The 56012-nt window shown below is 70.0% G+C and carries 52 protein-coding genes (1 of these 52 running past the window's edge); 32 read left to right on the top strand and 20 right to left on the bottom strand.

The genetic code is table 11. The features are described 5' to 3' along the window. Both IV112_RS09090 and IV112_RS09085 read left to right on the top strand, forming a co-directional pair. Positions 1 to 31, top strand: partial view of a hypothetical protein gene (locus IV112_RS09090; protein WP_304003071.1) — the final stretch only. It extends 761 nt beyond the left edge of the window; the window shows 31 of its 792 coding nt (coding positions 762-792); the start codon falls outside the window, past its left edge; it ends in the stop codon at positions 29 to 31. 2 nt (positions 32 to 33) lie between these two features. Then, positions 34 to 558: a PRC-barrel domain-containing protein gene (locus tag IV112_RS09085; protein ID WP_304003069.1), complete on the top strand. Its 525-nt coding sequence runs from the start codon at positions 34 to 36 to the stop codon at positions 556 to 558. 33 nt (positions 559 to 591) lie between these two features. Here the strand turns inward: IV112_RS09085 and IV112_RS09080 are convergent, their stop codons facing one another. Then, the gene (locus tag IV112_RS09080; protein WP_304003067.1) at positions 592 to 1545 is read right to left on the bottom strand and encodes an SDR family oxidoreductase; all 954 of its coding nucleotides are present in this window, start codon (positions 1543 to 1545) and stop codon (positions 592 to 594) included. Further along, positions 1542 to 1820, bottom strand: coding sequence for a hypothetical protein (locus IV112_RS09075; protein WP_304003065.1), 279 nt, complete (start codon positions 1818 to 1820; stop codon positions 1542 to 1544). The genes IV112_RS09080 and IV112_RS09075 overlap by 4 nt, the downstream gene beginning before the upstream one ends. A gap of 130 nt (positions 1821 to 1950) precedes the next feature. Between IV112_RS09075 and IV112_RS09070 the strand changes: the two genes are divergently transcribed. From IV112_RS09070 to IV112_RS09050, 5 genes are all read left to right on the top strand, one after another. Beyond that, positions 1951 to 2397 (top strand): CBS domain-containing protein, encoded by a 447-nt coding sequence (locus IV112_RS09070; RefSeq protein WP_304003064.1) that lies wholly within the window; start codon positions 1951 to 1953, stop codon positions 2395 to 2397. 154 nt (positions 2398 to 2551) lie between these two features. Beyond that, on the top strand, positions 2552 to 2710 hold the full coding sequence (locus IV112_RS09065; protein WP_304003062.1) for a DUF1328 domain-containing protein: 159 nt from the start codon (positions 2552 to 2554) through the stop codon (positions 2708 to 2710). Positions 2711 to 2722: 12 nt separating this feature from the next. Beyond that, complete coding sequence (locus IV112_RS09060; RefSeq protein ID WP_304003060.1) at positions 2723 to 3082, top strand: BON domain-containing protein; 360 nt, start codon at positions 2723 to 2725, stop codon at positions 3080 to 3082. 32 nt (positions 3083 to 3114) lie between these two features. Then, positions 3115 to 3432, top strand: a complete 318-nt coding sequence (locus IV112_RS09055) for a BON domain-containing protein (protein ID WP_304003059.1) — start codon at positions 3115 to 3117, stop codon at positions 3430 to 3432. A gap of 61 nt (positions 3433 to 3493) precedes the next feature. Beyond that, complete coding sequence (locus IV112_RS09050; protein ID WP_304003058.1) at positions 3494 to 3895, top strand: CopD family protein; 402 nt, start codon at positions 3494 to 3496, stop codon at positions 3893 to 3895. 33 nt (positions 3896 to 3928) lie between these two features. On the opposite strand, the gene IV112_RS09045 is transcribed toward IV112_RS09050, so the two are convergent. After that, entirely contained in the window at positions 3929 to 4498 is a 570-nt protein-coding gene (locus tag IV112_RS09045) for a DUF2231 domain-containing protein (protein ID WP_304003057.1), read from the bottom strand. A 33-nt stretch (positions 4499 to 4531) separates the two neighbouring features. Between IV112_RS09045 and coxB the strand changes: the two genes are divergently transcribed. The 4 genes from coxB to IV112_RS09025 are packed head-to-tail and all read left to right on the top strand — an operon-like array spanning position 4532 to position 8830. Then, positions 4532 to 5200 (top strand): cytochrome c oxidase subunit II, encoded by a 669-nt coding sequence (gene coxB, locus IV112_RS09040; protein ID WP_304003056.1) that lies wholly within the window; start codon positions 4532 to 4534, stop codon positions 5198 to 5200. Beyond that, complete coding sequence (gene ctaD / locus IV112_RS09035; protein ID WP_304003055.1) at positions 5197 to 7722, top strand: cytochrome c oxidase subunit I; 2526 nt, start codon at positions 5197 to 5199, stop codon at positions 7720 to 7722. The genes coxB and ctaD overlap by 4 nt, the downstream gene beginning before the upstream one ends. A 23-nt stretch (positions 7723 to 7745) precedes the next feature. After that, positions 7746 to 8045, top strand: coding sequence for a hypothetical protein (locus tag IV112_RS09030; RefSeq protein WP_304003054.1), 300 nt, complete (start codon positions 7746 to 7748; stop codon positions 8043 to 8045). After that, positions 8036 to 8830 carry a cytochrome c oxidase assembly protein gene (locus IV112_RS09025; protein ID WP_304003053.1) on the top strand — a complete coding sequence of 265 codons (795 nt, stop codon included), beginning with the start codon at positions 8036 to 8038 and terminating at the stop codon, positions 8828 to 8830. The genes IV112_RS09030 and IV112_RS09025 overlap by 10 nt, the downstream gene beginning before the upstream one ends. 7 nt (positions 8831 to 8837) lie before the next feature. Here IV112_RS09025 and IV112_RS09020 read toward each other — a convergent pair whose 3' ends face one another. From IV112_RS09020 to IV112_RS09005, 4 genes are all read right to left on the bottom strand, one after another. Beyond that, the gene (locus IV112_RS09020) at positions 8838 to 12041 is read right to left on the bottom strand and encodes a DUF748 domain-containing protein (RefSeq protein WP_304003052.1); all 3204 of its coding nucleotides are present in this window, start codon (positions 12039 to 12041) and stop codon (positions 8838 to 8840) included. Further along, positions 12038 to 13018 (bottom strand): AI-2E family transporter, encoded by a 981-nt coding sequence (locus IV112_RS09015; RefSeq protein WP_304003051.1) that lies wholly within the window; start codon positions 13016 to 13018, stop codon positions 12038 to 12040. The genes IV112_RS09020 and IV112_RS09015 overlap by 4 nt, the downstream gene beginning before the upstream one ends. Positions 13019 to 13110: 92 nt before the next feature. Further along, positions 13111 to 13482: a hypothetical protein gene (locus IV112_RS09010; RefSeq protein WP_304003050.1), complete on the bottom strand. Its 372-nt coding sequence runs from the start codon at positions 13480 to 13482 to the stop codon at positions 13111 to 13113. A gap of 63 nt (positions 13483 to 13545) precedes the next feature. Next, positions 13546 to 14901, bottom strand: coding sequence for an NAD(P)/FAD-dependent oxidoreductase (locus IV112_RS09005; RefSeq protein ID WP_304003049.1), 1356 nt, complete (start codon positions 14899 to 14901; stop codon positions 13546 to 13548). A 218-nt stretch (positions 14902 to 15119) separates the two neighbouring features. Between IV112_RS09005 and IV112_RS09000 the strand changes: the two genes are divergently transcribed. Further along, entirely contained in the window at positions 15120 to 15527 is a 408-nt protein-coding gene (locus IV112_RS09000; RefSeq protein ID WP_304003048.1) for a TraR/DksA family transcriptional regulator, read from the top strand. Between the two features lie 15 nt (positions 15528 to 15542). Here the strand turns inward: IV112_RS09000 and IV112_RS08995 are convergent, their stop codons facing one another. From IV112_RS08995 to IV112_RS08985, 3 genes are read right to left on the bottom strand one after another with little or no spacing between them, the layout of a single operon-like run. Beyond that, on the bottom strand, positions 15543 to 15914 hold the full coding sequence (locus tag IV112_RS08995; protein WP_304003047.1) for a ChaB family protein: 372 nt from the start codon (positions 15912 to 15914) through the stop codon (positions 15543 to 15545). Between the two features lie 50 nt (positions 15915 to 15964). Next, positions 15965 to 16753, bottom strand: coding sequence for an endonuclease/exonuclease/phosphatase family protein (locus tag IV112_RS08990; protein ID WP_304003046.1), 789 nt, complete (start codon positions 16751 to 16753; stop codon positions 15965 to 15967). Further along, positions 16753 to 19053 carry a VTT domain-containing protein gene (locus tag IV112_RS08985; protein WP_304003045.1) on the bottom strand — a complete coding sequence of 767 codons (2301 nt, stop codon included), beginning with the start codon at positions 19051 to 19053 and terminating at the stop codon, positions 16753 to 16755. Before IV112_RS08985 ends, IV112_RS08990 begins: the two co-directional genes overlap by 1 nt. Positions 19054 to 19179: 126 nt before the next feature. On the opposite strand from IV112_RS08985, the gene IV112_RS08980 reads away from it, so the two are divergent. Then, entirely contained in the window at positions 19180 to 20361 is a 1182-nt protein-coding gene (locus tag IV112_RS08980; protein ID WP_304003044.1) for a glycosyltransferase family 4 protein, read from the top strand. Continuing rightward, a complete protein-coding gene (locus IV112_RS08975; protein ID WP_304003043.1) occupies positions 20309 to 20884 on the top strand; it encodes a phosphatase PAP2 family protein in 576 nt (191 codons plus the stop codon). Before IV112_RS08980 ends, IV112_RS08975 begins: the two co-directional genes overlap by 53 nt. Here IV112_RS08975 and IV112_RS08970 read toward each other — a convergent pair whose 3' ends face one another. The 4 genes from IV112_RS08970 to IV112_RS08955 are packed head-to-tail and all read right to left on the bottom strand — an operon-like array spanning position 20885 to position 24950. After that, on the bottom strand, positions 20885 to 21739 hold the full coding sequence (locus IV112_RS08970) for a polysaccharide deacetylase family protein (protein ID WP_304003042.1): 855 nt from the start codon (positions 21737 to 21739) through the stop codon (positions 20885 to 20887). Beyond that, positions 21732 to 22874, bottom strand: a complete 1143-nt coding sequence (locus IV112_RS08965) for a glycosyltransferase (protein ID WP_304003041.1) — start codon at positions 22872 to 22874, stop codon at positions 21732 to 21734. Before IV112_RS08965 ends, IV112_RS08970 begins: the two co-directional genes overlap by 8 nt. Before the next feature lie 17 nt (positions 22875 to 22891). Then, positions 22892 to 23470: a hypothetical protein gene (locus IV112_RS08960; RefSeq protein WP_304003040.1), complete on the bottom strand. Its 579-nt coding sequence runs from the start codon at positions 23468 to 23470 to the stop codon at positions 22892 to 22894. Between the two features lie 40 nt (positions 23471 to 23510). Beyond that, complete coding sequence (locus IV112_RS08955; protein ID WP_304003039.1) at positions 23511 to 24950, bottom strand: RNA polymerase factor sigma-54; 1440 nt, start codon at positions 24948 to 24950, stop codon at positions 23511 to 23513. 450 nt (positions 24951 to 25400) lie between these two features. On the opposite strand from IV112_RS08955, the gene IV112_RS08950 reads away from it, so the two are divergent. Genes IV112_RS08950 through IV112_RS08915 form a run of 8 tightly spaced genes read left to right on the top strand, consistent with a single transcriptional unit; the run spans position 25401 to position 39782 of the window. Continuing rightward, on the top strand, positions 25401 to 26072 hold the full coding sequence (locus IV112_RS08950; RefSeq protein WP_304003038.1) for a DUF4142 domain-containing protein: 672 nt from the start codon (positions 25401 to 25403) through the stop codon (positions 26070 to 26072). Continuing rightward, positions 26073 to 27200, top strand: coding sequence for a mechanosensitive ion channel family protein (locus tag IV112_RS08945; protein WP_304003037.1), 1128 nt, complete (start codon positions 26073 to 26075; stop codon positions 27198 to 27200). It abuts the gene before it with no gap. Continuing rightward, the gene (locus IV112_RS08940) at positions 27197 to 28285 is read left to right on the top strand and encodes a zinc-binding metallopeptidase family protein (RefSeq protein WP_304003036.1); all 1089 of its coding nucleotides are present in this window, start codon (positions 27197 to 27199) and stop codon (positions 28283 to 28285) included. The genes IV112_RS08945 and IV112_RS08940 overlap by 4 nt, the downstream gene beginning before the upstream one ends. After that, positions 28282 to 30480 (top strand): glycogen debranching protein GlgX, encoded by a 2199-nt coding sequence (gene glgX / locus IV112_RS08935; protein WP_304003035.1) that lies wholly within the window; start codon positions 28282 to 28284, stop codon positions 30478 to 30480. Before IV112_RS08940 ends, glgX begins: the two co-directional genes overlap by 4 nt. Beyond that, a complete protein-coding gene (locus IV112_RS08930) occupies positions 30477 to 31610 on the top strand; it encodes a DNA topoisomerase IB (protein WP_304003033.1) in 1134 nt (377 codons plus the stop codon). Before glgX ends, IV112_RS08930 begins: the two co-directional genes overlap by 4 nt. Then, positions 31607 to 32821, top strand: a complete 1215-nt coding sequence (locus IV112_RS08925; protein WP_304003032.1) for a glucose-1-phosphate adenylyltransferase — start codon at positions 31607 to 31609, stop codon at positions 32819 to 32821. The genes IV112_RS08930 and IV112_RS08925 overlap by 4 nt, the downstream gene beginning before the upstream one ends. Before the next feature lie 35 nt (positions 32822 to 32856). After that, positions 32857 to 34695, top strand: a complete 1839-nt coding sequence (treZ, locus tag IV112_RS08920) for a malto-oligosyltrehalose trehalohydrolase (RefSeq protein WP_304003030.1) — start codon at positions 32857 to 32859, stop codon at positions 34693 to 34695. Next, positions 34692 to 39782 carry a malto-oligosyltrehalose synthase gene (locus IV112_RS08915; RefSeq protein ID WP_304003029.1) on the top strand — a complete coding sequence of 1697 codons (5091 nt, stop codon included), beginning with the start codon at positions 34692 to 34694 and terminating at the stop codon, positions 39780 to 39782. The genes treZ and IV112_RS08915 overlap by 4 nt, the downstream gene beginning before the upstream one ends. 41 nt (positions 39783 to 39823) lie before the next feature. On the opposite strand, the gene IV112_RS08910 is transcribed toward IV112_RS08915, so the two are convergent. After that, a complete protein-coding gene (locus tag IV112_RS08910; RefSeq protein ID WP_304003027.1) occupies positions 39824 to 40801 on the bottom strand; it encodes a glucokinase in 978 nt (325 codons plus the stop codon). A 68-nt stretch (positions 40802 to 40869) separates the two neighbouring features. Here IV112_RS08910 and glgA point away from each other — a divergent pair, with 68 nt between their 5' ends. After that, positions 40870 to 42336: a glycogen synthase GlgA gene (gene glgA / locus IV112_RS08905; RefSeq protein ID WP_304003025.1), complete on the top strand. Its 1467-nt coding sequence runs from the start codon at positions 40870 to 40872 to the stop codon at positions 42334 to 42336. 43 nt (positions 42337 to 42379) lie between these two features. Here glgA and IV112_RS08900 read toward each other — a convergent pair whose 3' ends face one another. The 5 genes from IV112_RS08900 to IV112_RS08880 are packed head-to-tail and all read right to left on the bottom strand — an operon-like array spanning position 42380 to position 47126. Next, complete coding sequence (locus IV112_RS08900) at positions 42380 to 43327, bottom strand: glycosyltransferase (protein WP_304003023.1); 948 nt, start codon at positions 43325 to 43327, stop codon at positions 42380 to 42382. A gap of 1 nt (position 43328) precedes the next feature. Next, complete coding sequence (waaF, locus tag IV112_RS08895; RefSeq protein ID WP_304003021.1) at positions 43329 to 44522, bottom strand: lipopolysaccharide heptosyltransferase II; 1194 nt, start codon at positions 44520 to 44522, stop codon at positions 43329 to 43331. After that, a complete protein-coding gene (locus IV112_RS08890) occupies positions 44510 to 45145 on the bottom strand; it encodes a D-glycero-alpha-D-manno-heptose-1,7-bisphosphate 7-phosphatase (RefSeq protein ID WP_304003020.1) in 636 nt (211 codons plus the stop codon). Before IV112_RS08890 ends, waaF begins: the two co-directional genes overlap by 13 nt. Beyond that, on the bottom strand, positions 45136 to 45870 hold the full coding sequence (locus IV112_RS08885) for an SDR family oxidoreductase (RefSeq protein WP_304003019.1): 735 nt from the start codon (positions 45868 to 45870) through the stop codon (positions 45136 to 45138). The genes IV112_RS08890 and IV112_RS08885 overlap by 10 nt, the downstream gene beginning before the upstream one ends. Further along, positions 45867 to 47126 carry a glycosyltransferase family 4 protein gene (locus tag IV112_RS08880; protein WP_304003018.1) on the bottom strand — a complete coding sequence of 420 codons (1260 nt, stop codon included), beginning with the start codon at positions 47124 to 47126 and terminating at the stop codon, positions 45867 to 45869. Before IV112_RS08880 ends, IV112_RS08885 begins: the two co-directional genes overlap by 4 nt. A gap of 492 nt (positions 47127 to 47618) precedes the next feature. Here IV112_RS08880 and IV112_RS08875 point away from each other — a divergent pair, with 492 nt between their 5' ends. The 9 genes from IV112_RS08875 (at position 47619) to IV112_RS08835 (ending at position 55957) form a co-directional block, all read left to right on the top strand. After that, a complete protein-coding gene (locus IV112_RS08875) occupies positions 47619 to 49007 on the top strand; it encodes a sigma-54-dependent transcriptional regulator (protein ID WP_304003016.1) in 1389 nt (462 codons plus the stop codon). Between the two features lie 62 nt (positions 49008 to 49069). Next, entirely contained in the window at positions 49070 to 49405 is a 336-nt protein-coding gene (locus IV112_RS08870) for a hypothetical protein (protein ID WP_304003015.1), read from the top strand. A 101-nt stretch (positions 49406 to 49506) separates the two neighbouring features. Then, on the top strand, positions 49507 to 49752 hold the full coding sequence (locus IV112_RS08865; RefSeq protein ID WP_304003014.1) for a hypothetical protein: 246 nt from the start codon (positions 49507 to 49509) through the stop codon (positions 49750 to 49752). Between the two features lie 95 nt (positions 49753 to 49847). Further along, positions 49848 to 50150, top strand: a complete 303-nt coding sequence (locus tag IV112_RS08860; RefSeq protein ID WP_304003013.1) for a phage holin family protein — start codon at positions 49848 to 49850, stop codon at positions 50148 to 50150. Continuing rightward, the gene (locus tag IV112_RS08855) at positions 50143 to 50487 is read left to right on the top strand and encodes a hypothetical protein (RefSeq protein WP_304003011.1); all 345 of its coding nucleotides are present in this window, start codon (positions 50143 to 50145) and stop codon (positions 50485 to 50487) included. The genes IV112_RS08860 and IV112_RS08855 overlap by 8 nt, the downstream gene beginning before the upstream one ends. Continuing rightward, positions 50484 to 53462: a hybrid sensor histidine kinase/response regulator gene (locus IV112_RS08850; RefSeq protein ID WP_304003010.1), complete on the top strand. Its 2979-nt coding sequence runs from the start codon at positions 50484 to 50486 to the stop codon at positions 53460 to 53462. Before IV112_RS08855 ends, IV112_RS08850 begins: the two co-directional genes overlap by 4 nt. Then, complete coding sequence (locus tag IV112_RS08845) at positions 53459 to 54328, top strand: YihY/virulence factor BrkB family protein (RefSeq protein ID WP_304003008.1); 870 nt, start codon at positions 53459 to 53461, stop codon at positions 54326 to 54328. The genes IV112_RS08850 and IV112_RS08845 overlap by 4 nt, the downstream gene beginning before the upstream one ends. Before the next feature lie 156 nt (positions 54329 to 54484). After that, positions 54485 to 55468, top strand: a complete 984-nt coding sequence (locus IV112_RS08840; protein ID WP_304003007.1) for a BON domain-containing protein — start codon at positions 54485 to 54487, stop codon at positions 55466 to 55468. A gap of 54 nt (positions 55469 to 55522) precedes the next feature. Then, complete coding sequence (locus IV112_RS08835) at positions 55523 to 55957, top strand: PRC-barrel domain-containing protein (protein ID WP_304003005.1); 435 nt, start codon at positions 55523 to 55525, stop codon at positions 55955 to 55957. Positions 55958 to 56012: the final 55 nt, after the last annotated feature.

Below are 56012 nucleotides of genomic sequence, written 5' to 3'. Positions count from 1 at the left end.
CGACGGGCAGCCGTCGCATATGCGGGGCTGAGCATGACGCAGTCCGGATCTCCGGGTGGTGGCCCCGCCGGCCACGGACCCACGCAGCCGCCCGAGGCGGGCGAGACGACGTCGATCGGCAGCGACCCGCCGGACGGTGGGGGCGATGCGCTGCCGGGCAGTGCGACGAGCGTGGGTCGCGACGCCGGCGGCGGCGGAGATCGCCCCGCACCGGCGTCGTCCGGTCTGCTCGATCTGACGGCGCTGGTCGGCGCGACCGTGCTCGGACCGGCGGACACGACGCTGGGCCACGTCGGTGGCGTGCTGGCCGACCCGCATTCCGGGCGGCTTGCCTATCTCGTGCTGACGCCGCTGCCCGGCCTGATCGACGGGCCGCGTGCCATTCCGTGGTCGGTGGTCGCCGCCCATCTGTCCGACGGGCCGCTGCATCTGCCGTACACAGCCGACACGCTCGGTATGGCGCCGGCGCTGGACAACGGGCGTGTCCCGGATGCCGACGGCGACTGGGTGCAGCAACTGCACGAGTTCTTCGGATGTCGCCCCTACTGGGTTGCCTGAACCTTGCAAGGGGGCCTGGCGGCGGCCCACGCCTCAGCGGCCGCCACGCCTCGACAGCAGCGTATAGAAGCTGTACTCGCGCACCCGGCCCTGTCCCCCTCCGCGTTCGTCGCCATCGTCGCCGCAGGGCGCGTGCAGTGCACCGCGGCGGTGGCCGGCGGCGGCCTGGCCGCTGCGCTGCTGGCGCAGCAGAACGCGCGCGGAATAGAGGTCGGCGGCGCGGGGCAGCATGAAGCTGCCGGCGGACAGCAGACGCGCCGGCGCGCCGACGTAGATGTCGCGGCGTGGCTGCGTGGCCGCGTACAGCAGCGCTTCGGCCACCACGTCCGGTGCGTACACCGGCCCGGGCAGTTGCGGCTCGACGTCCATGAAGTTCGCCGCGTGACGGGGCAGCGGCGTATCGACCGAGGCCGGCCTCACCAGGGTCAGTGAAACCGGCGCCCCCTCGGCTTCGAGTTCGGCGCGCAGCGAATCGGTGTAGCCCCGCACCGCGTGCTTCGACGCCGCATAGGCCGCCTGCAGCGGCAGGCCGGCGTCGCTCGCCTCGCTGCCGACATTGATCAGCGCACCGCCGCGGTCCTTCAGCGTCTCGAGCGCGACGACGCAGCCATGCACGACACCCCAGAAGTTGGTCTCGAACAGTCGGCGCATGTCGGCCAGCGGTACGTCGGCGTGCCCGCCGAATATCGCTACGCCGGCGTTGTTGATCCAGGTGTCGAAACCACCATGCGCATCGATCGCCGCGCGGGCGATCCGGCGCACTTCGTCCAGATGTCCGACGTCGGCGACGACCGGTGTCACCGCGTGGCCGACCTCGCGGAACTTGTTGGCAATCGCGTCGAGCGCGGCGCCATCGCGCGCAGCGATCACCACTCGGGCGCCGCGCTGCGCCGCCATCCGCGCGGTCGCCAGGCCGATACCGCTGGAGCCGCCGGTCACCACGATCACCTGTTCGGCGACCGGCTTCAGCACGAGGCGGTCAGTCATGTGGAGGCCGCCGCCGGCAGGTCGGCATGCAACGGCCGCAGGAAGAGCGGGCCGCGGGCGATGACGACGACACGCTCCGGTTCGGGCGTCGGCACCGGCTCGCGCACCGGACTGTTGCCGGGTGACGGATCGATCACCGGATTCGGGTCGGGAAGCGGCTGCGGCGGCTGCGGTGGTTGCCCGGGCGGGGGCTCTCCCGGCACGGGAGGCGCCGGGTCGGGCTGGTGTGCGTATCTGCGGATGCCGACGTCGTGGGGCACAGGCTTTCTCATCATCGTGTCCTCCGTGGAATGGACCGGCGTATGCGCAAGCGGCGTGCCCCGGCGGTGCCGGGCATCGTGCTTGCAGGCCGGAGGGCGTGCAGGCAAGGAACTGCGTCAACCCATTCACTGAAGGAGACAGGACATGCAAGTGCGTGAAGCGATGACAAGCGACGTGAAGCTGGTGGACTCGCACCAGAGCATCCAGGACGCGGCGCGAATGATGGCGGAGTGCAATGTCGGTTCGCTTCCGGTGGGCGACAACGGACGGCTGGTCGGCATGATCACCGATCGGGACATCGCAATCCGGGCGGTCGCCATCGGCAAGGCGGCAACGACCGAGGTCGGTCAGGTCATGAGCAAGGCGGTGAAGTACTGCTTCGACGACGAGGACGTGTCGCACGTCGCGCAGAACATGGGCGACATCCAGCTTCATCGGCTGGTGGTCCTGAATCGCGACAAGCGTCTGGTCGGCATCGTCGCGCTGGCCGACATCGCGAACTGCGAAGGCGCAGGCCCGGCCGGCGAAATGGTATGCGGCATCTCGTCGCCGCAACAGTCCGCCGGCCGCAGCGCGCCTGCCCATCACTGAGCCCGGGCGCCGGTAAGGCTTACACCGGCGCGCAAATTTTTCACCGCGGTTCCGCCCGGAGCGACGGCGTTCGCCCGGTCGCGGGCTGCACGGCAGGTATGCGGATTGCTCGGCGGAGGGCCCAGGCGCGAGCCGACAGCGGAACGGAGTGATCATGCTTTATTACGCAGCCATTTTCCTGGTGATCGCGATCGTCGCCGGCCTGTTCGGTTTCGGCGGCATCGCCTCAGGTGCGGCGGGTATCGCCCGTCTGCTGGTCTATATCTTCCTGATCCTCTTCGTCGTTTCGCTGGTGTTCGGCGTCCTGCAGTAGAGGAGATTACGAATGAAGGTCCATTCCATTCTTGTCGCGGTCCTTGCCGCACTGGCATTCGCCGGCTGCGGCGAGCGACCGGAAGCACCGCCGGCCGACAGCGCAACCGTGCTCGAACCTTCCCGGCCGGCCACCGCGGCGGCTGTGCCGGCACCTGCCGATGGCGTGCTGAAGACGCGCGTGGTCGAGGCGCTGCGCCAGGACAGCAGCCTGCACACCGATTCGATGATCGTCACCGTGCGTGAAGGTGAGGTGAAGCTGAACGGCGTCGTGCCGGCGGAGCAAATCACGCGCGCCGACAGCGTCGTGCGCAAGGTCGACGGCGTGCGCGTCGTGATCAACGCACTGCGGCCGACCGCCCCCTCTTCATGACCCTGCAGTTTTCCAACCTGAGGATTCTCACGATGAAGAAGAACGGACAAACCTTGCTGGCCGTCGCTGCACTGCTGGTCGCCCTGGGCGGCTGCTCGGCATCAGGAGGCGGAAAGTCGACCGGTGAGTACATCGACGACGCGACCATCAGCACGCGGGTGAAGGCACGACTGATCGAGGACGATCAGGTCAAGGCGCGCGAGGTGACGGTTGAGACCTATCGCGGCGTGGTCCAGCTGAGCGGCTTCGTGTCGTCCGAGGCGGAAGCGGCACGCGCGGTCGAGCGCGCCCGCAGCGTGCCCGGCGTGACCGGGGTGAAGAACGACATCCGCATCAAGCCTGCTCCCTGACCGGACGCCGGATCGCTGATCGGCCGGCAGCCTCGCTCGCCGGCCGACAAGGAGAGGGCGCGTGCTGCTGCTGAAGGCTGTCCATCTGGGCGCATTGATCTGCTGGACCGGTGTGCTGCTCTACCTGCCCGCGCTGCTGCACGCGCTGGCGGGGCGCGACGGTGTGCTGCTGCACCTGCGCTTCGCACGTCTGGTGTTCGTCGCCGGTGCGACGCCGGCTGCGCTGCTCGCCATCGTGAGCGGCACCGCGCTTTTCGTCGCCGACACGATCATCGCACCGTGGCTGGTGCTCAAGCTCTGCCTGGTGGCCGGCGTCGTGCTCTGTCACCTGGTGTCCGGCCTGATGATCCTGCGCGCCGAGCAGGTTGCGCCGCCTTCCGGGCGCCATGCCTCGGCCGTCGGCGTGCTGACCGTGCTGCTGGTCGGCGCCACCTTCTGGCTGGCGCTCGCCAAGCCCGTCTGAGATCAGGAGATGTCCGTTGTCGCTGCCGTCCTTTCAATGATCTTCGGCCGGCGCGATCCGGTGCGCGACGCCGACCGCGTGCTCGTACACCAGTCGCCCGCCGAGCCAGGCGGCGAGACCGGTTGCGGCCGCGCTGCCGAGCGACAGCGCCAGCGCCGTCTCGGGCTGTCGCGCATGTTCGCCGGCGAAGCGCAGAAGCCAGTTGCAGGTGGCGAGCGAAAGCAGCATGACGGCGGCCAGCGCGTGTGCCCAGGCGCTGATCTTCTCGCGGATGCGCCGCACCGCCAGCAGGTCGATCAGGCCGACCGCGCTGGCAAGCCAGCCGCCCCCGGCGCCGACACCGGCGAGCCAGATGCCGGCGCGCATCCAGAACGGGTCGCGGGTGTACAGCCACGCGAGGTCGGTGGCGACCAGCCCGAGCAGGGCGGCCACCGGAATGTGGATGAGCATCGGATGCAGCGGATGTTTGCCGAGGGCCGCAAGGCTGTGTATCGGCTCCGGCGATCCGGACGGCAGTCGGTCCGGTGTGCCGTCCGGCAGTGTCGCGTCCGGCGCGTGGTGACGGGTGTCTATGGGGGGAGCGGGCGGAAGCGGTGCGGTCATCCGGTCATCCTCGTGCTGGGGCGAAAATTGCTGTTGTGCGCAGGCCTGCTGCCCGCGGTTGCCGCGGCGGTCGAGGGACCGCTGTCGGTCCTCGACCCGGCGGGGCCGGCTGCGCGCGAAGCGGCCCTGTTGTGGTGGTGGATGCTGCTCGTCGCGGTGCCGGTGTGGGCGCTGGTGTGCGGGCTGTGGCTCTGCGCCAGCCGCCGTTCGCCGACCGCCGCACGCACGGGTCAGCAATCCTCGGGCCTGCGCTGGCTGCTGTTCGGTGGCGTGCTGCTGCCCGGCGCGAGCATCGCTGCGCTGCTTGCCTGGGGCATTCCCGCCGGGCAGCGCATGGCCTATGCCGACGCCAGCCCGCCGACGCTGACGATAGAGGTGACCGCGCGGCAGTGGCAGTGGGACGTGCATTACCCCGACAACGGCTTGCGCCTGATCGACACGCTCTATCTGCCGGCGGGCGAGGTGGTCGAGATCCGGATCGGCAGCGCCGACGTGATCCACTCGTTCTGGATTCCCCGCCTCGGCGGCAAGATGGACGCGGTACCCGGCCGTCTCCACCGGCTGCGCCTGCGTGCCGACACGCCGGGCGAGTACCACGGGCAGTGCGCCGAATACTGCGGCATCGACCACGCGTTCATGAGGTTGCGCGTACAGGTGCTGCCGCGGCAGGCCTTCGCCGCGTGGATGGAGGCGGCGCGATGAGCGGCGCGACACCGGCCGAAGGCCTGCACGCGGAACTCGACGCGGCGTGGGCGAACGGGCGCGGCTGGCGTGCACCGGTCACGGTCAGTCACGGCGCCCTCGGCCTGCGCTTCATGTACACCGGCATGGGCTTCTTCCTGTTCGGCGGCCTGCTGGCCATGCTGATGCGCGCCCAGCTGGCGCTGCCGGGCCGCGTATTCATGCCGCCCGACGTGTATGCCCAGGTGTTCACGCTGCACGGCAGCGTCATGATGTTCCTGTTCGCCACGCCGGTGATGGAGGGGCTGGCGGTCTATCTGCTGCCCAAGATGCTGGGCGCGCGCGACCTCGTGTTTCCGCGTCTGTCCGCGTTCGGCTACTGGTGTTACCTGTTCGGCGGCCTGATCCTGATCTCCAGCCTGTTCCTCGGCGTCGCGCCCGACGGGGGCTGGTTCATGTACCCGCCGCTGACCGGCGCGCAGTACAGCCCGGGCCCGAATACCGACATCTGGCTGATCGGCATCACCTTCGTCGAGATTTCGGCGGTGTCGGCCGGTGTCGAACTGGCGGTGTCCATCCTGTATGCGCGGGCGCCCGGCATGAGCCTCGACCGCATGCCGCTGTTCGCCTGGTACATCCTGGTCATGGCGTTGATGATCATTGCCGGCTTCCCGCCGCTCATCCTCGGCAGTGTGCTGCTGGAGCTGGAGCGGGCGGCCGGGCTGCCCTTCTTCGATCCGACGCGCGGCGGCGATCCGGTGCTGTGGCAGCACCTGTTCTGGCTGTTCGGCCATCCGGAGGTCTACATCATCTTCCTGCCGGCGGCCGGCATCGTATCGACGCTGGTGCCGGTTTTCGCGCGCCATCCGCCGGTCGGCTACCGCGCCGTCGTGGTCGCCGTCATCAGCACCGGCTTCATCAGCTTCGGACTGTGGGTGCACCACATGTTCGCAGTCGGCATGCCGCTGCTGTCGCAGGCCTTCTTCTCGGCGTCGAGCATGCTGGTGGCGATACCCACCGGCGTGCAGGTGTTCTCGTGGCTGGCCACACTGTGGCGCGGCCGACCGGTGGCCCACGTGCCGATGCTGTGGCTGGGCGGCTTCCTGTTCATCTTCGTCGCCGGTGGGCTGACCGGCGTCATGCTCGCACTGGTGCCCTTCGACCTGCAGGTGCACGACACCCAGTTCGTGGTCGCCCATCTGCACTACGTGCTGGTCGGCGGCATGCTGTTCCCGCTCATCGCCGGCCTCTATTACTGGCTGCCTCACTTCTCCGGGCGCATGCCTTCGCTTGCGCTTGGCCGCTGCGGCTTCTGGCTGGTGTTCATCGGCTTCAATCTCGGCTTTCTCGTGATGCACTGGACCGGCCTGCTGGGCATGCCGCGGCGCGTGCACACCTATGCGTCCGGCCTCGGGTGGGATCTGCCCAACCTGCTGTCTTCCATGGGGGCCTTCGTGATGGCGGCCGGCGTCGCCTGCGTGCTTGCCGACCTGCTGCTGCATGCCCGCTACGGCCCGCCTGCGCCGCCCGACCCGTGGGGCGCGGATACGCTCGAGTGGGCGATGCCGACGCCGCCGGCGGCATACAACTTCGTCAGCCTGCCGACGGTGAGCAGTCGTCATCCCTTGTGGGACCAGCCGGATCTGGCGAGTCGTCTTCTGCGCGGTGAGGGTCTGCTACCCGGCGCGCCCGGGGGGCGACGGGAGACGCTCGGGTGCGATCCGGTCAGCGGCGAGGCGCGCAGCGTCATCGTGCTGCCCGGCAATACCTGGTTGCCGTTCGCCGCCGCCGCGGTCATCGCCATCGTCTGCATCGCGCTGCTGATGAAGATCTACATTGCCGCGGCGATCGCCGCGGCCGCCGCGCTCTGCATACTGTTTCACTGGTCCTGGCAGAACGGCGTCCATCCGCTGCCTGGCGACGCCGCGCCGTCCGGTCTGCCGCTGCACGTGCTTGCCGCCGACGGGCCGGGGCTGCGCGGCATGGGGCTGACACTGGTCGCCGACGGTGCGCTCTACCTGTCGCTGCTGTTCGGCTGGTTCTACCTGTGGGTGGTGCCCCCGTCGGCGGTGGCGCTGCTGTGCAGGAACGGCGGCCTCTGGGCGAGCGGCTCGTCGGCGTCGCTGCTGCTGCTCGCGGCCGCAGTGTGCGCGACCGGCGCCGCGCTGGTGCTTCGCGGGTCGGCGTGCCGCCTGCGCCGGGGCGAAAGCCGGCATCTGTCTGCCGGGATGCTCGCGGCGACCGTGTTCTGCGTGGTGGCGGCAGTTGCGCTGGCAATCGCCTGGAGCGGGGCCGGACTGGTGCCCGCGGTCGATGCGCGCGATGCCGCGGCCGCGGTGGTGCTCGGCTGCAATCTGGTCCACCTGCTGCTGGCGGCCATCGTGCTCGCGCTGCAGGTCGCGCGGGTGCGCTGCGGACGGGTCGGCGCGCATGCGCCCTACGAACCGCGCGTAGCCGGACTGCTGTGCGGCTACAACGCGCTCGCGCTGTGGGCGGCCTGGGTTGCACTGGTGCCGTTTCCGCAGGCCTGGGGCGGTACGTGACGGCCGGCCGCTTGGTCTGTCATGTGGCACTGGGACCGCTGCTCTGGGGTGGCTGGTTCGTCGCGCTGTATGCGTTGCAGGGTCTCCTGTGCGCACGCCAGGTCGAGGAGGGCGGCGTGCGGCTGACCCTGATGGCGCTGAGCGCATGCGCGGTGCTGGCGTCGTCCGTGCTCGCCGGTCTGTGCCGGCGACGTGCGTGCGACGCGGCGCTCGTACCGGAACTGCGCTTCACCGCCGCGCTGGCCGGCGGCCTGCACGGTGTGTCGGCCGTCACCATGCTGGTGATCGCCGCACCGCTGTTCTGGGTGGCGCCGTGTACCTGATACGGGCGTTGCTCGTGGCCGCGTGGTCGCCAGCGGCACTGGCGCACGCCGAGGCCGCCCGCGGCGCGGCCGGCGGGGTGACCGAAGCCGTCGGCGCGCTGGTGCTGGCCGCGATCTGGATCGCCTATCTGGCGGGTGTCCGGCGCAGGCGTGCGTCGCGCCGCGCCGCCGTCTGTTTCCACGCAGGGCAGCTCACCGTTCTGCTCACGGCCTTCGGTCCGCTCGATGTGCTCGCCGCCGACAGCGCGGCGCTGCACATGACGCAGCACATGGGTTTCATGCTGGTGGCGGCGCCGCTGTGGGTGCTGGCCAATCCTCTTCCGCAGTTCCGCGCGCTGACGCGCGGCCACCCCACCGGCCTGTGGCGACGGCTTGCGCGCATCGGTCATGCCCCGGCGGCATGGGCGGTGCTGCACGGCGCCACCCTCTGGCTCTGGCACGCGCCCGGGCCTTACCGGCTGGCGCTGGCCGATCCGTGGTGGCATCTGTTCGAGCACGCGAGCTTCCTCGTCACTGCCGCCTTCTTCTGGGCGGCGACGCTGCATGCCTATCCGCCGGCGCGCGGCGCGGCGCTCGTCGCGGTGGCGGCGACCTTGATGCACACCGGCCTGCTGGGGGCGCTGCTCACGCTTGCGCCCTTCCCGCTGTATGGAAGGGGCAGTAACGAAGATCAGCAGCTTGCCGGCCTGCTGATGTGGGGGCCGGGTGGACTGTTCTATCTCGCGGCCGGCGCCTGGATCGCGCTGCGCTGGTTGGCGACGCGGCAGGTGCCGCTGCGCGGATGAATGACCGTCAAGGCGTCTGCGGTGCCTCGACGCCCTGCAGTTCGACGTCGACGCTGGCACGCGCTTCGACCGGCGCGGCGATGTCGATACGCGTGCCGTCCAGTCCGCGCAGGTCCAGTTGCCGGCGCACGGCTTCGGCGCGCTGCTGCGCCAGTGCGGCAACGCTGTCCTTCTGCGCCGGCTGCCCGGCGGCGAGTTGCGCGAACAGCGCGCGGTACCGGGCCGCCGCACCGTCGCCATTGTCTGCCTGCGCGGCGGCCGGCAGACGTGCGGCGTGCAGGCGGGCCACCGCTTCTTGCACCGCCGGGTCGCCGAAGTCGAGCAGTCCGCCGTCGTCCGGCACGCCGGCGAGTTGCGCCACTTCGCTGCGCAGCGTGGCTTCACGCAGCGCCTGTCCATCGGCGTTCGCGTCATAGGCCGGACGCAGGCGCACGCCGAGGCCGGGGCGCTGCGCCAGTGCGTCGGCCAGCCGGTAGAGCTTTTCCTTCTCGCCGGCGGCAAGACGGCTGCTGCCGGGGTCGAAGTCGATCGCGCCGGACAGTGCGTCCTCACTGCCGAGCAGTCGGCCGAGCAGGCGGAACGGCGCGCCGACGATGCGTTTGACCGTGTTGTCGATGACGTCCGCCACGACGCCGCGGTAAAGGATGCGCGCGTCGCCGACCCGGCCGCGCACCGGCACCTCGACCCGCGCCCGTCCGTCGCGGTCCTTCAGCAGCGCCAGGGCCAGTTCGAGGCCGCTGTCCGTGAGTCCGCCTGCGCGCACGCGGTCGCCCAGCGTCACGTTCTGCAGCGTCACGATGTTCAGACCGTCCAGTTCGCGATCGCGGATGCGGTAGCGAAGGTCGAGCCAGAGCTTGCCGGCGGCGATCTTGCGTCCGGCGAAAGTGGCGCTGTAGGGCGACAGCAGCGGCATGTCGATGTTGTCGAAGCGTACGTGCAGGTCGGTCATGTCGGGCAGCGCCGAAGGTCGTACGCGCCCCTGCGCGCGGGCCTCGCCGTGCGGCTGGATGCGGCCGTGCGCCTCGACCGTGGCCTCGCCGTCGGGCCGGTTGTCGACGCCCAGCAGGCGCGCGCTCACCTCGGTCACCCGGGCGGAGAAGGGCAGCACCAGGCTGTCGTCGGAAAAGTCGAGCGTGCCGCGAACGATGTCGAGGCGGTCGATGCGCATCGGCATCGGCGCCTTCGATGCGCTTGATCGCGCAGTCGGGGCGGGCGCGTGGGTGACGCGGATCTGGCTCAGATTGAGCTGGCGTGCTTCGTCGATGGCGATCCGTCCCTGCGCGTCTTCCAGTGTGAGACGGGCGAGGTGCAAGGCGCCGGGCTGCCTCTCCAGGCGGCCTTGAGTCCGCACGCTGGCCGCTTTCAGCAGCGTTTCGCCGCCGTCGGCATCCTTCAGGTGCAGACCGGCGAGTGCCGCCCGGCCGTCGACGCGCAGCGCCGGTCGGCCGCCGTGCCGCAGTCGCAGATCGGCGTCGAGTCGCCGTGCCGACACTTCGAGCGGAGACATGCCGCGCAGCAGCGGCGTCATGCGGTCCAGCGGCAGTGCGTCGATGCGCAGCCGCGCGTTGGCGCCGCTGCCGTCCTGCCGGGCATTGCCGACGACGCGCAGGCGGCCTTCGCCGGCACGCAGGTCGGCGCTGTAGGACAGCGGCGTGTCGGCGCCGCGCGCCAGGCCGCGTACCTTCGCCTGGCCCTTCAGCGTGATCAGCGTCGTCTTCCGTTGCGCTTCGGCCACCTGCAGCGTGAGCGCGTTCAGCGCCAGTTCGTCGACGCGGTAGTCCCAGCCGGTGCGGCCGCCCGTCGCGGGCGACCGGCGGCCGCTGGCGCCGTGAGGCGGCACCAGAGCAGGCCGTCCGCGGGCATCGAGCTCGACCTGCAGCAGCAGGCCGTCGATATCGACGTGGCGGGCGGACAGGCGGCGCGCCGCGCTGTCCAGGTGGGCGCCCTGCAGAGCCAGCGCCGACGCGCCGACGGGCGCTGCGTCGGCCGCCTGCAGGCGGGCGCCAGCGAGCACCGCATCGATCGCGCTGGCCGATATCGCGGCCGGCGACGTGGCGATGTTCAATTGCAGCTGGCCCGTCAGGTGATCGGCACCGATGCGCAGCGGCACCCTGAGGTCTTCGTAGCGCAGCGCCAGCTGTTCGGCTGACGTGTCCGCCAGTTCGATCCGCCACGATGGCTTGTCTGCCGACGCTGTGGCGGGGCCGGTCAGACCGCTCCAGTTGAGCCGTCCGGCGGCGTCGCGGAGGACGTTCAGCTGGCCCGACTGGAGGCGCACGCCGTCAAGGTGCAGGCGACGAGTGCCCGCAAGGCATCGCCCGCCGGCGATCGACAGGCGTTCGACGGCGAGCAGCGGCGCGCCGCCCTCGACCGGCGTCAGCTCGAAGGCGTGCGCCTCCACCTGCAGCGCTTCGAGCACCAGCGTCTGTCGCAGCGGGGCGCTGAAATCGATGCTGTAGTGGGCCCGCGCGTCGAGGCGACCCCCGCTGACGCGTGCCGCCGAAGCCGGCAACAGTCGTTGCCACCAGAAGCCGGCGTTTGCGTCGCTCAGCCGCATACGGCCCTGACTGGCCAGCGCCGCCGGCCCGAATTCGCCGTCGAGTTCGAGCAGGCCGTCGTCGGGCAGCGGCGCGTGCACACGGAAGCGCGCCGGTGCGGCGCCGACCGCGGTGGACAGGTCCGCCAGTTCGGCACGCGCGTCGCGCAGCACGAGCGCTTCGGTGAGCGGGCCGGCGCGCACGCTGAGCGAACGGAGCGTCAGCGTCGCGCGCGCGATGTCCAACGGCGGCAGACGCGGGGCCATGCCCGCCTTCCGCGACGTCGTCGCCGTGCTGCCCGGGTCGGCAGCCGGCGCGCGCTGGACGCGGATGTCGACGCCATCCAGCGTCAGTTGCGACACCTGCCAGCGACGCGCGAGCACGCTGTGCCAGGCGATGTCGGCGCGGAGCTGCCCGATGTCGGCCGCGACGCCGGCTGCCGCCGACGACAGGGCGACGTCGCGCGCTTCGAGCGTGAGCCGGAACGGGTGGATGAACAGCTGGCCGATGCGCAGCTCGATGCCCTGTCGTTGCAGCACGTCCGGCAGGCGGCGCTCGATCTGCGCCGGCAGCCACAGTGCGAGCAGCGCGGTGTAGAGGGCAAGCAGCGACCCCAGGGCCGCGACCAGCAGCACCGCGCGTCGGTAGCGGCGGCGGGCACGCGCTCCGCTCATCTGCGGGCTCCGGCGGCGGCGTCGCTGCCACGCACGATGACGAGCAGCGAGGCGGCCAGCGGCGTGGCGAACAGCACGCCGAGCGCGCCGAACAGCGCGCCGAACACGAGCTGCGCCGAGATGGTCGCCACCGGCGGCAGGTGCACGCTGCGGAAGTCGATCAGCGGCGACAGCAGGTAGTTCTCCGCCGCCTGCACCGCCACGTAGAGCAGCGCCACCGACAGCGCAGTCGACGGGCTGACCGCGAGCGCGACGATCAGCGCCGGGCAGGCCGCCAGAGCGGGGCCGATGTAGGGGACGAAGTCGAGTGCAAAGGCGATCAGACCGAGCGCCAGCGCCAGCGGCATGTCGAGCAGCCAGAGGCCGATGCTCACCGCCACGCCGACCAGCGACATTTTCAGGAAAGTGCCCAGCAGCCAGCTGCGCAGCGCATCGACCAGCAGGTCGATGCGCGCTGCGGCCTGACGGCGGCGCGCGGCCGGCAGCAGTTGCAGCAGGCCGCGGCGGTACACCTGCGGCGTGGCCGCGCCGTAGAGGCCCATGAACAGCACGACGAGGAAGCCGGCGACGATGCCTATCGTGTTCGAGAACAGTCCGCGCAGACCGGGCAGCCACAGTTCGCGATCGGGCACCAGCGTGCGCAGGTTCTTCTCGGACAGCAGTACGCGCGTCCAGTCATAGAGCTTGAAGCGGGCGCGCATCTGCTCCCACGCCTCCTGCAGCCGCGGCCCGAGCTGGTCGATCTGCGTTGCCGCTTCGGCGCCGAGCAGGGCGAAGCCGAGGCCGAGCAGCGTCAGCATGGACAGCAGCACCACGGTGAGCGCAACCGGGTAGGGCAGCCCGGTGTGCCGGCCGAGCAGCGCCGACAGGCCGTGCAGGAAGATGCCGAACAGCACGCCGGCGAAGATGAGCAGCAGCACATTCGCCAGGTTCTCGATCAGCAGCGCCGAGGCGAGCAGTGCGAGGCCCACCAGCACCGGTCGCGTCAGAAGCGGGGCCGGCGCGTGCCGCTCCGCGTGGTCCGCTGCGCGGGACGGTGTCTGGCGCCGCCCGGGCAGCCGCTTCGCCCTCATGCGTTCAGCCGCCGTGCGCGGTCGGTCGGGATGCGACGGTCGGTACCGACCTGCATGGCAGGCCGCAGCTCGCTGCAGACGCCGATCATCCGCAATGCATGAACCGACTGCGGAGCATGAGCCGGCGCCTCGCGCGAGCGCGCTTCGTCGACACCACCGCCGGGGTCGCTCGGCGATACGGCGTCGGCGCTGATGATGGCGCCCGCGGTGGCGCCCACTGCGCCTTCGCGCAGGCAGGGCATGTCGGGCGCAGCGGCTGCGTCGCTGGCGATGGCCGTCGGCGGCGGCGCCGACTGCGGCGCGTCGCCGAACGCCAGCGCAGCGCACAGAAGGAAGAGCGTGCAAGGAGCGGATCGCGTGGCAGGCATTGGACACTCCCGTCGAGTCAGGTGAACACGGGGCAGCAAGCGGTGTGCCCCCGGGTTGCCGCGTCAGTGCAGCTTGATCCGCGGTCGGGCGCGTCGGGTCAGGCACTCGCCGAGCGTGAGCGCCGCAGTGCGCAGCGGTCCGAGCAGAACGGCGAGGTGGCGGCGATGCAGCAGCCAGTAGCCGAAGCGGGCAGCGGCGCCGCCGAATATGGCGCTGCCGCCGCCGGCGTTCAGCGCGCCCACCGCGCGATCGCGTCCGAGCGTCACCAGATTGCCGCGTTCGCGGTAGTGAAAGGCGGGCAGCGACTCGCCGCGCAGCCGTCGCTGCAGCGATTCGGTGAGCAGCGCCGCCTGCTGGTGTGCCACCTGCGCCTTCGGCGGCATCGGCGGTGCGTCCGGGTCGGGGCGGCAGCTGGCGCAGTCGCCGAGCGCGAACACGTCGTCGTCGCGCAGGGTCTGCAGAGTCGGTCCGACTTTCAGCTGCCGCTGCGGCGTGAGGTCCAGTCCGTCGGTCTGCGCCAGCACTTCGGCGCCCTGCACGCCGGCGGCCCAGACCACCAGGTCGACGTCGATCCGTGAGCCGTCGCGCAGCAGCAGCGCGTCGCGGCGCACCTCGGCCACCTGCTGACCGAGGCGCAGCGTGACACCGCGTTGCTCCAGGTCCTGTTGCGCCCGCTCGGCCACCGCCTCCGGCAAGGTTGCGAGCAGGCGCGGACCCGCTTCGACCAGCGTCAGCTGCAGCGGCTGCGCGAGTTTCTGCAGGCGCAGACCGTAGGCGGCGATGTCCGGGGCCGCGGTGCACAGTTCGGCCGCCAGTTCGACGCCGGTGGCGCCGCCACCGACGATGGCGACCTGTACCGGCCGGCCGGTGCCGAGATCGGCGCGCGCGCACAGCGCCATCAGGCGACGGTGGAAATGTTCCGCGTCGTCCGGGGTATTCAGCGACAGCGCGTGGCGCCGCGCGCCGGGCGTGCCGAAGTCGTTGTCGGTGCCGCCCACGGCCAGCACCAGCGTGTCGTAGGCGACCGACCGGCGCGGCGCGATCTCCATGCCTTCGTCGTCGCACAGCGCGGCCAGCCAGATGCGGTGCGGGCCGCGCTCGACCGACTGCAGGCGTCCCTGGTGAAACCGGAAGCCGTGCAGCCGCGCCTGCTGCCGGTAGTCCAGTTCGTGCTGCTGGCGGTAGCGCGTACCGGCCGCGATCTCGTGCAGCAGCGGCTTCCAGAGATGAGTGGCCGCCGCGTCCACCAGCACGATTTCCGCTTCGCCGCGACGTCCTGCCGTGCGCCCGAGACGCGCCGCCAGTTCCAGCCCGCCGGCACCGCCGCCGACGATGAGGATGCGGTGGTGCTGCTGTGCCTGCCGACGCGAGGCCAGCAGGGAGGTCGGCGGAAGTGTTTCGTACGGCAGGCGGTTCATCCGCGATCCTTCGGCAGTGTCGGGGACGACCTTCCCAGCAACGGCGGTGCCCGCTGCGGCGCGCTGCCGCCACTGCCCGGCGTTGAAAAATGTGCAGGCCGCTTGCAAGAACCTCCGCCCGGTGCGCCGCGGCACACGCTTGCGGTGAAGGCATCGCGCTTGCTGTGACCCCCGCGGCCCCGACGGGTCACCCCTACAATTTTCACGAGGACGCGAACATGACCCCATTGAGACCGGAACAGGTGGCCGCTCTCGCAGAAATGCTCGACGCGGGCGAACGTGCGCTGAAGTCGGACGTCCATGCGCACGTCGCCAACCTGCGCGATACCCGTCCGCCCGGTCTCGAGGCCCCGGCGGGCGACGCGGCGGACGTGGCCGAGGCCGGGCAGCTGCGCGAGAACGACAGCGTGGCGGTGTTGCGCGACGTGCGCGCACTGCGCGACATCGAACTCGCGCGCGAGCGCATCGACGCCGGGCTGGCCGGCGTCTGCGTCGATTGCGAGCTGCCGATTCCGTTCGAGCGCCTGCGCCTGCAGCCGGGGGCGGTGCGCTGCGTCGAATGCCAGGAGGCGCTCGAACGGCGCAGCGCGCGCCAGCCCGACGGCTCGCCGACGCTGCAGGTCTGACGCGACGTTCCGGTGTCAGCGCTGGCGCGTCGCAATGGCGCGCGCCAGTTCGACCTTGGTCATCGTCGAGCGGCCGCGCACGCCCAGTTCGCGCGCGCGTTCATAGAGCTCCTGCCGGGTGTGTCCGTACAGGTCCACGCCGCCGAAGCTCTCGCCGCTGCCGTGGGCTGCGCGCGGGTCGGACGGGCCGGCGTGGTCCTTCGGTTCCCAGTGGTCGCCGACCTTCTCGAAGCGGTGCTTGAGCGAGGCAAAGGCGGTGCGGCGGGCGCGCTCGCCGGGGCCGTAGGTGCGTTCGGCGCTGGCCAGCGTGTGCGCCCAGGTGCGCTGCGCCTCGGGTGGCGAGCGGCGCAGCGTGGCCGGCAGTTCGGGTGTGTTTCTCTTGGGCATCGCAGTCTCCTTCTTGCGGGCGTGTGGCGGGACGGGTGGCGCGAGCGGCATCAGCCCTCGTGCACTACGCTGGCGGGCGGCGCGGTGGCGGCGACGATGGCTTTCACCGGCAGATGGTCGGACGCCACCCGCGCCAGTGGCGAGCGGTGCGTCGAGAAGGCCAGCAGCGTGTGGCGCGGCCGCACCCACACGCGGTCCAGCGCGAACACCGGCAGGCCGGACGGAAACGAGCGCTCGGCCGGCGAGTGGCCGAGCATGCCGTGCAGCCAGCGCAGCGGCCGGCCGAGCGGCAGCCACTCGTTGATGTCGCCGAGCACGATCACCTTGCGGTCGGCCGGCAGGTCGTGCAGCAGCTGCAGCATGCGCCGGACCTGGTAGCGACGTTCGGCCGGGCGCAGCCCGAGGTGGGTGACGATGACGCGCACGCATTCGTCCTCGACCGCGAGGTCGACGGCCAGCGCTCCGCGTGCCTCGCGCCGTCCGTAGCTGAGGTCGTAGCGCTGCACCGCCAGCACCGGCCGGCGCGTGAGCAGCGCGTTTCCGAAACTGCCTTCGTGGCGGATGATGGTGTGGCCGGCGTGCGCCGCCATGCCGGTCGCTTGCGCCAGATAGTCGAGCTGCATCGATTCGTGATGGCCGTCGGCGAGGTTGTCCACTTCCTGCAGGCCCACCGCGTCGCAACCCAGTTCGAGGATGACCTGGGCGACGCGCGCGGGGTCGGCGCGGCCGTCGCGGCCGACGCAACGGTGGATGTTGTAGGACGCGATGCGCAGGCAGTCCTGCCCGAGCGTGTTGTCCAGATTGCGCCAGTCGACGAGGCCCGGGGTGCGCGTCGCCATCAGCTCCTCTCCGCCGCCTGTCCGGCCCCGTCGCGGTGTTCCTTGACCAGCCAGCGGCGCACGAACAGCGACAGCAGCACGATGCCGACTGCGGCGGTCAGCAGCAGGCCATAGTCGAGGCGGCCCGGGTCGTCGAGCGCGGCTTCCAGCTGGTCGCCGAACACGGTGGTGGCCAGCGTTCCCGGCAACATGCCGAACAGCGTGCCGAGCAGGAAGGGCGCCAGCCGTATGCCGATGGCGGCCGCCACCACGCCTTCGATGGCGAACGGGGCGATCGGCACCAGCCGCAGCGCCGTGATGGCCAGCAGGCCGCGCCGGCGCAGCGTTTCGGCGATGCGTGGCAGGCGAGGGCCGGCAATGCGGTGCACCGTTGCCTCGGGCAGCAGCAGGCCGACCGCATAGGTCGCGAAGGCGGCGATCAGGATGCCGGACAGCGCGAACACGAAGCCCTTTTCCGGGCCGAAGGCGATCACCGCCGCCAGCGTGATCAGCGGTCGCGGAAACATCAGCAGACAGGCTGGCGTGTAGGCCAGCAGGATGAGCATGGGCGCCCAGCTGCTGTCGGCCATCGCGCGCGCCCAGCCGGTCACCCGTTCGGCATCGGCGACCTCGGTCAGCGGCGTGTAGCGCCACACCAGTGCCAGACCGAGCAACAGCAGCATGACGGCGCCAGGCAGCGCCACCCGCGCGATGGCGGCGCGCGACCAGCGACGCCGTCCGCTGGCGGGCGGCCGCGAAGGCGTGGCCTCGCCCTCATCGTCCGATGTGGCCGGCGTGCCCAGCTGCAGCTCGGGACTGAAGGCTTCTACCAGCCCGTCGAGCGTGATCGGCTGCTGCGGGTCGCCGACGCGAGCCAGTTCGATCACGGCCTCCGGCCAGTCGGGCTGGCGGTTCAGCGGCAGCAGCGTGCGCGTCCCACCCGACAGCGCCTCGATGGCCGGGCCGAGCGGGCCGTGCGTTTCGAACGCAGCGACGACCGCCGCGACCTCGACGTCGAGGTGTTCGGCCAGCAGGCGATGGCGTACGTCGCGGATGTAGGCCTGCACCCGCGCGTCGCCGCCCGCCTCGATCACCGCGTCGCATTCGCTGTCCATGCCCATCGAGCGGTTGCTCAGATTGGCCGAGCCGACGCGCAGCATGTCGTCGTCGACGATCATCAGCTTGGAATGCAGGTCTATGCATACCTTGTCGGCCAGCCCGTCGATGTGCGGATAGAGGATGCGGAAGCGGCCGTGCCGGTCGGCGGCGCTCAGGCGCTCGACCAGGCGCGTGCGCAGCACATGCATCGTGTGTTCCTCCAGCCAGCCGTGGCTGAACAGGCGGACCACCACGATCACTTCCGGCCCGTCCGGCTCGGCCAGCCGCGCCGCCAGCGCTTCGCCGACACTGCCTGCGGTGAAGTACTGGCTTTCGATGTAGATGCGTTCGCGCGCGCTGGCGATCATGTCGAGGAAGAGCTGCTCGACCTCGTTGACCGGCGGTGCGTCCGCCTGCGGCGGCAAGGTGCGCGCCAGCGCCACGTCGATGCCGGTCAATTCGGGCCGCACGCTGTCCGGCCACGGATCGCCGGCGTCCTTCGCTTCGGGGATGCGATGGCCGGTGGCGGCCAGCCAGCGCTCGCGGGCCACCTCGCCGATCGCGCGCGCGGCCTCGCCGTCGAACATCAGCATCAGGTCGTGAAAGGGCGGATAGGCCTTGTCGGCGCATTCGCGGCGGCTGTCGTCCGGACGGTGGGCGGGTGTGTCCCAGCGGCGGACGGTGAGATCGAAGCCGCCGACGAAGGCGAGCGTGTCGTCGATGACGACGATCTTCTGGTGGTGTGAGGCGCTGACCGGGTGCGTGTTGTCGTAGCAGAAGTGCACGCGCCGGTGCGGCTTCCAGCCGAGGCCGAGACGGGGCGGCAGTTCGCGGTCCGTGCCGAACACCATCGGATAGTCCCAGTCGAGGATGCGCACCATCAGACGATGCCGCCGCCGCGCCAGCCAGTTCAGGAACTCGCCCAGCCGCGCTGGCGGCGCGCCCGGTGCCGCGGGGTCGAAATGCAGCCGGGTGCGGCTGTCGAAGTCCCAAGCGAGGATGGTGATCGAACGCTGCGCCCGTTCGGCCGCCTGCATGAAGGTGCGGAAATAGGCTTCGCCGTCGATCAGCAGCGCCAGGCGGTCGGCGCGGCCACGCGCGAAACAGTTGCGACCGGGCACGCAGACGCTGTCATGGCCGGCCGGCGTCGGCGGGACCTTGTCCGGCGGCACGTCGTCGTGCGGGCGCGGCGGGGTGGTGAGGAAGGGGCGCTCGGCGTTCACGGCTGACGATGGAGTGGAGTCGCCCAGCCTCAGCAATCGACATGCCGGGGCGGCCTGAGGGGGCTGCGCCCCGGGAACGCCGATTGCACGCGCTGAACGTTCGCCTAACCTGTGCGGGGCTCCGCGATGAAGAAGAACCTGGAGATCGTGATCGTCACCGATACCTATCCGCCGGAGGTCAATGGCGTCGCGCTGTCGATCACCCGCGTCGTGCGGCATCTGCGCAGTGCACGCCACCGGGTTCGCCTGGTCCGCCCGCGGCAGCAGGACGAAGCCGCCAACGAGGGCGACCTGCTGGTGCGCGGCCTGCCGCTGCCGCGCTATCCCGGGCTGCGCTTCGGACTGCCGGCCTGGCGCCGGCTGTTGCGGGCGTGGCGGGAGGACAGGCCGGACGTCGTGCACATCGTGACCGAAGGGCCGCTCGGCTGGTCGGCCCTGCTGGCCGCCCGCCAGCTCGGCGTGCCGGTCACCAGCGATTACCGCACGCATTTCGACACCTACAGCAACCATTACGGCCTGGGCATGCTGTCGGCTCCGGTGCGGGCGGCGCTGCGCGCCTTCCACAATCGCACCGATCTGACCTTCGTGCCGACCGCCGCGCTTGAAATGCAGATGAAGCGGCAGGGCTACCGCCGCCTGGTCCGCGTGGGGCGGGGCGTCGATACCCGGCTGTTCAACCCGCAGATGCGCAGCCTGGAGCTGCGCACCGGCTGGGGGGCGAAGCCGCACGATCCGGTCTTTCTGTACGTCGGCCGGCTGGCCCCGGAAAAGAATCTCGAACTGGTGCGCGCCGCCTTCGACGCCATCCGTGCTGAGCAGCCGGACGCACGCCTCGTGTGGGTCGGCGACGGGCCGGCGCGGCGGCGCCTGGACGACGGTCGGCCCGGTGAAATTTTTACCGGTGTGCTGCACGGAAGTGAACTCGCGGCGCACTACGCGTCGGCCGACATCTTCCTATTCCCCAGCGTCAGCGAAACCTTCGGCAACGTGCTGCTGGAGGCGATGGCCAGCGGTCTGGCCATCGTCGCTTTCGATCTGGCCGCCGCGCGCGAGCACATGACGGACGGCGTGGACGCCTGTCTCCTCGTGCCCGCCTGCGAGGGCGACGAACTGCGCGCCGCCGCGGCCTTCATCCACGCCGCCCGCCGGCTGGCCCGGCAACCGGATCGCCGCCGTCATCTCGGCCGCGCTGCGCGCGAAACGGCGGAGGGCCTGACCTGGCCGGTGGTGCTCAACCGTTTCGAGGCGCACTTGCATGCCTGCGCCGCGCAACCGAAAGCCGCGCTCGGTGTCGCGGCCGCCCATTGAGCGGCCGCACCCGGTCGCGGCCTTCGATGCCAGCTGTGTGCAACGGCTCAACCGGCTGCTCGACCACCGACCCTGCCTGATCGCCGCGCGGGCGATCAGCCGGCTCGGCGATGGCGAGGCCTGGCTGCTGCTGATCGCACTGCTCGCAGTGATGCCGGGCGGCGCCGGAATGCGCTGCGCGCTGCACCTGCTTGCCGTCGGTGCGGCGGGTCTGCTGATCTACGGCCTGCTCAAGCGGCGCACGGCGCGTCGCCGGCCCTGCGTGTCGCTGCACGGTCTGCATCTGTGCATGCCGCCGCTCGACGAGTTCAGTTTCCCGTCCGGGCATACGCTGCACGCCACGTCATTCGCGCTGGTCGCGCTGCACCACCTGCCGGCGCTCGGGCTCGGGCTGCTCGCATTCGCTGTGCTGACAGCACTGGTGCGCGTCATGCTCGGGCTGCATTACCCGAGCGACGTCGTGGCGGGTGCGGTGATCGGCGCCGCAGTGGCTGTCGTGTCGCGGTGGCTGCTGCCCGGCTGATCAACGCCGTCGGGTTGCCGTCCTGCCTTCTGCTGTCCGCAGCGCGGGTGCCGAGCGCGGGCGCGCCGCCTGCAGCGGTCCGAGCAGCTGTTCGAGCGTGCGGGCGTAATCCTTCAGCGTCATCGCGAGCCGGCTGCGAATCAGCGTCTCGAGCAGACGCTGTGCCTGACCGAGCACGGCCGGATACTGCGCGTCTGCCGGATGCAGCGCGAGCTGTACCGGGTCGGCCGCCGGCAGCCGGCGCTGGCCCTGCCAGACCAGCGACGCAGTCCGGCGCAGTGCACTGCGCGTGCTGTAGGTGATCACCGGCATGCGGATGGCAAGGTCGGGCTGCAACAGGTGGAAGTGCGTCGCGGTGGTCGTATAGCGGAAAGGCGTCACGCGGAGCGCACGCCAGGCGCCGGGTCCGAGCAGCCAGGCCGGCGCGACGAATCCTTCCACCGGCCAGTTGCGCTGCTCGAACCACTGCCGGCCCGCCATCAGGCGGGCGTGCGCGGGCGCCGCGCTCAGCGTGGCGAACTCGCCTTCGTCGGCGGTGAGCACCCGCCGGCGCCACCAGTCCAGCGGATTGCGCGGCGGCGGACCTTCGTCGAGATGCACGTGGCCGTGCAGCACCAGTTCGTGCCCGCCCGCGCGGCAGGACTCGATGGCGTCGCGATAGGCAGGCGGCGTGTCGTCGCCCTGGCCGTGGTAGTCGGGCACCAGCAGCAGGCTCACGTGCAGCGGAGCGACCTCGGCGACGGCCTCGAGCAGTCGCTCGCATTGCGGCCAGGTCGACGGCGCGACGTCGTGGATGGAGACGCAAAGTACCGGCGGCGACAGGTCGGGCAGCATGATGGCTGATCGGCTAGGCATGGTGATCGGCTCCGCGGCAGGCGGTGTAGTAGGTGCGGCCGAGCGTAGGCAGCACGTAGCACCAGTCGTGGCGCTCGGCGCGCAGGCGCGCCGCCTTGCCCAGCGCCACGCGATCGCGCGCGAGCACCGCCCGCACGCCCTCGGCCATCGCTGCGGCGAAGCGCTCGGTTCCGCGCTGCGGACTGCCGGCATCGGTGCGTGCGCCCACCGCGTCGTCGACCAGTTCCGCCTGTCCGCCGGTGCCGGCGACCACCGCCGGCACGCCGCAGGCCATCGCCTCCAGCGTCGCCAGACCGAAGGTCTCCTGGTCGCCGGCGTGGACGAAAACGTCGCAGGCCGCAACCAGCGCGGCGAGCTTGCGCGGGTCCGACTGAAAGGGCAGCGCGCGCACCGCCCGATGGTGTGGCGGCATGCCGTCGCCGATCAGCAGCAGCACGTGACCGTCGCCGAGCAGATCGAGCATGCGGTAGAGCACCGGCAGGTTCTTTTCCGGACCGAAGCGGCCGAAATAGACGAGCAGGCGGTCATCCTCGGCCAGGCCCAGCGCACGGCGCAGGCCCTGGTGAGCGCGGCAGGGGTGGAAGGCGCGGCTGTCCACACCCAGCGGCTGGTGCTGCACATGCTGCACGCCCATGCCGCCGAGCCGCTCGGTCATGCAGCGGCTCGGTGCGAGCACCAGATCGAAGCGCGCGTACAGCCGGCGCACATAGGCTTCGGCAGCACGTTCGACCCCGGCGCCGGCCAGCCGCCCGAGCATGCGCGGCAGGTCGGAATGACAGAAGCCGATCACCGGTACCCCCAGCGCCTGCCCGGCGTCGACGGCCGCCCACGCGAAGTGGTAAGGGTCGGCGGCCTCGATCAGGTGCGGTCGCAACGCTTTCAGTGCACCGAAGGCGGCGCGCGTATTCAGCGGCACGCGGTAGCCGCGCGAGAACGGCAGCGGCAGGCTGGGCACCTCGATCAGCCCGTCCGCCTGCCGCGCCGCCGGCCCTTGCGCGTAGCGCGGCAGCACGAGCGTGTGGCGGAACTGCTGCTGCGTCCGCAGCCAGCGCCGCTTCTCGCCCAGATAGCGACGCACGCCGCCGCTGTGACTGGCGTACAGCATGGTGAGGTCACAGACGTGCAGCGGAGTCATTCCGGCGCACGCGCTGCTCACGTCTGGCCCGGCTGCACGTGCTCGATCGGCTCCCGCGGGTCGAAGTCCACCCACTCGCCGTCGGCCCAGCGGCCTTCGGTGCGGTGCACCTCGCGTGCGCCCCCTTCGTGCAGCAGCGCGATCGCTTCGTCCGCCGCGCCAGGCCGGTCCACATTGAGCGCAATCATCGGTCCGCCCTGCGGTTCGGCCGGATGTTCAACCGAGGCTTCTTCCGGGTCCGGCGCCTGCATGCCGCGCAGCGCGCCGACCAGTGCGCCGAGGTAGGCACCGACGCCGGCGCCTGCCAGCGCGCCGACCGGGCCGCCTACGCTGCCGATGGCAAAACCGGTGGCGCTGCCTGCCGCGACGCCGGCGCCGCCGCCGACCAGGGCGCCGACGGCGGCGGTGCGGCCGGCACCGGAAGCGCCCTCGTCGCTGACGGCGTCGCCGCCCAGCCAGTAGAGCCCGCGCTGACCGGGCGGGTTCAGGAAGTAGGTGGCGTAGTCGTCGGCGCCGAAGCCGCGCGCCGGCAGCGTATCGACGACGGCCTGCAGCTGTTCCACCGAGTTGAAGTGTGCAGCGATGATCTGTGTCATGGGTGTCTCTCCTGTGGCTGAGGTTGGACGGCGGCGCCGCTCAGGCGGCCCGCGGATGCTCGGCCGCGTGGGCGGCGCGCCGCAGTTCCACGCTCGGAATGCGCATCAGTGCGCGGTACTTGGTCACCGTACGCCGTGCAAGCTGCAGGCCCTGGCCGGACAGCAGATGGGCGAGGCGGGCGTCCGACAGCGGCGCGGCCGGGTCTTCGGCGGCGATCAGTTCCCTGATCAGCGCGCGGATGGCGGTCGGCGAATAGGCGCCGCCGTCGTCCGCCGACAGCTGGCGCGAGAAGAAATGCTTGAACTCGAACAGGCCCTGCGGCGTCGCCATGTACTTGCCATTGGTGACGCGGCAGACGGTGGACTCGTGCAGACCCAGTTCCACCGCGATGTCCTTCAGCGCCAGCGGCTTCATCGCCGCGTCGCCGTAGCTGAAGAACACCCGCTGATGCTCGACGATGGCCGAAGCGACCCGCTGTATCGTCGAGAAGCGCTGTTCGACGTTGCGCATCAGCCAGCGCGCTTCCTGCAGCAGGCGCGAGAACGAGCGCTCGCCCGGCTCGCGTCCGCCGGCCAGTTCGGCGTAGGCGCGGTTGATGCGCAGTCGCGGCTGTACCGCCGGGTTCAGCGTCGCCTGCCAGCGACCGCGACGGCAGGTGACGATGACGTCCGGCACGATGTAGCGGGTTTCGTCCGGACCGAAGCTGCGGCCGGGCCGCGGATCCAGCGTGCGGATGAGCATGCGGGCGCCGTGCAGCCGGCTTTCGTTCCAGTCCAGCTGCTGCTGGATGCGCGTGAATTCGCGCGCCGCCAGCAGATCGAAGTGGTCGCGCACGAGCAGCAGCGCGTCGGCGCGCCCCTGGGCTTCCTCGGATAGCGCGTTCAGTTGCAGCAGCAGGCATTCGCGCAGTGATCGTGCGCCGATGCCCACCGGTTCGAGCTGCTGCACCAGGCGCAGTGCGGCCAGCAGTTCCTGCGGCGCGACCTCGTGCTCGGGCGCGATCAGCGCCGCCAGTTCGTCCAGCGGCGTTTCGAGATACCCGGCATCGGTCAGCTCGTCGATGATCAGATCGGCGAGCGCGCGGTCGCGATCGCTCATCGACGACAGCTGCAGCTGCGCCCGCAGATGATCGCGCAGCCCGGTCGGCGCTTCCGCCCATTCCGTCCAGTCGGTTTCGTCGTCGTCGCGCGAACCGGCCGTGGTGCTGCCGTACGCGGCGTCGAACTGGACCGCCGGTTCCTCGGCGTCGTCGCGCCGGTCGGCGGCAGGCGCGTTGTCCGGCCCGTCGTCCGGCGTGGCGGAGGCGTTCGGTACGGCGCCGGTCACGGTCGGTGCTGCGGTGTCCTCTTCGAGAAAGGGGTTGCTGCCAAGAGCCTGTTCGACTTCCTGCGTGAATTCCAGCGATGACAGCTGCAGCAGGCGAAGCGCCTGCTGCAGCTGCGGCGTGATGGCGATGTGCTGCCGGAGTCTGAGTTCCATGCCGAGGCTCATTCGGTGTCCTTTCGGTTTCGGGTGTCGTTGTGCTCGGTGGCGGGCCGTTGGATCAGGACACCTACCTGCAAGAGATATGCCATCGACAGAATTACGGCTGCATGGGCGATCCGCGTCGGACGGCGTGGGCGAGGCCGGAAGTATTTACATCCGGACAGTAAGAATTGCGTGCGTTTTGCATGCCGGGCGAGGCCGATGTGGCGTCCCGACGCCTTCGCAGCGCACCCCGCGGGCGGCGGCCGCGATGCGCGCTTCCGCGCTGCAGAAAGGTCCGTACCACGGTGGCGATCGCTGTTCCGGCATCGGTTTGGGGGCCCCCGGGCAAGGCGGGCACGGAAACTGCAGATAGGGGGGCCGGCAGCCGTCACGCGCTACGCCGCCGCATCCATTCCCGTGGTCGGCCCGGGCCGCGCCGCCACCGTTCCGAAGGAGGTACCGATGAACACCCCTGCATCCACAACGAATGTCCGCACGACGACATTGATTGCCGCGATCGCACTCGCCGGCGTACTGACTGCGTGCGAACGCACGCCCGAGCCGCCGGCGTCGGCGCCGGCCGACACATCGCGCGCTGAGGGCAACGCTCCGCCGACCGGCCTCGGCCCGGGCAGCGACGCGTCGCCGCCGCCGTCGAGTGCGGCGCAGACCGCTGCGCCAAGTCCGGAGGACAACAGCTTCGTCACGGCGGCGGCGGCTGGCGGGCGTGCCGAGGCGGAAGCCGGACGGCTGATGGCGGGGCGGGCCGCCGATCCGCAGGTGCGCGCCTTCGCCGAGATGCTGGACAAGGAACACACGGCGGCCAATACCGAGCTCGAACGCATCGCCGGTGCCCATGGCATCCCGCTGCCGCAGGGCATGGCGCCGGCCTCGCGCGAGCACATCGAGGAACTGAAGACGCTGACCGGCGCCGAGGCCGACGCCGCCTTCCTGCGCCATTTCGGCACTGCCGCGCACGAGGACACGATCGCCCTGTTCGAACGCCAGGCGAAGTCGGGACAGGTTCCCGAACTGCGCAGCTTCGCCGCCGACACGGCGCCCAAGCTGCGCGAGCACCTGCGCCTGGCACGCCAGCTCGAAGAGCGGCTGGCGACCGATGGAGGTACCCGCTGAGTGGACGTCGCAAGCGACTTCCTGCTGGGTCACCCGTGGCTCGGCCTGCTTGTTCAGTGCGGGCTGGCGGTGCTGATCGGCCTCGCGCTGCATGCGGTGATCGACCGCATCGCGCGCCGGCTGGCCGCGCGCTATGACATCGCCGAACGCATTGTCGTGCGCACGCGCGGTCCGGCGCAACTGCTGCTGCCGCTGCTGTTCGTCCACCTGTCGCTGGCCGACGCGACCATTCCGGTCGGGCTGCTGACCGGCCTGCGTCATCTGCTGTCGATCGCCATCGTGCTGGTGGTCACCCTGTTCGCGGTGCGCTTCATCAGTGCGATTGCCGACGTGATTGAAAGCCGGCATCCGGTGACCGACGCCGACAATCTTCACGCACGCAGTGTGCAGACCCAGGTGCGGGTGCTCGCCCGCACGGCAATGTTCATCGTCGGCCTGCTCGGCGTCGGCTCGGTGCTGATGACCTTTCCGAACGTGCGGCAGATCGGCGCAAGCCTGCTGGCGTCGGCCGGTCTGGCCGGCATCATCGCCGGCCTGGCCGCCCGGCCGGTGCTCGGCAACCTGATTGCCGGGCTGCAGATCGCGCTCACCCAGCCCATCCGTGTCGATGACGTCGTGATCGTCGAGAACGAGTGGGGGCGCATCGAGGAAATCACCGCCACCTATGTCGTGGTGCGCATCTGGGACCAGCGGCGCCTGGTGGTGCCGCTCGAACATTTCATCCTGAACCCCTTCCAGAACTGGACGCGCACCACCTCCGATCTGCTCGGCGCGGTCTATCTGTGGGTCGATTACCGCGTACCGGTCGAACCGCTGCGCGAACGGCTGCGCGAGATCCTCGATGCCTCGACCGAATGGGATCGGCGGGTCTGCGCGCTGCAGGTGACGGACATGACCGATCGCGCGATGCAGCTGCGCTGCCTCATGAGCACGCAGAACGCCGGCGCAGCGTGGGATCTGCGCTGCAAGGTGCGCGAGCAGATGGTGGCCTATCTGCAGAAGGTGTCGCCCGAATGGCTGCCGCAGATCCGCACGCGCCTGCTCGACGGCGCGCGCAACGACGACGATGCGTCGGCCGGTCCGTCGCGGCCGCGCATGGACGCTTACTCGGAGGCACCGGCGCCATGAGGACCTTTCTGTGCGGCCGATGCAGCAGTCCGGTGTTCTTCGAGAACACCGCCTGCGTGCGCTGCGGCGTGATGCTGGGCTTCGTGCCCGGGGAGCTGGACATGGCCGCCTTCGAGGCGGGTGCCGACGGACGCTGGGTGCGCCAGGGCGGCGGGGCGGGGGAGGGCAGCCGCTGGAAGCCCTGCCGCAACTACAGTGAGCGCCAGCGCTGCAACTGGATGATTCCGGCCGACGAAGACGCCGATTTCTGCCTCAGCTGCCGGCACAGCGAAGCCACCGAGGCGACCGCCGACCCGGCCTGCGACGAACTGGTGCGTCGGCTGGAGGCGGCCAAGCGTCGGCTGTTCCACTCGCTGCTGCGTCTGGGGCTGCCGGTGCTCGATCAGCCGGGGCGGCGCGAGCCGCTGTTCCGCTTCCTGTCGCGCAAGCACATCGGCGGCGCGGTGACCACCGGCTATGCCGACGGCGTCATCACGGTGGACGTGATGGAAGCCAACGACGCCTGCCGTGAAGCGCGCCGGATCGGGCTGGGCGAGCCCTACCGCACGCTGCTCGGTCATTTCCGCCACGAGATCGGGCACTACTACTGGGACCGCATCCTGTCGGGCGGACCGCGCCTGAACGACTTCCGCGCGCTGTTCGGCGACGAGCGCCGTGACTATGCCGAGGCGCTGCGCGATCACTACGACGAAGGGCCGGCGCCGGACTGGAGCGAGCGCTACATCAGCGCCTACGCGTCGGTTCACCCTTGGGAGGACTGGGCCGAATCGTTCGCCCATTACCTGCACGTGTCGGACGCGCTCGACACCGCGGCGCACTGGGGTTTCTCGCTGCGACCGGGCGTGGTAACCGGCGGCGGCAGCGTGGAGGCGGCCGCGTGCAGCGACGAGCGGCCCTTCCGCGACGTGCTGGTCGAGCACTGGCTGCCGCTGTCGCAGTTCCTGAACAGCATGGGGCGCAGCCTCGGACACGGCGACGCCTACCCCTTCATCGCTGCGTCGCCGGTGCTCGACAAGCTGTGTTTCGTGCATGACTTCGTCTGCGCGGCGGTGCCGCAGCCGGACGCGGTGCGGAGGTGCGCATGAGCCGCGCCGACCTTGTCCGCTTTCCGCTGCTCGAGGCCGGGCAGCCCTATCCGCTGGGTGCGACGGTGACCGAAGAGGGCATCAACTTCGCCGTTTTCTCGGCGCACGCGACGCGCGTCGACCTGTGCATCTTCGATGAGGCGGGCCGCATCGAGGTGGCCCGGCGCGAACTGCCCGAGTTCACCGACGAGGTGTGGCACGGCTTCCTGCCCGGCGCGAAGGCGGGCCTCGTCTATGGCTACCGCGTCCATGGACCGTGGCAGCCCGAGGAAGGACACCGCTTCAATCCGCACAAGCTCCTGCTCGATCCGTATGCGCGCGAGTGGGTCGGCCAGCTGCGCTGGTCGCCGGTGCTGTTCGCCGGCGACGCGGCGCCGAGCGGCGCGCTGCTCGGCGTGGACAAGCGCGACAGCGCGTCCTACATGCCGAAGGCGCGCGTGGTGGCCGACCTGCCGCCGCTGTCGCAGCCGCGACCCGCCGTTCCGTGGGACCGCAGCGTCATCTACGAATGCCACGTGCGCGGCTTGACGCGCCAGCATCCGCAGGTGCCCGGCCGCCTGCGCGGCACCTTCGCCGGGCTGGCGCACGACGCGGTGATCGCGCATCTGGTGTCGCTCGGCGTGACGGCGGTCGAACTGCTGCCGGTGCATGCCTTCGTCGACGACGCGCAGCTGACCGACCGCGGCCTGCGCAACTACTGGGGCTACAACACGCTCGGCTTCTTCGCGCTGGAACAGCGCTACCTCGGTGCCGGCGGCATCGGCGAGTTCCGCGCGATGGCGGAGCGGCTGCACGAGGCGGGCATCGAACTGATTCTCGACGTCGTCTACAACCACACGGCCGAGGGCAACGAAATGGGCCCGACACTGAGTTTCAAGGGGCTGGACAACGCCTGCTGGTATCGCCTGAATCCGGAGAACCGGCGCCACTACATCAACGATACCGGTACCGGCAACACGCTCAATCTGAGCCATCCGCGCGTGCTGCAGATGGTGATGGACAGCCTGCGCTACTGGGTCGTGCAGATGGGCGTCGACGGCTTCCGCTTCGATCTGGCGACCATACTCGGGCGCGAGGCCAGCGGCTTCGACCAGGGCTGCGGCTTCTTCGACGCGATGGCGCAGGACCCGGTGCTGCAGCACATCAAGCTGATCGCGGAACCGTGGGACTGTGGTCCCGGCGGCTACCAGCCGGGCAACTTTCCGCCGCGCTGGGCGGAGTGGAACGACGCCTTCCGTGACACGGTTCGCTCGTTCTGGCGCGGCGACGAGATGCAGGCGGCCGCGCTCGCCACGCGGCTGACCGGCTCGGCCGATCGCTTCGACCAGCGCGGGCGGCGTCCGTGGGCCAGCGTCAACTTCGTCACCGCGCACGACGGCTTCACGCTTCACGACCTGGTGTCGTACAACCACAAGCGCAACGACGCCAACGGCGAGGACAACCGCGACGGCCACGATGACAACCGGTCGTGGAACTGCGGCGCCGAAGGACCGACCGACGACAGCCGCGTGCTGACGCTGCGCGAGCGGCAGAAGCGCAACATGCTGGCTACGCTGCTGCTGTCGCAGGGTACGCCGATGCTGCTTGCCGGCGACGAGTTCGGGCGCAGCCAGCAGGGCAACAACAACGCCTACTGTCAGGACAACGAACTGAGCTGGCTCAACTGGACCGGGCTGGACGATCCGGCGGGCGAGCAGCTCAGCGCCTTCGTGTGCCGCCTGCTGAAGCTGCGCGCCGCGCTGCCGGCGCTGCGCATGGCGCGCTTTGCCACCGGCGGCGATCCGGAGAGCACCTTCCGCGACGTCGTCTGGCTTCGCTCGGACGGTGAGGAAATGCAGGCCGGCGACTGGAACGACGCGCAGATGCGCTGCTTCGGCATGCGCGTCGACGGCCGTGCGCTGCGTCTGCACGAACCCGATCCGGCGACCGAAACGCTGATCGAGCTGGTGGTCAATGCCTCGCCCGAGGTCGTCGGCTGGACGCTGGACGACGGCGACAGCGAATACCCGTGGCGGCGCCTCATCGACACGTCGAGCGGATACGTCGCCGCGGTCGAGCGTAACAACGGTCGCGTGCCCATCGCCGGGCGCTCGCTGCAGCTGTTCGCCACCGGCCTGACCGCCGGCGGCGAGGAAATGCTCGCTGCGCTGCAACGCGCGCTCGACGGGGTCGATGCCTCGGAGGCGGTGTCATGAACGCCGTCATCCGCACCGCAACGCTGCAGAACCGCTACCTGCGCCGGCTGCGCAGGGGCGACGGCTTCGTCTACGTGACGACGGCCGGACGCCCCTATGTCGACCGCGAAGGTCTGGCGCGCATCGCCGCGCTGGCGATTCCGCCCGCCTATACCGACGTCTATGTCAGTCCGGACCCGGACGCGGAACTGCAGGCCTTCGGGCGCGACGCGCGCGGGCGGCTGCAGTACCGCTATCACCCCGACTTCGTCCATCGCAATGCGCTGCGCAAGTGGCGCCGCCTGTCGCGCTTCGCTGACGCCCTGCCGCAGATGCTGGCGACAGCCGGCGCCGACCTGCGGCGCAGCGGCCTGCCGCAGCGCAAGGTGCTGGCGCTGATGACGCGGCTGCTGCACTCGGTGTACTTCAGGGTCGGCGACGAGAGCTATACGCGGGCGCACCGCAGCTATGGCCTGACCACGCTGTGCAAGCGCCACGTCGCCATCGAGGGCACGCAGGCGGTGTTCCGCTACCGCGGCAAGCACGGTGTGCACCAGGAACAGGTGGTACGCGACCGCGGCGCCGTTGCGGTGCTCGGCCGCCTGCTCGAACTGCCGGGCAAGGCGCTGTTCCAGTACGAGGAAGGTGGCCTGCGCCGACCTGTGCGGGCGGCGGAACTGAACGCCTACATCCACGAAACGATAGGGCCCTTCTCCAGCAAGGACTTCCGCACCTGGGGCGGCACGCTCAAGGCCGCCGAGTTCCTGACGCGCCAGGGGCCGCTGGAGGACGCCCAGTCGGCACCGCGCGTGCTGCTGCGCTGCGTGCGCTCCGTCGCCGCCAGCCTGGGCAACACGGCGCCGGTCACCCGGGCGAGCTACATCTGCCCCGTCATCTTCGATCTTTATCTGTCCGGCATCGTGCTCGAGGACTACGCGTCCGACGAGCCCGAAGACGGGTTGTCGCGCAGCGAAGCAGCGCTGCGCCGGATGCTGGCCAGCACGCCGGCCCGCCGTGCGGTGCGTTCGTCGCCGCCCGGCGACCGGCGCGTGCAGTCCGGCGAGGCACGCCATCTGGCGCGTGTTCCGCCGAAAAGTGCGCAATCCGATCGCCCGGTCGCGGATGCGGACTCACGTGGAGGTGAATCATGATTTCCGGGAAATCCATTCTTGCATTCGTGATGGCGGGCGGCGAAGGCGGCCGTCTCCATCCATTGACCGCCGAGCGCTCCAAGCCCTCGGTCCCCTTCAACGGACGGCACCGCATCGTCGATTTCGTGCTGTCCAACCTGGTCAATTCGGGCATCAACTCGATCTATCTGCTGGTGCAGTACAAGTCGCAGTCGCTGATCGAGCACATCCGGCGAACGTGGGTCATGAGTCCGCTGTTCCCGAACCAGTTCATCACCGTCGTGCCACCGCAGATGCTGCACGGGCCGGAGTGGTTCCAGGGCACGGCCGATTCGGTCTACCAGAACCTGCACCTGCTCGATCGCGTGCGGCCCGATCTGGTGCTGGTGTTCGGGGCCGACCACATCTACCGGATGGACATCCGCCAGATGGCGCGCCATCACCTTGAAACCGGCGCCGATGCGACCGTCGCCGCCTTGCCGGTACCGGTCGAGAACTCGGCTTCCTTCGGCATCATCCGCACCGATTCCACTGGCCGCATCCGCGACTTCCAGGAAAAGCCGGCGACGGCCGAGTCGATGCCGGGGCGCAAGGGCTATGCCTTCGCGTCGATGGGCAACTACATCTTCAATACCGAGGCGCTGGTCGAGGCGCTGACGCGCGCCCATTCGAAGGGGGGTCACGACTTCGGCAAGAACCTGCTGCCGGCGATGGCGGAAACGCACCGGCTGATGGCCTACGACTTCTCGACCAATGTGGTGCCCGGACTGCGCGACTGCGAGGAGGTCGGCTACTGGCGCGACGTCGGCACCATCGACGCCTACTACGACGCGCACTTCGACACGCTGGGCGAGGACCCGCGCTTCTGCATGTTCAATTCGCGCTGGCCCATCTTCGCCGCGCCCGATCAGACGGAGGCGGCTCAGGTGCTCGACGGCCACTTGCGCACGGCGTCGATCGCCGCCGGTGTGCTGATCCGCCGTGCCGTCATCCAGCGCTCGATGCTGCGCCGGGACGTGGTGGTGGAGGAGGACGCCGAGGTGTCCGATTCCATCGTGATGGACCGCACCGTGATCGGACGCGGCGCGAAGATACGGCGCGCCATCATCGATCAGAACAACTTCGTGCCGCCCGGCATGCGCATCGGCTTCGACGAGGCGGAGGACCGCGCTCGCTTCCACGTCAGCGAACGCGGCATCGTCGTCGTCGGGAAAGGACAGCTGACGCCATGACGGAACTGCGCAGCGCCGGGCCCGGAGTCCGCAGCGTGGAAACGCTTTCGTTCGTCCACCACATGCCCTTCGGCCCGTGTCCGGCGAATGGCATCGACGACAGCCAGGGTTACCTGTTCAGGCTGTACGCGCCGGCGGCTGCCCAGGTCGAGGTGCTGCTCGCCACCGTGGACGGGCACCAGGACGCACATCCGTGCCGGCGTGCCGACGACGGCTGGTGGACGCGTGCCGTGCCGTACGCTCGTACCGGTGACCGCTACCGCTACCGGGTGGACGGCACCGAGGTGCCGGACCCGGCGTCGCGCGCCAATCCGGACGACGTCGGCGGACCCTGCCAACTGGTGGATCCGGCGCGCTTCGAATGGCAGGCGGCCGAAGCGCAGTGGCAGGGGCGGCCGTGGTGCGAAGCGGTGATCTACGAACTGCACGTCGGCACCTTTACGCCAGAGGGCAGTTACGCCGCCGCCGAGGCGCGGCTCGAAGAACTGGCGGCGCTCGGCATCACGGCCGTTGAACTGATGCCACTGGCCGAATTTCCGGGTGCGCGCGGCTGGGGCTACGACGGCGTGCTGCCGTTTGCGCCGGAGTCGTCCTACGGCACGCCGGACGCGCTGAAGCGCTTCGTGCAGAGCGCGCACCGGCTCGGGCTGATGGTGCTGCTCGATGTCGTCTACAACCACTTCGGGCCCGAGGGCAATTACCTGCATCTGTACGCGCCGTCCTTCTTCACCGCGCAGCACCAGACACCGTGGGGCGCCGCCATCGACTACGAAGGCGAAGCCCGGGTGCGCGAGTTCTTCATCCACAACGCGCTCTACTGGCTGGAGGAGTTCCGTTTCGACGGCCTGCGACTGGACGCGGTGCATGCCATCATCGACGGGTCGAGCACGCATTTCCTCGAAGAGCTGTCGCGACGGGTGCGCCGCGAACTTGCCGACCGGCGCATCCACCTGGTGCTCGAAAATCCGCTCAACGGCGCGCAGCGGCTTGCCGGAGACGCCGACCCGGGCCGCTACGAAGCGCAGTGGAACGACGATTTCCACCACGCCGCCCACGTCATCCTGACCGGCGAGACCGACGGCTACTACGGCGACTTCGCCAGCGCACCGGTGCACCACCTTGCGCGCTGCCTGCTGCAAGGCTTCGCCTACCAGGGCGAACATTCCGCTTTCCACGGCGGGCCGCGCGGCGAGCCGAGCTGCACGCTGCCGCCGACCGCCTTCGTCTGCTTCCTGCAGAACCACGACCAGATCGGCAACCGTGCGCTGGGCGAGCGGCTGGCAACCATGGTGCCGACGCACCGGCTGCGCGTACTGGTGGCGGTGCTGCTGCTGTCGCCGTCGCCGCCGCTCATCTTCATGGGCGAGGAGAGCGGCGCCACCAGCCCCTTCATGTACTTCTGCGACTTCGACGGCGAGCTCGCGCGCAAGGTCAGGGAAGGGCGGCGCCGCGAATTCGCCGCCTTCGCCTGGCCCGACGGGCCGCGTACCGTTCCCGATCCCTGCGATCCGGAAACCTTCTCCCTCAGCAGGCTGGACTGGCGCCAGCGGGAAGAGGCGGTCGGCCGGCAGTGGCTCGCCTTCTATCAGGCAATGCTGACGCTGCGCCGCGAACGGGTGGTGCCCTGCGTTCCGCTGCTGCAGACCGGACGCTGCAGCAGCATGCTGTTCGGCGACACCGCGTTCGAGATCCGCTGGTCGGGCGAAGGCGTTTCGCTCGTCATGCAGGCCAATCTGGGCGATGCGCCCGAGGCCGTGCCCGACGTGCCGGGGGCACAGCCCTTCGCCGCCGTCGGCGGCGGTGGTGACGGCGGTCCCGGGCTGCCGCCCTGGTCGATGCGGATGTTCGTGCTGCATAACGGGGCGGCGCAATGAGCGGAGCTTTCGCTGCGCTGTGCAGCCGGCTCGGCATTGCGCCGGATTTCGAAGACGCCTGGGGACGGCGCTTCGAGGTGCCGGAGGAGAGCCGCCTGGCGCTGGCGGCAGCACTCGGACATCCGCTGGCCGGCGGTGACCCCGACCGCGCTGCCGTCGCCGCCCTGGCGGCGCTGGACGATGCCGTTGCCGCCCGCGTGCTGCCGCCGGTCATCGTGCTGTCGCTGGGCGAAGGACCGCTCACGCTGACGCTGCAATCGGAAGAGGCGGTGCGCGCTGGCGTGCTGCATTGGCGGCTGGTGCTCGAACAGGGCGGCGAACGCCGCGGGCGCACCGCGCTCGGACGTACCGAGGACGGCCGCACCGCCACCGTGGCGCTGGACTCCTCGTTGCCCGCCGGCTGGCACCGGCTGTCCCTCTATCTGCCGGGCGCGACGCCGCGCCTGCTGGTCGAGAGCACGCTGGCGCTGTGTCCGGCCGCCTGCGTCCGTCTGCCGCGCGAAGGCGAGGGCGCGCGGCTGTGGGGGCCGGCGGTACAGGTGTATGCGCTGCGCTCGCCGCACAGCTGGGGCATGGGCGACTTCGGCGATCTGCGCCGGCTGATTGACCTGGCCGCCGACGCCGGCGCCCATTTCGTCGGCGTCAATCCGCTGCATGCGCTGTTCCCGCACGACCCCGAGCGGGCGAGCCCGTACAGCCCGTCGAACCGCGAATGGCTCAATGTGCTGTACATCGACATCGAGGCGACGCGCGACTTCGGCGAGTGCGGGGCGGCGCAGGCGCGCGTCGCCGATCCGGCGTTCGCGGCAAGGCTCGACGCCCTGCGCGCGACCGAGCTGATCGACTACCGCGGCGTGGCGGCGGCCAAGCTGGAGGTGCTCGAACTGCTGTATGCGCACTTCCGGCGCGAACATCTGGACCGCGGTACGCAGCGCGCAGGCCTGTTCCGCGACTTCCAGCGCGAGGGCGGGCGCAGCCTGCGCCTGCACGCGCTGTTCGACGCGCTGCAGGCGCACTTTCACGCGGTCGATTCCGCGGTCTGGGGGTGGACGCTGTGGCCCGAGCCCTACCGCGACGTCGATGGCGAGGCGGTGCGCGCCTTCATGCTCGAGAACGAGGAGCGCATCGAGTTCTTCGAGTACCTGCAGTGGCAGGCCGAAGCGCAACTCGCGACGGTGGCGCGCCGTGCGCGTGCGCGCGGCATGCGCATGGGGCTGTACCGCGACCTCGCGGTGGGCGTGAACGAAGGCGGTTCGGAAACGTGGATACGGCCGCATCTGCACGCGGCCGGCGCACACGCCGGTGCGCCGCCGGACGAACTGAACCCGGCCGGCCAGGACTGGGGCTTCCCGCCGCTCATTCCGCAGCGGCTGCAGGAAGATCCTTCGTCCTTCCGCGCCGTGCTGGCGGCCAATATGCGGCACGCCGGCGCACTGCGCATCGACCACGTGATGAGCCTGATGCGGCTGTTCTGGCTGCCATCCGGCGGCACGGCACGCATCGGCGCCTACGTCGCCTATCCGATGGACGATCTGTTCCGGCTGCTGTGCCTGGAAAGCGTGCGCAACGAATGCGTCGTCATCGGCGAGGATCTGGGCATCGTGCCGCCGCAGGTGCGGGCAGCGATGGAGCGTTACGGGCTGCTGTCCTACCGGCCGCTGTATTTCGAAAGCCGCGACGGCGTGTTCCGTCCGGCCCGCGGCTGGCCGGCCGACGCGCTGGCGGTGGTCGGCACGCACGACCTGCCGACGCTGAGCGGCTACTGGAGCGCGCTCGACCTGCAACAACGCGACGCGCTCGGCCTCTATTCGGACCCGGCGCTGCGCGAACGCCAGGCGACGCAGCGCGAAGCCGACCGCGGCGCGCTGCTCGACGTGCTCGAGGCGGAAGGCCTGCGCCTGCCGGACGACGCCGGGTCGGCCGCCCACTCGGCCGACCCGGCGCTGATGCTCGCCATCCACCGCTATCTCGCGCGCACGCCGGCGGCCATGGTCGCGGTGCAGCTGGAGGATGTGCTGGGACAGGCGGAATCGGTCAACCTGCCCGGCACCAGCGAGGATCGCTGGCCGAACTGGCGGCGCAAGCTGGGCTGCGATCTGGCCGACATCGGCGGCGATGCGCGCTGGTTCGCGCTGGCGGCGGTGATGAATGCCGAGCGTCCGGCGTCGGCGCTGCCGCTGTCCGGTGGCCCGCCCGACTTCCAGCCGCGCGAGGCCGACGTGCCGCGCGCGACCTACCGCCTGCAGTTCCACGGCGGCTTCGGCTTCGCGCAGGCGGAAGCGGCCTTGCCCTATCTCTCGGCCCTGGGCATCAGCCATATCTATGCCTCGCCCTTCCTGAAGGCACGGCCCGGCAGCAGTCACGGCTACGACATCGTCGACCACGGCGTCCTCAATCCTGAGATCGGCGACGAACAGGACTTCGACCGCTACTGCGCGCGGCTGGCCGAGTACGGCCTGGGCCAGCTGCTCGACGTCGTGCCCAATCACGTCGGCGTGCTCGGGGGCAGCAACGACTGGTGGCTGGATGTGCTGGAGAACGGCACCTCGTCGCCGCACGCCCACCACTTCGACATCGACTGGAATCCGCCCTTCCCGGAACTGCAGCGCAAGGTGCTGCTGCCGGTGCTCGGCGACCAGTACGGCCGGGTACTGGAGGCAGGCGAGTTGCAGCTCGCCTTCGACGAGACGAGCGGCGCCTTCTGCGTGCGTTACCACGAGCACGTCTTTCCGGTCGATCCGTCGGACTTCCCGGCCATCCTCGAAGCCGGCAGCGCCGACGCCGGCGAGGACTGCGGCGTCGAGCTGGAGACGCTGATCATCGCGCTGGCCCATCTCCCTGCCCGCGACGCCGAGGCCGGTCCGCTGCGCGACGAACGTCTGCGCAATGCGGCGCTGTTCAAGCGTCATCTGGCGGCGCTACACGCGCATCTGCCGGCGGTGCGCACGCGCGTCGCGGCCGGCCTCGCGGCGTTCAACGGCATCCCGGGCGAGCCGTCGAGCTACGATCGGCTGGACGCGTTGCTGTCGCGTCAGGCCTACCGTCTGGCGTCGTGGCGCGTTGCAGCCGACGACATCAATTACCGCCGTTTCTTCGACGTGAACGATCTGGCCGCGCTGCGCATGGAGGAGCCGGCCGTATTCGACGCGACCCACGCGCAGATACTCCGCTGGGTGGCGCAGGGCAGGGTGACCGGCATGCGCATCGATCACCCCGATGGGCTGTCGGATCCGGCCGCTTACTTCTGCCGTCTGCAGAAGCAGTACGCCGAGGCGCGACGCCGTGCCGACCCGACCGTCGTCGAGCCGACCCTCTATCTCGTGGTCGAGAAGATACTGGCCGAGTTCGAACCCCTGCCGGCCGACTGGCCGGTGCATGGCGCGACCGGCTACCGCTTTGCCAACCTGTGCCACAGCCTGATGGTCGATGCGGCGCAGGAGGCGCGTTTCACCCGGGTCTATCGCGCGTTCACCGGAGAGGCGAACGACTTCAGTGGCGTGCTGCGCGACGCGAAGCACCTCATCATGACCCATTCGCTGCCGGGCGAACTGGGCCGTCTTGCCGCGCAATTGCACGCGATCGCGCAGTGCGACCGGCGTACGCGCGACTTCACGCGCAGCCGCCTGCGCAGCGCGCTGGGCGAAATCATCGCCGCCTTTCCGGCCTATCGCAGCTATATCGGTCCGGCCGGTCATTCGCAGCACGATCGCCGTCTGGTCGAACGCGCCGTGGCCGAGGCGGCGGCGCTCGGACTGGCCGGCGACGCGAGCGTGCTGCGCTTCGTGCGCGACGTGCTGCTGGGTGCGCCGACCGAGCCCGACCCTGCGCTGCGCGCGCTCAAGCTCACCTTCGCCTGCCGCTTCCAGCAGTTCACCGCACCGGTGATGGCGAAGGCGATGGAGGACACCGCCTTCTATCGTTACAACCGGCTGGTTTCGCTGAACGACGTCGGCGGCGACCCGCGTACCTTCGGCATCGGCATCGACGACTTCCACGGTGCCAACGAGCGCATCGCGTGCACCCATCCGTTCGGCCTGCTCGCCTCGTCGACGCACGACAGCAAACGCTCGGAGGACGTGCGCGCGCGCATCGACGTGCTGTCCGAAATGCCCGGCCCGTGGCGGTTCGCGCTGCGCCGCTGGCGCGGCATCAACCAGCGGCGCAAAAGCCGTCTGGGCGACGGACTGGCGCCGTCGGCGGACGACGAGTACCTGCTCTACCAGACCCTGATCGGCGTGTGGCCGTTCGACGCGGCCGACGACGATGCGCCGCCGCTGCGCGAGCGCGTCGAGGCCTACATGATCAAGGCGGCGCGCGAAGCGAAGCGGCATACCAGCTGGATGAATCCGGACCCCGCGTACGAAGCCGCTCTGGCCGACTTCGTGCGCCGTCTGCTGGCGGGCGACGCGACGCGCAACGCCTTCCTCGCCGATTTCCTGCCGCTGCAGCGGACGGTAGCGCTGTTCGGCGGTTACAACAGCCTGTCACTGCTGCTTCTGAAGCTGACCGCGCCCGGCGTGCCCGACACCTACCAGGGCTGCGACACCTGGTGCTTCACGCTGGTCGATCCGGACAACCGGCGGCCGGTGGACTTCGCGCGCCGCAGCCGCATGCTGGCGGACCTGCAGGCGCGCTGGCCGGACGGCGCCGATGCCGAGGGCCTGCGCGAACTGGTGGCAACGATGGCTGACGGCCGGATCAAGCTCTATCTGCTGTGGCGCGCGCTGCAGATCCGTCGCCGCTTCGAGCGCACGCTGCGCGAAGGGCGCTACATGCCTCTGGAGGTCGAAGGTCCGGTGGCCCATCACGTGATCGCATACGCGCGTGTGCTCGGCCAGCGAGTGATCATCACCATCGCGTCGCGGCTGCTGTTCGGCCTCACCGGCGGCGACCCGCAGCGCGTCTGCGAACGCGAGCTGTGGGCGAACACCCGGGTGGTACTACCCGCCGGCAGTCCGCAGCGCTGGCAGGACGCCTTCGGCGGCACCGTCGTCGACACCGACGGCGGGGCGGGACGCCTCGACGTAGCCCCGCTGTTCGCCGCCTTGCCGCTTGCCTTGCTGGTACCGCAGGGTCTGGAAGAATGACCGGGGGAATGACCGCGGCGACGCCGCAGGCCGGCGACGCCTCATCGCGGCGGCAGTTGCGCCTCGACCGAGCGGGCGGCGCCGAGCAGCGGCAGCAGGCAGTCGGTCACCAGCCACAGCGGCAGCCCGGTCATCAGGCCACTGTGCCGCCCCTTGTCGCGGAAGGCTGCGAGAAAGCGCGCAGCGTGAGCCGGCAACAGCTGGGGGGCGATGCCGCCCGTCAGGAAGACGCCGCCGGCGGCCAGCACGGTCAGCGCATGATCGCCAGCGACGGCGCCGTAGCAGTCGACGAATACTTCGAGTGCCCGCATCGCCTGCGGATCGCCGGCCGCGGCGCGGCGCCACACCGCTTCGCCGTTGTCGTCCGCGCGCACGGCCGTGCCGCGCCGGTCGCACAGCCAGTCGTGGATATGGACCAGGCCGGGGCCGGACACGACGTGCTCGGCGATCACCCGCCCGGTCTTGCGGTGCAGGTAAGCCCACAGTTCGGCCTGTTGGTCGTTGGTCGGGGTGAAACCGACGTGACCGCCCTCGCCGGGGACGATCACGCAGCCCGCGCCGGCGGGCACCCGGATGGCAACCCCCAGTCCGGAGCCGGCACCGATCACCAGCTGCGGCGCGCCCGGCCTGACCGCGCCGGTCTGCAGCGACAGCAACCCTTCGCTGCCCAGTTCACCGATGCCGTGGGCGCTGGCTTCGAAGTCGTTGAGCAGGCGCACCGGCGCACCGCCGAGCACGATGCGCAGCGCCGCCTCGTCGATCGACCACTCGAGATTGGTCATGTCTACGCGCCCGTCGACCACCGGTCCGGCAACGCCGAAGCCGGCTGCTTCGAGCTCGACGGCGTGGCGCAGCGTCTGCGCGGTCGCCGCGAAGAAGTGATCGAGCATGGTCGGAAGGTCGGGCCACTCGGCGTTGGTGTAGCGCTGCGTGCGCACGAAGCTGAACCGCGCTCCGTCGACCCGCTCGACCAGTCCGATCAGGCTTTTGGTGGCGCCGATATCGCCGCACAGAATCATTGCAGTCTCCTTCTATCGATAGTCGGGGCGGCTGGCGCTGTGCCCGCATGCACCCGGAGGTCATTTTCATGAAAGCCGGAAAGCCGTTCCGCGTACTGTTCGCCACGCCGGAGTGCGCGCCGTGGGTCAAGGTGGGCGGGCTGGGCGAGATCAGCGCTGCACTGCCGCCCGCACTGCGGGCCCTCGGCCTGGATGTGCGCGTGCTGCTGCCGTGCTATCCGTCGGTCCGAGCCTGCGCGCGCGGCGCGCGCAGCGTCGCCACCGTCGACGCCGAGCTCGGCCTGCCGGCGGCGCGGCTGCTGCGGGCCACACTGCCGGGCGAGGTGCCGGCGCTGCTGCTCGATTGCCCCGCGCTCTACATGCGCGACGGCGGGCCGTACGTCGATGCCGACGGTGCGGACTATGCCGACAACGCACTGCGCTTCGGGCTGCTGTCGCGCGTCGCTGCGCGTCTGGCGTCGGCCGCCAGCCCGCTGCGCTGGCGTGCCGACGTGCTTCACTGCAACGACTGGCCGACCGGCCTGGCGCCGCTTTACCTGAGCGGCCTGCCGGAGCCGGCAGTCAGCGTGTTCTCCATCCACAACCTCGCGTTCCAGGGGCTGTTCCCGCTGTCCGAGGCTTCGTCGCTGGGCGTTCCGGCAGGCGCCTTGCACAGCGACGGCATCGAGTTCTGGGGACGGCTGTCCTTCATGAAGGCGGCCCTGCGTCACGCCGACCGCTTGTGTGCGGTCAGCCCGACCTACGCGCGCGAGATTCTCGACGCCGAGCAGGGCTGCGGACTGGACGGCGTGCTGCGCGAGCGGGCGGACGATCTGGTCGGCATCCTGAACGGCATCGACAGCGCGGTGTGGGACCCGGCCACCGATGCCCATCTGGCCCGGCGCTACGACGCGCGTGCGCTGGCCGGCAAGCGCGTCAACAAGCGGGCGCTGCAGGCGGAAATGGGGCTGCAGCAGAACGACGATGTGCTGCTGTGCGGCATGGTGACGCGGCTGACCGGGCAGAAGGGCGTCGACCTGGTGCTCGATGCGCTGCCCGCGCTGCTCGAACGACCGCTGCAGCTCGCCCTTCTGGGCACCGGCGAGGCGGCGCTCGAACGGGCCGTGGCGGACGCGGCCGCACGGGCACCGGGTCGCGTTGCGGCGTGCATCGGTTTCGACGAGGGACTGGCGCACCGCATCGAGGCGGGCGCCGATGTGTTCCTGATGCCGTCGCGCTTCGAACCCTGCGGTCTGAACCAGATGTACAGCCAGCGCTACGGCACGCCGCCCATCGTGCGGGCGACCGGCGGACTGCGCGACAGCGTCGCCGATTTCAGCGAGGCGGCGCTGCGCAGTGGCGAGGCGACCGGTTTCGTGTTCGACGAGGCGAGCGCCGACGCGCTCCTCGCGGCGGTGGACCGCGCGCTGGCAGTCTACGGCCGACCGACACAGTGGCGAGCGCTGTGCCGCAACGGCATGGCGCGCGCCTTCGGCTGGGATCGTCCGGCGCTGGCCTACCGGACCCTGTACGAATCGGTACGCGCGCGCCGCTGAACGCGCGGGCGCAGTCAGGCGGGGCGACACGGGGAGCATCGGGTCAGCGCACGACGTCGTCGAACACGCGCTGCCAGTCGGCCACGAAGCGTCCGATCGCGAACCGCTCGCGCGCGTCGTGCCGGGCGCAGGCGCCCATCGCGGCGGCTTCCGCCGGGTCGGCAAGCAGTCGCCGGGCAGCGTCCACCAAAGCTTGCGGATCGGTGGCGAGGCAGCCTGAACGACCGTTGCGGACGACCGTCACCAGTTCGGTGGTGGCCAGTCCGACCACCGGCAGCCCGATCATCATCGCTTCGATCGCCGACAAGCCGAGACTGGTCCAGCGCACCGGATGAAGGTAGAGACGGTAGCGGGCGAGAAAGTGCGGCAGTTCCGGGTTGGCTATCTCGCCCAGTCCGCCGCACTGTTCGGAGCCCATGCCCACCAGATCGATCTGCAGCGACGCGCGCATCTGCTGGAACACGTCCAGCCCGAGCCGGCGGCCGCGCCGTGCCAGGTTGTTCACGACGGCGATGCCGCGCGGCAGTTCGCCGGTGCAGCGCACCGCGTCCGGCACCATCACGCCATGCTCGATCACGCAGATCGGCGTGCGCCCGCTGTCCCACATCAGCGCGTTGAAGGCGGTTACATGGACCAGCAGCACGTGCGGATCGCTGACCGGGTGGCGCGTGTCGGTGGGATGCTGCTGCGGCGGATCGTGTTCGAGGTAGATGCGCGGCAGGCGCCGCTGCGCCTCGGTCAGGTAGCGGTGCTGGCCTTCGTTCCAGGCGGCTGCGTCCTGGAACAGGATGCAGTCGAACTGCGTCGTCGCCAGCGCGTCGACCGGCACTTCGACCACGTTGTCCGCCCACGGCAGTGCGCCGGCCCGGCCGCTGTAGCCGGGGCTGCGCTGCGCATCGACCGGCAGCAGGAACACGTGCGGCACCTGACTGAGGTAGTACATGTAGTTGCCGTGCACATGCCAGGTCAGTATGCGTAGCGGTCGCGCCATGTCAGTGTCCGTCCGCAGCAGGGGTGGGCGATGTGCGGGCGCTGTCCGCGCCCCGGTCGAGCAGTTCGCGTGCGGCGGCGGCGACGCGCGCCGGGTCGAGCAGACGCAGGCAGGCGTGATGGTGCTGTGGACAGACGCTGCGGTAGCACCAGCGGCACGGAACGTCCTCGTACAGGACGCGGTGCTCGACCTGCCACGGCGCGTGCTGCGGGTTGGTCAGCGCATACACGTCGACCACCGGCGTGCCGACCGCCGACGCGATGTGCACCGGTCCGGTGTTGTTGGCGATCAGCAGCGCGGCGCCGTCGATGACGGCAGCGAGTTCGCCGAGGTCGAGCACGCCGGCCAGCGTGGCGCTGCCGGTCGAGGTCTGCCGCCGCACGTCGCGTATCGTCTCGCTTTCATCCGTGGAGCCGGTGAACACGATCTGCAGGCCGTCCTCGTCGGCCGGCTCGCCGAGGTGTTCGAGCACGGCCGCGTAAAGCTCCGGCGGGTAGCGGCGCGACGGCGCGCTGGCGCCCGGATGCACGACGATGTAGGGCTGCGCGGGGTCGATGCCGGCGGAACGCAGCAGTGTGTCGGCGCGCGTGCGGTCGTCGTCGCGGATGTGGAAGGACAGGTGGGTGTCTTTGGTGCGCGCGCCGATCGCCTCGACCAGATCGAGCTGGCGCCGGACCTCGTGGCGCAGCACCTCGTGCGGCTCCGGGTCGATGATCCAGTCGCTCAGCAGGTGATACGGATTTTCGCGGCTGTAGGCGAGGCGCAGCGGAATGTGCGCGAGCCAGCAGAGCAGGGCGGCCGGCAGCGCGCTCTGGCTGTACACGGTGAAGATGACGGCCGCGTCGAAGCGTTCGTTCCGCAGCGTTTCCGCCAGCGCCTGCAGTTCGTCCGGCAGCAGCGTGCCGCCGGGCAGCCAGGGCGGGCGCGCCTGCAGTACCGCGTCAACCTCTTCCAGGTGCGGCTGCAGCGCCTTGCCGGCGGCGCCGGCGAGCAGCGTAAGGTGGCGCCCGGGCGTGGTCTGGCGCAGCGCGCGCAGGGCGGGGGTGGTCATCAGCACGTCGCCCATATTGTCCAGCCGCACCGCGAGCACGCGGCGCGCCGCCCGCCAGGCGTCGAGATCGCACCGCCCGCGCAGCGTCTCGCCGTGCGACAGCTGTCCGCCGACAGGCGGCGGGGCGGGGGTCAGGCGGTCCATGACTGCGCTCCCGCCGGCATCGGCGTGTCTGTCGCCCCGCGATCTTCGACCAGGATGTGGTCGGCGGCGTCGCGCAGCGTGTGCGCGATGTGATCGGGCCGGCGCAGCGGGCCGTCCACCCATTCGGTTTCCGAGCCGACGTCGAGCAGTATCGTGCGGCAGCCGGCACGTCGCCCCGCCTCGACGTCGTCGAGAATGTCGCCGATCATCCACGACGACGCGAGGTCGATGCCGTGCACCTGCGCGGCGCGCTGCAGCAGCCCGGGCAGCGGCTTGCGGCAGTCGCAGACGCGTGCGCCGTCACTGACCGACGGATGGTGCGGACAGTGATAGATGCCGTCGAGCACGACGCCGAAGGTCGCCAGCCGTTCGAGCAGCGCCGAGAACAGCGTCGCGATGGCCTGGTCGTCGAACAGGCCGAGCGCGATGCCGGGCTGGTTGGTCACCAGTATCAGGCGGTAGCCGGCGCGCTGCAGGCTGAACAGCGCCCCGCCGGCGTCTTCGCGTATGCGCAGGTGGGCGGGGTCGACGTTGTGCGGCACGTCCTCGACCAGTGTGCCGTCCTTGTCGATGAATATGGCGCGGCTCAGGGGACGGCCGGGGGTGGGGCGACTTACGGCCATGACGTCTCTCCCATCGGCAGCACCGATATTTCCGCGACCACGCTCTCGGGCGGCAGCGTCAGCACGTTCACGACGGCCGCGGCCACCGCTTCCGGCGCCTGCAGCACCTTGGGGTCGAGATCCGGAAAGCGTTCGAGCAGGAAGGGGGTACGCATGCCGCCGGCGATGACCGCGGTCACCTTGATGCCGAGCGGCCGCAGTTCGGCGTGCAGCGCGTGGGAGAAGCCGAGCAGCGCCCACTTGCTGGCGTGATAGGCCGAGGCATTGGGCCAGGCGCGCTTGGCCGCGGTGGAGGCGATATTGATGATGTGGCCGCCGCCGACCGCCTTCATGTGCGTCAGCGCCCGTTTGCAGAACAGGAAAGGGCCGCGCAGATTGGTCGACATCACGTGGTCCCACTGCGCGATCTCGAGCTCGGCCAGCGGTAGCGTGTAGTCGACGCCGGCGTTGTTGATCAGGATGTCGAGCGCACCGAAGCGCTCGCGTGCGTGTTCGAGGCAGCGCTCGACCTGGTCGGCGTCGCCGACGTCCACCGCACAGTGACTGCTTTCGAAGCCGCGCTCGTTCAGCTCACGGCTCGCCTGTTCGACCGCGTCGCTGCGCACGTCGATCAGCACGACGCGCGCGCCAGCCTGACAAAGCGCTTCGCTGAGCGCCCTGCCCAGGCCACGGGCAGCGCCGGTAACCACGGCGGTGCGGCCTTCGAGAGGTCGGGCTGGCCTCATGATCCGGCCCTTTCCCGGAAGGTGGGTGCGGTGCGCGTGCACAGCTCCTCGTAGATGCCGTCGAGCGAGGCGGCCACCCGCTTCCAGGTGAAAGCGCCGCGGACGCGACGCAGGCCGGCGGCGCCGAAGCTGCGCGCGCGCAGCGGGTCGTCGTGCAGCCATTTCAGGCGTTCGGCGAGCGCCGGTGGATCGTGCGGCGGCACCAGATAGCCGGTCTCACCATCGACCACCGTGTGGCGGATGCCGCCGACATCGGCGCCGATCACCGGACAGCCGCAGGCCATCGCTTCGAGCGGGGTGATGCCGAAGGGCTCGTACCAGGGGGTGGTGACGAACACGTCGGCGGCGCAGTAGTAATCGCTCAACGCCTCGCGCTCGCGGCGGCCGGTGAACAGCGTCCGGTCGGCCACGCCTTCCTCTTCGGCGATCGCGCGCAGACGCGCGATTTCCGGCGTGTAGCGGGGATCGGGATCGGCGTGTTCACCGCCGACGACGAGCAGCCGCGCGTCGATGCGGTGTTCCCGCTTCAGCACGCCGAGGGCGCGGATCACGTTGTCGATGCCCTTGCGCGGCACCAGCCGGCCGAGCTGAAGCACGACGAAGTCGTCGGCCGGCAGGCCGAGCCGTTCGCGCGCACGGCCGTCGCCCGGCCCCAGTTCGCGCGTATCGACCCCGCAGGGGACGATCGCGATGCGCTCGCCATCGGCGCCGTACAGACCGGTCAGGTCGGCAAAATCCTGCGGACACTCGGCGATGATGCAGTCGGCACGATCGACCAGCGCTTCCTCGATCGCGATCCGTTCGTCCGGAAATCCGTCGGCGCTGCCCTGATGCAGTCGGCGGACGCGACCCAGTGCATGGAACGTGACGACCAGCGGCACCTGCAGTCGATCGCGCAGGAAGAGGCCTACCTGCCCCGACATGAAGAAGTTCGCGTGCAGGATGTCGTAGCGCCACGACCGCTGTTCGCACCAGCGTGCGATCCACGACGCGAAGGCCGGCATGCAGGGAAGCAGTGCCTCCTTCGGCACCGGTTGCGGCGGACCGGCGTCGACCTGGATGACGCGCGTGCCGGGCGCCAGTACCGTCACCGCAGGGGTGGATGGGTCGTCGCGCCGCGTGAACACATCGACCCGGTGACCCAGTGCGGCCAGCTCGCGGGCGACGAAGGCGACATAGACGTTCTGTCCCCCGCTGTCGGCACCGCCCTGCGAGGCGAGTGGTGAAGCGTGTTCGCTGATCATTGCGATGTGCATGGAAGCTCCCGGCCGACAAATGCGATGCGGGTGTGGGGCAATCCATGTGCCCGTGCGAATCGACGTCGAGGCAGACCAGGCAGCGCGGCGCGGCCCGTTCGCTCATGTAAGTTGAGCCCGACAAGGGAAAGAATTACCCGCTGCCTCGGCACCGACGGACGCCGACGGCGGGCGGGGAAAACGCCCCAGCCCGCAGGTCGATGTCCCTCAACGCGTAACAGGATGATGAGCGGCGTATCGTCAGATCACGGGCGGTAACAATCCGTTGGAGTCGAGCGCCGAAGGGGCATGACGGGCAGTTGCGGCGTCGCGCCGACGCGCATCCGGACGTAGTTCATTAACCTTATTTAACAATTACCGGGGCATGTCGATTGGGCCGTGCAGCATGCTGAGAAGCCGCGTACGCTCCGGTGCTCCTCGCCGGACAGATGCCGATGCGAAGGTCGAGATCGGCGCCGCGGGCTCCCTTTTCACCCGTCCGCCGGAGGCCGCATGCCCCGAGTCCTGCTCGTAGATGACGATCCCGAGGCGATCGAATGGCTGTCGGAGCTGATCCGCAGCGAGGGTTACACCGTCGCTGCCGTCGATTCGCTCAAGGCAGCGCGCATACACCTCACCCGTTCGACCCCTGAGCTCATCCTGACCGATCTGATGCTGCCCGATGGTCAAGGCATCGAACTGCTCGCCGATTTCGGCTCCAGACCGGCGCCGGCCATCGTCGTCGTGACCGGTTACGCGAGCATAGAGAGCGCCATCGAGGCGATGCGCGCCGGTGCCACCGATTACCTCATCAAGCCGCTCGACCATCAGCGACTGCGCGGCATTCTGAGCCGGATGCCGAAGACCGAAGTGCTGCGCGAGGAGATCGGCGAGTTGCGCAGCGAATTGATACGCCTCGGACGCTTCGGTCACATGCTCGGAAATTCGCCGGCGATGCGCCGGATCTACAACCAGATCGACCGCGTCGCGCCAACATCGGCGACCGTGCTGCTGATCGGCGAAAGCGGTACCGGCAAGGAGGTCGTTGCGCAGACGCTGCACGATCTCAGCCGACGCAAGCGCCAGCCCTTCCTGCCACTCAACTGCGGCGCCGTATCGCCGCAACTGATCGAGAGCGAACTGTTCGGCCACGAGAAGGGCAGCTTCACCGGCGCTGACCGGCAGCACCGCGGCTTTTTCGAACGTGCGCACGGCGGTACGCTGTTCCTCGATGAAGTGACCGAAATGCGCCCCGACCTGCAGGTCAAGCTGCTGCGCGTGCTGGAGACAGGCACCTTCATGCGCGTCGGTACCAACGATCCCATCGTCACCGATATCCGGCTCATCGCCGCCACCAACCGGGTCCCCGAAGATGCGGTGGCGGAAGGGCGTCTGCGGGAGGATCTCTATCATCGCCTGAACGTGTTCCCCATCGTCCTCCCGCCGCTGCGCGAACGCGGCACCGACATCGAACTGCTCGCCCAGCACTTCCTGACGGAACTGAACGAGCGCGAGCACGAGAACAAGCGCTTTTCGCCGGAGGCGATCGCGTCGCTGTATGCCCACTCCTGGCCAGGCAATGTGCGCGAGCTGAAGAACTACGTCCATCGCGTGTTCATCCTGGCGGACGAGGTGATCGAACCCGATCTGGCGCCGGACAATTTCACCCGGGCATCGGCCGGACCGGTGCTCACCATACGCGTCGGCACGCCGCTGGAGGAGGTGAACCGGCGGGTGCTCGAAGCGACGCTTCAGGAATGCGGCAACGTGAAGCGCAAGGCGGCCGAGGTACTCGGCATCAGCCTGAAAACCCTCTACAACCGTCTGTCGCTCTACAACTCGGCACGCGTCGAAGAACTGGAAACCGAAGGCGATCTGGAGCACAGCGGGCAGGAGGAGTGAGGCGCTTTCCGGAGCTGCCCGTCCGCGAAGCCCGCACAGAGGCGCCGAACAGGAGTCATCCGATGAAACGAAACCGAGCGCGCGCAGGGCGCGGCAAGAAGACCGTGCATGGCAGCACCGACGTGGATCTGACCCGTCGCCGTCCGCACGAAGAAGGACTTTCTCTCCCCTACGAGCGGGACGAGTCGCCGGACGAGACGGCGGGCAGCGAGCCGCGCGCCATCATCGATCAGGCTGCGCGCGACGTCGCACGCGGGCTGGTCGACACCGACCGGCGCGGCACACCGTCCGACGTGCCCGGGCCACCGGTCGAGCCGGGGCAGGCCGACGTGACCGGCGATGGCGTCGATGTCGGACGCGTCTCGCGCACGCGCGGCCGCGGCCGGGAGGGGGGCTGACCGGGGCTCCGCCCGGGAACACGGTTTGCTGGACCGCCGTACCGCCGCATCTCGCAGTCCATTTTCCCGTCGCGGCGGACAACTGCTGGAGGACGTGAACGATGAGCAACGTTACGCATGAACCCCTGATGAGCGCGGCCGAGGCCGAATCCCGTCTGGATGCCCAGGTCAGCCGCCTGAAAGGCGCGCTGACGAGGGCGGCCGACAGCGGCCGCGAATTCGCGCATGACCTCGCCCGCGACGAAGGATGGGTCGGTGAGGGCGTGCGCTGTGCGCGCAAGCATCCGGTGGCGGCGGTTGCCATTGCCGCTGCGGTGGGACTGCTGCTCAGCCGTGTCCTGCGCTGATGGGGCCTGACGCGACGGGCCGGACCGGCGGGCACGCCGTCGAGGACCTCGGGCAACTGTGGCGGCGGACCTGTTCGCTGGCCGCTGACTTCGGCTTGCTGGTCGCGCTGGATCTCCGTCGCTCGGCGCGCCGGGCGGTCGAGGCGCTGTGCATCGCCGTCGTCGCCTCGGTGCTGTTCGCCGTCGCGTGGATCGCCGTGATGGCCGCGCTGATAGGGCTTTCGGCGGAGCCACGTGCCGCGTGGGCGCACGGCATGCTCGGCGCCGGCGCCATCAATCTTTCGCTCGCCGTCGCGATGGGGTTGTGGGTCCGCAGCAGGCTGCGCCGGCTGCCGCTCGCCACGTCGATCCGTCAGTTGCAGGGTATCAAGGAAGGGGGGGTGACCGCGGATGGCTGACCACGAAGCGCTCGAACTGGCGCGCGTCGCGGCGCGCGTCGACGCGCAGCGGCGGGCGCTGCGTCAGGCCGTCGACGAATGGGTGACCGCGCGCCGCGAGGCCGTCGTGTCGGTGCAGGGGCTGGCGGCAGTGGCCGCGTCCGCGTTTACGCTGGGCACCGTACTGCGGGGCCGGCGCCCACAGTCTCCCACCCCGGCCGGCCGCTTGTCGGCCTTGCTGGCAGTGGTGCTGGCGGCGGTGCGGATCCACCGCGGCTATCGCGACACCTTCCCGCGTCACGGGGCACCCTGGCGGAAGGGTCGTCAGCGCTCCACCGGGGCGCCCTCGGCCGGATGAACGGCCCGGCTGACGCGCAGGGGGCGACGATGGCGCAGGCCGAACCGACCGGGCGCGTATTCCCGGTCGCGGGTCGACGCATCGGTTCGATCGGCCGGCTGGGTGCGGTCAGCGATGCCAGCGCGCTGGTCGCGCTGATCGCCCTGATCGGTTTCGTCGGCTGGGCGCGCGATTTTCCGGCGCCTTCATCGCTGACGCTGTTCTTCCCCACCCTGATGCCGAGCAGTCTGTTCCTGCTCGGGCTGGTGGCGATTGCGCTGCGCGAGTTGCGCTTCGGTCACCGCGCTCGGATGCGGTACACGGTTACGCTGGCGTCGGCGGTGATCGCCTTCGTGTCGCTCACCCGGCTGGCGGTCGACCTCGACTTTCTCGATGCGCAGACCGAAAGCCTGCTGGTCGGGGCCTTGTTCTCGACGCAGTCATCGCCGGTCACCAGCCTCAGTTACGTGTTGATCGCTCTGTCGATGGGTCTGGCCGCATTCGGCCATCCGCTGGCGCAGCGGGTGTCGGGCTGGTGCGGTGCCGCGGTCGCCGGTATCACGCTGGTCAGCCTGTGTGTCATGACGGTGTCGCTGTTCGGCGAGAGCCGGCCGCTCGACCTGGACATAAAGTTCCCGGTGGCGCTGGCGCTGTTCGCGGCCAGTACAGGCCTGCTGTCGCTGCGCTCGGCGGACATTTTGGCGCAGCGAGACGGCGATGCGCCCGGCCTGTCGGTCGTCCGCAATCTGGCCCCGCTGGCCGTGGTGCTCCCGCTCGCGGCAGTCTGGCTGGAAGGTGCTGGCAGGGGGGCTGGACTGCTCCAGCGCTTCGAAGGCGTCGGCGTCGTGGTGGTGACCCTCGTCATCGCCAGCCTGACGCTCATCGTGTGGACCGGACGCAAGCTGGATGACATGCACGATTCGCGGTCGCGCGCGGAACATCGCGCCGACACGCAGCAGACCTGGTTCGAGATCACGCTCGCCCACCTGGGCGAGGCGGTGATCACCGTCGACGATCAGCGCCGCATCGGTCTGCTCAATCCGGCGGCGGCCGCGCTGCTGGGCGTCGACGCCGGCGACGTGGTGGGCAAACGCATGGAGGATCTCGTTCCGCTCGTCGAGGGGCGCACCGGCGTGCTGCTCGACTATCCATTGCAGCAGGCGTTCGAGGCGTGCGCGCCGGTCACGCTGGAGGGCGAGCCGGCCCTGCGCAACGCCGCCGGCCGCCTGCAGCCGATCGAGATCACCGCTACGCCGATACTGGACGCCGAACAGCGTCTGGTCGGCGGCGTGCTGGTGCTGCGCGACGTCAGCGCGCGGCGTGCGCGCGAGCAGGCCGAGCGCGAAGTCTTTGCCGCGCTCGACCGACGGGTGGCGGAGCGTACCCGCGCCCTCGACCGCACGACCTCGGTGTTGCGCGAGAGCACCGAACTGCTGCGCACGATTGCCGAAACCACGCCCGAGCAGATCATCGCGAAGAGCCGCGACGGCGCGATCATGATGATCAACCCCGCGGCACTGAAGCTGATGGGGCTCAGTCGTGCCCAGGTGATCGGCCGCCGGGAGGAAGACCTCTTTCCCGATTCGGCCGACATGCGTCGCATCGCGCAGCACGACCAGGAGGTGATGGAGACCGGGCGCCCGGTGGTGGTCGAGGAGCGACGCCACACCTCGGCCGGCGAACGCACCCTGCTGGTGACCAAGTCGCCGCTGCGCGACGCGAGGGGCGAAGTGGTCGGACTGGTCGGCGTGTCGAAGGACATCACCGAGCGCAAGCGGGCACACCAGGAACTCGAACAGCTGCTCGACGCCGAGCACCGCCTGCGGGGCGAGGCGGAGCGGGCGAGCCGGGCGAAGGACGAGTTTCTCGCCATCGTGTCGCACGAACTGCGCTCGCCGCTGAATGCGCTGAAGGGGTGGGCGCAGGTACTTGCCGGCGTATCGACCCCGGATCCTGCGCTGCTCAGCCGGGCCAGCGACGCCATCAAGCGCAATGTCGACCATCAGGTGCGGCTGATCGACGATCTGCTGAGCACATCGCGCATCATCAGCGGCAAGCTCGACCTCAATTGCGAGCGCATCAATCTGGTCGATGTTGCGGCCTCTACGCTGGAGACCTTTCGCGTGCAGGCGCACGAAAAGGGCGTCGGCCTGCGCTTCGAATCGGAGCACGCGGTGGTTCCGGTGCGTGCAGACTACGACCGGATGCAACAGGTGCTGAGCAACCTGCTTTCGAACGCGCTGAAGTTCACTCCGGAGGGCGGCTCGGTGCAGGTGTTGCTTGAGCTGACCCGTGACACCGTCGAAATGACGGTTTCGGACACCGGCATCGGCATCAAGGCGGATTTCCTGCCCCATGTTTTCGACCGCTTCAGTCAGGCGGATACCTCGATGACGCGCCGATACCACGGTATGGGTATCGGCCTGGCGCTGGTCCGCAATCTGGTAGAGCTGCAGGGCGGATCCGTGCGCGTGCGCAGCGATGGCGAAGGGCAGGGGGCGGCCTTCGTCGTTCAGTTGCGACGCTTGCAGGCGCACGAGCATCCGTGTCAGCCGCCGACGCTGCTGCCGCCGGGGCGACGGCTGGAGGGGGTCAAGGTGCTTCTGCTCGACGACGATGCCGACGCCTGCGACTTCATGCTGCTCATTCTGTCAAAAGCCGGCGCGCGCGCGCATGCCGTCGATTCTCCCGACGACCTGCTGGCCGCCTTCGACGATGACGCGGGCGCCACGGCGACGGTGCTGCTGCTCGACATCGCCATGCCGCGAGAGAGCGGGTTCGAGGTGCTGCGGCGCGTGCGGCAGCAGTGGCCCGCACGGCGGGTGCCGGCCATAGCCGTCAGCGCGCTGAGCTATCTGGACGACTCGCTGCTGAAGAATTCGGGTTTCGAAGCGCTGGTCAGCAAGCCCGTCGACGAGAGGGAATTGATCGATGCGATCGCCTCGGTGCTTGACGCGCAGGCGGCGGCAAAAGAACGGACCGGGACGCCCGGATGATGCGATCGGCCCCGACGCCGCTGCGCACTGGGGCAGATCGGCTCTGGGCGGCGTTGCGCGGCTGGATCGCCCACGACGCGCCGTCGATGTCCGCCTCGATCGCGTTCTTCGCCGCCTTCTCGCTGGCGCCCATCCTTGTCGTCGCAGTGTCGGTCGCCAGTTTCTTCTTCGGTGTTGAGGCGGTTCAGGGCCGCCTGTTCTCGAGCATCGAATCGGTGGTGGGTGCGGCCGGGGCCGAGGCGGTGCAGGCCATGCTGGCCAACGCCTGGCTGAGCGGCGACCAGGGGTGGAGCGGTGCCCTGTCGCTGCTGGCGGTCTTCGTCGGCGCGACGGCGACCTTCGCCGAGTTGAACAGCGCGTTGAATCGCATCTGGAACGTCGACCCGTCCCGACGGGTCGTGATCGGACTGCTGCGCGTCCGGCTTCTGTCGTTCGGCATCGTCATCGGCACCGGCTTCCTGATGGTGGTGCTGCTGATCGCCGACGCGCTGCTCACGCACGCGCAGGCCTGGCTGTTGGGTGGACGCAGTGCGCTGCCGCTGCTGCAGCAGGTGCAGCAGTGTGTGTCCTTCGTGTTCCTGTGCGTCGCCTTCAGCGTGTTGCTCAAGGTATTGCCGGACGTCTTCGTCGCGTGGCGCGAGGCGATCACGGGCGGCGTCGCCGCGGCCGTGCTGTTTGCCATCGGAAAGCATCTTTTCGCGCGCTACCTCGCCTACGCCGGCACCGCGAATGCCTTCGGTGCAGCCGGCTCGCTGGCGGTACTGATGATGTGGCTGTTCTTCTCCGCGGCGGTCTTCCTGTTCGGCGCCGAACTCGCGGCTGCGTCGAGGCGGCCGGCGGACAAACCGGGCTACATGCCGATGTAAATGTTGCCCGCCGCCGCCGCCGGCCTGCCTCGCGTGGGCAGGGCACGCGGTTTGCCACTCTGTCGGAAGACGGGAGAGGTTGGCAGGCGCTGCATCGTGCGGGGTCGTCCTCTCCCTCCCGGTCGTACCGACCGGAAAGACAGAGGAGATGAAGCCATGAGATCGCAGCATTCGCGGACCATTCCATTCGGACCCGAGGAGGACAGCACGCAGGACCGCTACCGCTCGCAGGGGGCGGAGCGCGGCATCACCGGTGCCGACTACCGGCGTTCGCGCGGTAACTGGGACGACGACGTCGAAGGCGGCCGCGGCACGGGGCAGGACACGCACCGCGGGTGGTCCGACCCCGGTCTGCCGCATGCGGACAGCTGGCGCCGTGGCCGGGAGGATTTCGAGCGCAGCGGCCCGGGCGGCAATCCGGACGAGCGCGGCGAAATGTTCGCCCGCGCCGGCAGCGGTGCCCGTCACGAAGGCGAAGCCGAGCACCCGATGCAGCAGCGCTATGCCGGCTACGGCGGCTACAACGGTCCGTCCGGGAACTTCCCCGGTCGCGACTCCGGGCGTGACGACTACGGCTACGGCTGGAACCGCGCGCACTCCGGCGAACGCTTCGAAAGCAGCAACGACGAGTCGGAGCGCTTCTACCCGCAGGGCGGCGGACGCCAGGGCGGCAGCCGCGAGCAGGGGCACGACGAAGGTCGCGCCTGGCCGTGGCGGGCGCCGTCCGACGAGACCGGACAAGGCCGTGCGAGCCACGGAGCACCGCACGCCGACATTCATCGCGAGCGCAAGGGCCCGAAGGGCTACGCGCGCTCCGACGAGCGCATCCGCGAGTTCATCTGCGAGCGCCTCGCGCAGCAGCACCGGCTCGACGTCAGCGATGTCAGCGTGTCGGTCAGCGACGGGTGCGTGACGCTCGAAGGCACGGTGCCGGACCGCGGCATGAAACACGCCATCGAGGACGCTGCCGATGGTTGCTGGGGCGTCAAGGATGTCGAGAACCGCATCCGCGTCGCCTCCCATCTGCGCGGCATCCAGGCGCTGGGCGGCGACGACGTCGGACGCACGATGAGCGAGTCGGCCAGCGAAGTGCTGTCAGGCGACGCCGCGGCCAGTACCCCCCGGAAAGCGAAGGGCTGAGTACGGCCGCGCTGTTCCATCTTGATCGATCAACCACAGACGGAGGTTACAACCATGCTTACATCCCAATCCCTTACCGAGTCGGGCGCCAAGATCGTCGGTACGCCGAGCGACATCCCCGACGGTCCCGGCCCTGAAGTCATGGCGTCGAGCACGCTCGAGGACGATGACGTCGTCAATCTTGCCGGCGAAGACCTCGGCAAGATCAAGGAGATCATGATCGACGTCCCGCGCGGCCGGGTGGCCTACGCGGTGCTGTCGTCCGGCGGCTTCCTCGGCATCGGCGATCGCCTGTTCGCCATCCCGTGGGGCGCGCTGAAGCTCGACGTCGAGCGCAAGTGCTTCATCCTCGACGTCGACGCGGAGCGCTTGAAGAACGCGCCGGGCTTCGACAAGGACCACTGGCCGTCGATGGCCGATCCGGTGTGGGCGAGCGAGGTGCATACCTACTATCGCCAGCGCAACTACTGGGATCCCCTTGACGAGTGAGCGGCCCCGGGCCGGTGCCGCCTTCGCGGTACCGGCCCGATCGGGCGCAGCCGTC

It is taken from the genome of Methyloversatilis discipulorum (genome assembly GCF_018780585.1).
GTDB lineage: Bacteria > Pseudomonadota > Gammaproteobacteria > Burkholderiales > Rhodocyclaceae > Methyloversatilis > Methyloversatilis discipulorum_B.
The sequence above is the reverse complement of the archived record's forward strand: the minus strand, read 5'-3'. Positions and strand labels throughout refer to the sequence as shown.

What these genes read in the sequence shown, in the direction of transcription:
- IV112_RS09085 (WP_304003069.1), top strand. Translation starts at nt 34, where the DNA reads ATGACGCAGTCCGGATCTCCGGGTGGTGGCCCCGCCGGCCACGGACCC.
- IV112_RS09080 (WP_304003067.1), bottom strand. Translation starts at nt 1,545, where the DNA reads ATGACTGACCGCCTCGTGCTGAAGCCGGTCGCCGAACAGGTGATCGTG.
- IV112_RS09075 (WP_304003065.1), bottom strand. Translation starts at nt 1,820, where the DNA reads ATGATGAGAAAGCCTGTGCCCCACGACGTCGGCATCCGCAGATACGCA.
- IV112_RS09070 (WP_304003064.1), top strand. Translation starts at nt 1,951, where the DNA reads ATGCAAGTGCGTGAAGCGATGACAAGCGACGTGAAGCTGGTGGACTCG.
- IV112_RS09065 (WP_304003062.1), top strand. Translation starts at nt 2,552, where the DNA reads ATGCTTTATTACGCAGCCATTTTCCTGGTGATCGCGATCGTCGCCGGC.
- IV112_RS09060 (WP_304003060.1), top strand. Translation starts at nt 2,723, where the DNA reads ATGAAGGTCCATTCCATTCTTGTCGCGGTCCTTGCCGCACTGGCATTC.
- IV112_RS09055 (WP_304003059.1), top strand. Translation starts at nt 3,115, where the DNA reads ATGAAGAAGAACGGACAAACCTTGCTGGCCGTCGCTGCACTGCTGGTC.
- IV112_RS09045 (WP_304003057.1), bottom strand. Translation starts at nt 4,498, where the DNA reads ATGACCGCACCGCTTCCGCCCGCTCCCCCCATAGACACCCGTCACCAC.
- ctaD (WP_304003055.1), top strand. Translation starts at nt 5,197, where the DNA reads ATGAGCGGCGCGACACCGGCCGAAGGCCTGCACGCGGAACTCGACGCG.
- IV112_RS09020 (WP_304003052.1), bottom strand. Translation starts at nt 12,041, where the DNA reads ATGAGCGGAGCGCGTGCCCGCCGCCGCTACCGACGCGCGGTGCTGCTG.
- IV112_RS09010 (WP_304003050.1), bottom strand. Translation starts at nt 13,482, where the DNA reads ATGCCTGCCACGCGATCCGCTCCTTGCACGCTCTTCCTTCTGTGCGCT.
- IV112_RS09005 (WP_304003049.1), bottom strand. Translation starts at nt 14,901, where the DNA reads ATGAACCGCCTGCCGTACGAAACACTTCCGCCGACCTCCCTGCTGGCC.
- IV112_RS09000 (WP_304003048.1), top strand. Translation starts at nt 15,120, where the DNA reads ATGACCCCATTGAGACCGGAACAGGTGGCCGCTCTCGCAGAAATGCTC.
- IV112_RS08995 (WP_304003047.1), bottom strand. Translation starts at nt 15,914, where the DNA reads ATGCCCAAGAGAAACACACCCGAACTGCCGGCCACGCTGCGCCGCTCG.
- IV112_RS08990 (WP_304003046.1), bottom strand. Translation starts at nt 16,753, where the DNA reads ATGGCGACGCGCACCCCGGGCCTCGTCGACTGGCGCAATCTGGACAAC.
- IV112_RS08980 (WP_304003044.1), top strand. Translation starts at nt 19,180, where the DNA reads ATGAAGAAGAACCTGGAGATCGTGATCGTCACCGATACCTATCCGCCG.
- IV112_RS08975 (WP_304003043.1), top strand. Translation starts at nt 20,309, where the DNA reads ATGCCTGCGCCGCGCAACCGAAAGCCGCGCTCGGTGTCGCGGCCGCCC.
- IV112_RS08970 (WP_304003042.1), bottom strand. Translation starts at nt 21,739, where the DNA reads ATGCCTAGCCGATCAGCCATCATGCTGCCCGACCTGTCGCCGCCGGTA.
- IV112_RS08965 (WP_304003041.1), bottom strand. Translation starts at nt 22,874, where the DNA reads ATGACTCCGCTGCACGTCTGTGACCTCACCATGCTGTACGCCAGTCAC.
- IV112_RS08960 (WP_304003040.1), bottom strand. Translation starts at nt 23,470, where the DNA reads ATGACACAGATCATCGCTGCACACTTCAACTCGGTGGAACAGCTGCAG.
- IV112_RS08955 (WP_304003039.1), bottom strand. Translation starts at nt 24,950, where the DNA reads ATGGAACTCAGACTCCGGCAGCACATCGCCATCACGCCGCAGCTGCAG.
- IV112_RS08950 (WP_304003038.1), top strand. Translation starts at nt 25,401, where the DNA reads ATGAACACCCCTGCATCCACAACGAATGTCCGCACGACGACATTGATT.
- IV112_RS08940 (WP_304003036.1), top strand. Translation starts at nt 27,197, where the DNA reads ATGAGGACCTTTCTGTGCGGCCGATGCAGCAGTCCGGTGTTCTTCGAG.
- glgX (WP_304003035.1), top strand. Translation starts at nt 28,282, where the DNA reads ATGAGCCGCGCCGACCTTGTCCGCTTTCCGCTGCTCGAGGCCGGGCAG.
- IV112_RS08930 (WP_304003033.1), top strand. Translation starts at nt 30,477, where the DNA reads ATGAACGCCGTCATCCGCACCGCAACGCTGCAGAACCGCTACCTGCGC.
- IV112_RS08925 (WP_304003032.1), top strand. Translation starts at nt 31,607, where the DNA reads ATGATTTCCGGGAAATCCATTCTTGCATTCGTGATGGCGGGCGGCGAA.
- IV112_RS08915 (WP_304003029.1), top strand. Translation starts at nt 34,692, where the DNA reads ATGAGCGGAGCTTTCGCTGCGCTGTGCAGCCGGCTCGGCATTGCGCCG.
- IV112_RS08910 (WP_304003027.1), bottom strand. Translation starts at nt 40,801, where the DNA reads ATGATTCTGTGCGGCGATATCGGCGCCACCAAAAGCCTGATCGGACTG.
- glgA (WP_304003025.1), top strand. Translation starts at nt 40,870, where the DNA reads ATGAAAGCCGGAAAGCCGTTCCGCGTACTGTTCGCCACGCCGGAGTGC.
- IV112_RS08900 (WP_304003023.1), bottom strand. Translation starts at nt 43,327, where the DNA reads ATGGCGCGACCGCTACGCATACTGACCTGGCATGTGCACGGCAACTAC.
- waaF (WP_304003021.1), bottom strand. Translation starts at nt 44,522, where the DNA reads ATGGACCGCCTGACCCCCGCCCCGCCGCCTGTCGGCGGACAGCTGTCG.
- IV112_RS08890 (WP_304003020.1), bottom strand. Translation starts at nt 45,145, where the DNA reads ATGGCCGTAAGTCGCCCCACCCCCGGCCGTCCCCTGAGCCGCGCCATA.
- IV112_RS08885 (WP_304003019.1), bottom strand. Translation starts at nt 45,870, where the DNA reads ATGAGGCCAGCCCGACCTCTCGAAGGCCGCACCGCCGTGGTTACCGGC.
- IV112_RS08880 (WP_304003018.1), bottom strand. Translation starts at nt 47,126, where the DNA reads ATGCACATCGCAATGATCAGCGAACACGCTTCACCACTCGCCTCGCAG.
- IV112_RS08875 (WP_304003016.1), top strand. Translation starts at nt 47,619, where the DNA reads ATGCCCCGAGTCCTGCTCGTAGATGACGATCCCGAGGCGATCGAATGG.
- IV112_RS08870 (WP_304003015.1), top strand. Translation starts at nt 49,070, where the DNA reads ATGAAACGAAACCGAGCGCGCGCAGGGCGCGGCAAGAAGACCGTGCAT.
- IV112_RS08865 (WP_304003014.1), top strand. Translation starts at nt 49,507, where the DNA reads ATGAGCAACGTTACGCATGAACCCCTGATGAGCGCGGCCGAGGCCGAA.
- IV112_RS08855 (WP_304003011.1), top strand. Translation starts at nt 50,143, where the DNA reads ATGGCTGACCACGAAGCGCTCGAACTGGCGCGCGTCGCGGCGCGCGTC.
- IV112_RS08850 (WP_304003010.1), top strand. Translation starts at nt 50,484, where the DNA reads ATGAACGGCCCGGCTGACGCGCAGGGGGCGACGATGGCGCAGGCCGAA.
- IV112_RS08845 (WP_304003008.1), top strand. Translation starts at nt 53,459, where the DNA reads ATGATGCGATCGGCCCCGACGCCGCTGCGCACTGGGGCAGATCGGCTC.
- IV112_RS08840 (WP_304003007.1), top strand. Translation starts at nt 54,485, where the DNA reads ATGAGATCGCAGCATTCGCGGACCATTCCATTCGGACCCGAGGAGGAC.
- IV112_RS08835 (WP_304003005.1), top strand. Translation starts at nt 55,523, where the DNA reads ATGCTTACATCCCAATCCCTTACCGAGTCGGGCGCCAAGATCGTCGGT.